Raw genomic sequence first — 56142 nt, 5'->3', positions numbered from 1 at the left:
CGGGCTCACGCAGGTGCGTGATCTCGCCGAACGTGCGGGATTGAGCGAGCGCACGCTGCAGCAGCTTTTTTCGGACTATGTGGGCGTGACGCCGAAGTGGGTGATCTGTCGATATCGGCTGCATGAGGCCGCGGACAAGCTCGCGGCCGATGAGCCGATCGATCTCGCCGAGCTGGCTCAATCGTTGGGGTACTTCGATCAGGCGCATTTCACGCGCGATTTTCGGAAGCTGGTGGGGAAGGCGCCGGCCGAGTATCGGCGGGAGGATCGGCACGGGTGAGGGCGTGGAATCGTGGCGGGCGCCGGCGCGCCATCGGCGAATTTTGCACAGTGGATGCGTTGCCGATCGTTCCACCCTATAGTGCTCGTCGTTGACCGATCTACAAGAGAATCAGGAGTTCACCGTGTTGCACCGGAAATCCACGCTGCGTCGTCCGAAGTTCGTGTGCGCCGTCGCCCTGGCGGTAATGCTGGCGTCGTTCGCCGCGCATGCTCAGCAGGCTGGCGACGGCACGACGCACGTCGCGCCCGCCGTCGATCACGACACGTCACCTGCTGGGCCGATCGTCGGCGACGATCCGGTTGCCATTCGGGATGCGCTGAAGAAGCAACACATCAGCGCCAGCACACCTTCGTTGAGTGCACGGGTTCGTGGGCTGGTTTCCGGCGCTACCGTACGGCATCGACCGAATCCCGAGTTGGCGGCCGTCGGTCTGGATCGTGACGTGACGTTCGTGGTGCCGGTGCGGTACGGCGTGAGGTACCAGGCGAAGCGGCAGCTGTTGACCGTCGACGTCGACCTGTTCGACGCCGAGCGCGACGACCGGACGGGCATCCTGCTCAGAAAGGTCACGACCGGGCCGCGCGGGAGAGGGCTCGTGATTGCGCCCGAAGCGAAGGCGAAGGGGTATATCCAGCAGATCGACATCATCGAGCTCGAGCCGGGGCAGGGGAAGAAGACTACCGTTCGGAGCAACGTGCGGGTTTCGCCGGCGGTGTATGCGCAAACGCATGGCGACTTCGCGCTCGTTTTTTCCGGGCGGTTGGTCAGCCCTTATCTGACGGAAGAAACCGAGCATGCCGATCCGAGTATTGAGGAACCGACGGATATCACGACTCGGATCTCTACGTTGCATATGGAGGTCGACGGGATCTCGCTGGTGAGTCCGTCGAGCGGGGTTGTGGTGGCGAGGAAGTTGCGGTTGTCGAAGTAGGGGTTTTATGGATTGGGGAGGTGGCTCATCGGCCGTGCGGCGGGACCGCGATTTTCGCGAAATTTTGCGTCTTGGTCCCACCTAATCGCTGTTCGAGCGCCCTCACTCCACCGTCACCGACTTGGCCAGATTTCTGGGATTGTCAATATCCGTCCCCCGAGCCAACGCAGCGTGATAAGCGAGCAACTGCATCGGCACGGTATGCAGAATCGGCGACAGCGGCCCATAGTACTCGTTGAGCCGAATCACCTCGATTCCATCGCCGGGCGCCAACCCACAGTCCACATCCGCGAACACAAAGAGCCTGCCGTTCCGCGCGCTGACCTCATGCATGTTCGACTTGAGCTTTTCCAGAAGCACATCATTCGGCGCCACCGCAATAACCGGCATTTCATTACTGACCAACGCCAGCGGCCCATGCTTCAACTCCCCGGCGGGATATGCCTCCGCGTGAATATAGGAAATCTCCTTCATCTTCAACGCGCCTTCGAGTGCGATCGGATAATGCATCCCGCGCCCGAGAAACAGCATGTTGTCGCGTCGCGCGAGCATCTCCGACCACCCCATGATCTGCGGCTCCAGCGCGAGCACCTTGGACATCGCATCGGGCAGATGCCGCAGCGCACGCAAATGCGCCTTCTCGTCGTCATCGCTCAACCGTCCGCGCATCTGCGCCAGTGACAACGTCAACAAGAACAACGCAACGAGCTGCGTCGTAAAAGCCTTCGTCGACGCCACCCCGATCTCGATCCCCGCCCGCGTGACGAACTGCAGCGCGCATTCGCGCATCAGCGCACTCGTCGCGACGTTGCAGATCGCCAGCGTATGCCGCATCCCGCGCTGCTTCGCCACATGCACCGCACCGAGCACGTCAGCCGTCTCTCCACTCTGCGACACCGCGACGACCAGCGTGCGCGGATTCGGCACGCTGTCGCGATACCGGAACTCGCTCGCGATCTCGACGCTCGCCGGCAGCTTCGCGATGCTCTCGATCCAGTACTTCGCGGTCAGCGCCGCGTGATAGCTGCCGCCGCATGCGAGCAACAACACCGAATCGACGTCGTTGAACACGCGCCACGCGCCGTCGCCGAACAGCTCCGGCATGATCGACGCGACATCGAGCAGCGTGTCGGCCACCGCCTGCGGCTGCTCGAAGATCTCCTTCTGCATGTAGTAGCGATACGACCCGAGATCGGCCGCACCGCTATGTGCGGCCACCCGCTGCACCGCGCGCTCGACACGCTGGCCGGCCGCATCGACGATCCAGTAGCGATGCAGCTGGATGTCCGCGACGTCGCCGTTCTCGAGGTACGCGATGCGATCGGTGATGCCCGACAGCGCGATCGCATCCGATGCAAGGAAGTTCTCACCCTCGCCGACACCGACGACGAGCGGCATCCCGTCGCGCGCGCCGACGATCCGGTGCGGCTCGTCGCGGCACATCACCGCGATCGCGTAGCTGCCGCGCAATCGCGCGACCGCGCGGCGCACCGCGTCGAACAGGTCGCCGTCGTACAGATGGTCGATCAGGTGCGCGATCGCCTCGCTGTCGGTCTGGCTCGCAAACACGTAGCCGTGCGCCTGCAACTCTGCGCGCAATTGGTCGCAGTTCTCGATGATCCCGTTGTGCGACAGCGCGATGCGCGCGTTGTCGTCGCTCGGCGAGAAGTGCGGGTGCGCATTGAGCGTGACGGGCGCGCCGTGCGTCGCCCAGCGCGTATGCGCGATGCCGGTGTAGCCCGACAATCCGTGCTCGGCGATCTCGCGCTGCAGATTGGCGACGCGGTCGACGCTGCGCGCGCGTGCGAGCGCACGGTCACGATAGACCACCACGCCGCACGAGTCGTAGCCGCGGTATTCGAGCCGCTTCAGCCCGTCGACGAGGTTCGGCAGGATGTCCCGCTGGGCAACCGCTCCGACAATTCCACACATATCGCGCTCCGTAAAGGTCGTGTCCGAATCCGTGACAGCGATGGTAGAAGCGCGTGAATGGAATTAAATTTCAAAATATAGCGATAAATGAAACGGCGAAGCGATCGGCTATCATTTTGAAATTAAATTTCACGCATTGACCGGAAGGAGGCGCCGATGGCCGGCATTACCCTCGACGATCTCGACCTGCGCATTCTCGCGATCCTGCAGGACGACGCATCGGTGTCGAACCTGCAACTTGCCGAACGGGCGCTGTCGTCACCGCCGACCTGCATGCGCCGCGTGCGTCGGCTGACGGAAGCGGGCGTGATCCGCCGCCAGATCGCAGTGCTCGATCCGGTCGCGATCGGCACGGCCGTCACGGCGTTGATCGAGATCAGCCTCGATCGTCAGACGGCCGAAGACTACGACGCATTCGAAGCCTACGTGTGCACGGAGCCGTCGGTCACGCAGTGCTACCGCGTATCGCCGGGGCCGGATTTCGTGGTGGTGGCCGATCTGGCCGACGTCGCCGAATACGATGAATTCGCGCGGCGGCTGTTCACCGGCGCGTCGAACGTGCGCAACGTGCGGACGTTCTTCTCGACGCATCGCGCGAAATTCGACGCGAACGCGCGGGTCGCGCATGCGATGCGCAAGCGCGGCAGCTAGGCCGAACGACGCGCGCCGAACGGGCAAGCACGCGCGCGACATCAGACCCATCAGAAGGCAAGCGTCTGCTGCACCGGCTGACGTTCGCCACGCACGAATCCCGCGCCTTCGAGCGACAACAACGCGCGTTTCCGTTCGATGCCGCCCGCATACCCGGTCAAGCTGCCCGACGCGCCGATCACACGATGGCACGGCACCATGATCGACACCGGATTGCGGCCGACCGCGCCGCCGACGGCGCGCGCGGCGCTCATCGGCAGCCCGACGCGGGCGGTGATGTCGCCATACGACACGAGCTCGCCGAACGGAATCGCGAGCAGTTGCGCCCACACGCTGCGCTGAAACGGGGTGCCGCGCAGGTGAATCGGCACGGTGAATCGTTCACGCGCGCCCGTGAAATATTCGGCGACCTCGTCGGCGACCTTGCGCACGAGCGGCGATGCGTCGTGCACCTCAGCATCCGCGTCCGCATTCGCGTCCGGCGCGATCGCGAGCGGCGGGTAGTACTTCTGACCGACGAAGAACAGGCCCGTTAACGCATCGTCCTCGATGCGGATGGCGATGTCGCCGAGCGGGCTCGGAATCAGATGAGCGCGAGTCATCGCAACACTTCTCCATGAAGACGCCACACATGCAGTGCGGCATACGCGCGCCACGGCGCCCACCGTGCCGCGTGCGGCGCGGACGATGCGATGCGCGCGTTCTCGGCGTTGGCGGCGCGTCGGGCGAACCACGCGTCGTCGGCGGGAAACGCGTTCGGCCACGCCATCGCGCGCATCGCGACGTACTGCACCTCGCGCTCGTCGAAACCGGGCAGCGCGCGGAGCGCGGCGAGCGTCGCATCGAGCGGCGCCATCGGTTCGAGCGCGAGCGTGCCGTCGGCTACTGCGCGTGCGAGCGACACGATTGCGTGCGCCGCGTCGCGCGCGACGCCGACCGCTTCCAGCGCCGCCGGCGGCACACCCGCCAGCGTGTCGGCGGATGGCAGCGCATGCGTGAGTCCGCGCGGCCCGTGGTCTGCAGGCACCGGCGTCCCGAAGCGTTCGGCAATACGTGCGAGCACGGCAGCCGCTGGCGTCGCCGCCAGATGTTCACCCGCGATCGCACGGATCGCGATCTCGAGCCCGTCGAACGCGCCGGGCACGCGCAGGCCCGGCAAGCCGCGCGCGAGTTCGCCGAGATGCGCATCGATCACGTCGGGGCGGCTGTCTAGATCGAACAGGCGCCGCACGCGCGCGAGCACCGCCGGCACGACGGGCGTCAACGCAGGCGACACGGTGACGGCGAGCGCGAACCGCTGCGGCACGTGCGTGACGGACAGCCATCCGGCCACATGCCCGTTGCGCTGTCCGTTCGGTAGCGCGACGGCGCGCGCATAGCCGTGCGCATCGACCCGCTCGACGCCATCGATCTGGCGCTGCGCGAGAAAGCGCATCAGCTCGGCCCACGCGAACGGCGGCCGATATGGCAGCGGGAACGTCATGTCGCCGCCGGCGGATGCGCCGGCGCCTTTGCGCAGGCGCAGCGGATTGAGGCCGTAGCGTTGCCGGAACAGGTCGTTGAAGCGCCGCACGCTGCCGAACCCGGCGGTCGATGCGACGACGGCCACCGGCAGCGAGGTATCGGTCAGCAGCCGTTTCGCCATCAATAGCCGGTGCGTCTGCGCGAACTCGACCGGCGACACGCCGAACTGCGCGGCGAAGATTCGTCGCAGGTGGCGCTCGGTCACGCCGACCCGCTGCGCAAGCGCGTCGACGCCGTGCTCGTTCAGGAAACCGTTCTCGATCAGCGTCGCGGCCGCGTCGGCGAGATTGCCCGACAGGTCGAGCAAGCCGTGGCCGGGCGCGAGCTCGGGCCGGCAGCGCAGGCACGGCCGGAAGCCGGCCTTCTCCGCGGCGGCGGCGGTCGGGTAATAGCTGCAGTTCCGTGCCTTCGGCGGCTTCACCGGACAAACCGGGCGGCAATACACGCCCGTCGTCGAAACGCCGACGAAGAACCAGCCGTCGAAGCGGCGGTTCCGCGAAAGCAGGGCGTCGTAGCAGGTGTCGGGATCGAGGCGCATGCGACGACTGTAAACCATCCGCGCGACCCATTCTGGCTGGAATCGGACATGTGTATCGGTACGCAGGCGCCCGTCATGGCCCCGCTTCGCGGCGGGAAAATCGATGGAAAAACGGTTAATGCCATTCTGCGAAACAGTCGTCTCTTTTTGCGCGAGCCTTTTTGAGATGACTCATCGAAATCCCGGACTGACAAGGCGCCGCCCGGCGTCCTATTCTCTGAAAAACGTTTTCCAGAACGCGACGGGCCGGCGGCCGCGCCATCCAACGGCGTGGTCGCCACCCGCGCCGGCGCCCGTCGCCGGTCACGAATACGCATCGACATGCGGCGCGACGGGCGCGACCGCGCATCGGAGACATTCATGCAATCTGCCGTCGTCGGCGCCGTCCGCGCGGCCGCGAGCCGCTACCGCTGGACCGTCTGTGCGCTGCTGTTCTTCGCGACCGTGATCAACTACATGGATCGCCAGATCCTCGGCCTGCTCGCGCCGATGCTTCAGCACGACATCGGCTGGAGCCAAGTGCAGTACGGCCGCATCGTGATGGCGTTTTCGGCGTTCTATGCGATCGGGCTGCTCGGCTTCGGACGCATCGTCGACTGGCTCGGCACGCGCATCTCGTATACGGTCGCGATGCTCGTGTGGAGCATCGCCGCGATGCTGCACGCGGCGGTCGGATCGGTGACGGGCTTCGCGGCCGTGCGCGCGCTGCTCGGCATCGGCGAGGGCGGCAACTTCCCGGCCGCGATCAAGACGACGGCGGAGTGGTTTCCGCGCCGCGAACGCGCGCTCGCAACCGGCATCTTCAATTCGGGCGCGAACATCGGCGCGGTGTTCGCACCGGCGATCATCCCCGCGATCGCGGTGGCGTACGGGTGGCGCGCGGCGTTCGTGATCGTCGGCGCGATCGGCATCGTGTGGCTCGCGGTGTGGCTGGTGATGTACCGCACGGCCGACACGCGCGCGCTCGCCGCGGAATACGACGAGCCGCGCGACGAAGCCGAAGCGCTCGACGCGGCGAACGCGGACGCCGGCGCGCCGCGCTGGAGCGAGCTGATCCGCAAGCGCGAGACGTGGGCGTTCCTGATCGGCAAGTTCCTGACCGATCCGGTGTGGTGGTTCTACCTGTTCTGGCTGCCGAAGTGGCTGAACGAGTCGCGCGGGATGGACATGCAGCATATCGGCCTGCCGCTCGTATGCATCTACGCGCTGACGACGGTCGGCAGCATCGGCGGCGGCTGGCTGTCGTCGGTGCTGCTGCGCGCCGGCTGGAGCGTGAACGGCGCGCGCAAGACGGCGATGCTGATCTGCGCATGCTGCGTGCTGCCGATCGCGTTCGTGTCGCAGGTGCAGAGCCTGTGGGTCGCGGTGCTGATCGTCGGCCTTGCCGCCGCGGCGCACCAGGGCTGGTCGGCGAATCTGTTCACGACGGCGTCCGACCTGTTCCCGCGCCGCGCGGTCGCGTCGGTGGTCGGGATCGGCGGGATGGCCGGCTCCATCGGCGGCGTGCTGTTCTCGGAAGTGATCGGCCAGGTGCTGCAACGCACGGGCCACTACTGGGTGCTGTTCGCGATCGGCGCGCTGGCCTATTTGCTCGCGCTCGCGGTCATGCACGCGCTCACGCCGAAGATGAAGCCTGCGAAGCTCGACGCGTGATCGCGTCGCGGCAGACGAACGCGCCGCCCGCTGGCGGCGCGTTTTTGTTTGAAGCGCCCGGACGCGGTGCTCGCCAGCCGGAAGGGCTCGACGCGCTTCGACCGGCTCAACCGGCCGCGGCCGTCGATGCACGCATGATCAACCGCGGCTCGAACGTCGAGTAGCTCGCATCGGTGCGTCCGGCGAGCGCGTCGATCAGCTTCTGCATCGCGAGCTCGCCCATGTTCTCGCTCTGGATGTCGATGGTGGTGAGCGGCGGCGCCGCGTATTCGCCGTACGGCACGTTGTCGACGCCGGCAACGGACACGTCCTGCGGCAGCCTGAACCCGAGCGATGCGGCTTCCTTCATGAAGCCGAGCGCGATCAGGTCGTTGTAGCAGATCACGGCCTGCGGCCGCTGCGGTCCGAGCATCACGCGCGAGCATGCGCGCTCGCCGGCTTCGGCGGTCGGCGCGTGCGCGTCGTGCACGTCGAGCGTAAGCCCCGCTTCGGCGAGGCAGTCGCGCGCGCCCTGGATCCGTTCGTCGTTCACGCGTGCGGTGCCGAAGCCGAGGTACGCGATGCGGGTGTGGCCGAGATTGAGCAGGTGCCGCGCGAGCATGTAGGTGGCGAGCCTGTTGTCGATGCCGACGCTCGGAATCGGCAGGCCGGGGCTGCGCCGCAGCAGCACGAGCGGCTTGTGCAGGTCGAGCATCCAGCCGGCCTCGTCGTCGGGCATCCGCGTGCTGACGATCAGCCCGTCGACACGCTGCGCGAGCGCCTCGATCAGCGAGCGTTCGCGCGCCTGGTTCTCTTCGGTATCGACGAGCAGCAGCGTGTAGTCGTGCTGGAGCGCGACGCGGTTCGCGCCTTTGACGATGTTCGTGAAGTGCGGGTTGCTGATGTCGAGAATCACGACGCCGATGGTGCGCGTGCGCCCGGTGATCATCGAGCGCGCAAGCGGGTTCGAGCGGTAGCCGAGCCGCTCGATCGCTTCCTTGAGCCGCGCTTCGACGGTCGGCGAGAAGCGCTGCGTGCCGTTCACGTACTTGGATACCGTCGCGACCGACACGCCGGCTTCCGCGGCCACGTCGCGGATCGTCGGGGAAACTTTTTTCATCGGGAGGGTAACGTTTTCGTTCGATTGCGCCCGATTGTGGCAGAAAAAGCCGGCATCCGGCCAGCGGGCGATATCGGGAAAATGCGGATGGCCGCGAGCGGCTTCGGCCATTGACGGCCGGCTTTTGTCCCGCGTATAGTTGGAAAACGTTTTCCGATCTTCGCTATATTTTTGGTACATCCAGCCCAGTTTCAAGGAGACAGATTCGATGAACGCCACCTCCACCGGCGCACGCAAGCCGTTCAAACGCCTGCTGCTGACCGGCGCGGCCGGCAACCTCGGCCGCCAGCTGCGCGGCGCGCTGGCGAACTGGGCCGACATCGTGCGCGTGAGCGACATCGCCGCGCTGGGCGATGCGGCCACGCACGAAGAAACCCGTGTCGTCGATCTGGCCGACCGGCCGGCGGTGATGGACCTCGTCGACGGCGTCGACGCGATCGTCCACCTCGGGGGCATCTCGATCGATGCGCCGTTCGACGATCTCGTCGATGCGAACATCACCGGCACGTACAACCTGTACGAAGCCGCGCGCAAGCACGGCGTGAAGCGGGTCGTGTTCGCGAGTTCGAACCACGCGATCGGCTTCCATCCGGTCACGGAAGTGCTCGATGCGGACGCGCCGCTGCGTCCGGACAGCCTCTACGGCGTGACGAAATGCTTCGGCGAGTCGCTGTCGCGCTATTACTTCGACCGCTTCGGGATCGAAACGGTGTGCCTGCGGATCGGCTCGTCGTTCGAAGTCCCGAAGAACCCGCGCATGCTCGTGACGTACCTCAGCTATCGCGACTTCATCGAGCTCGTGCGCTGTTCGCTGCTGACGAACCGCGTCGGGCACGCGATCGTCTACGGCGCGTCGGACAACCCGGTGAAGTGGTGGGACAACACGAAGGTCGGCTTCCTCGGCTTCCGGCCGCAGGACAGCTCCGAGCAGTTCGCCGGGCTGTTCCCGGTGACGGCGCCGACCGCCGACTACGACGATCCGGCGCAGCGCTACCAGGGCGGCGGTTTCGTCGTCGGCGAGCCGATGGAGCGCAACGCGAAGTAAGCGCGGCGGCGGGCTCGCGCGCCGGCGCTCAGCGCAGGATGTCGGTCGCGTTGTGCCGCTCGCCGACACCGTCGATCAGGATCAGCGGGCCGCTCGCGTGCCGCGCGCGCAGCGGCTGGATCTGCTGGTACGCATCCGATTCGTACCATGCGCGCGCGGTCGCGAGATCCGGAAACGCGATCGCGATCAGGTCGCCGCGCCACACGCCTTCGCGCACGTCGGGCCGTGCGCCGTGAATGACGAAGTGGCCGTCGAACGGCGCGAGCGTGCCGTCGATGCGTTCCAGGTATTCGACGATGTCGTCGCACATTTCTACGTCGTGCAGGTGGGCGATCGCGTAGGCGGTCATGGCGGGCTCCAGCGTGTCGATGCAATGCGTTGATCGGTGAAGCCATGATCGGCGCGCCGGCGCCGCGCGTCGATTACCTGCGACGTAAGCAAATCCGCGCGGCCGCGCGCAAGGCCGGCCGCGCATCCGGAAGTCGATGAAGCAGCAGCGCTCGCGCATCGCACGCGCGACACGATCACGCGCGCTTGCGGACCGGCCTCAGCCGCGGGCGCGTCATGGGCTCGACCGCCGGCGCCACGTCGTCGGCTTCGTTGCCCAGCTTGTCGAGCATGCGCTGCGCGGCACCTGCGCAATCCTCGCCGGCGGGCTTGTTCGCGATTTCGTCGATCAGCACTTCGAGGTGTCGCCGGTTCTGCGCGAGCCGCTGTTCGAGCAGCAGGATTTCGTCGACCTTGTGCCGCAGCGCGGCCAGCAGTTCGTCGCGCGGCCACGCGCCGAGGTCCGGCGGTAGCACCGCGCGGATTTCGTCGAGCGCGAAGCCCGCGCGTTGCGCGCGATCGATGATCGCGAGCCGCGTCAGCGCTTCCGGCCCGTATTCGCGATAGCCGTTCGCCTGGCGGCGCGCCGGTTCGAGCAGGCCGCTCGCTTCGTAGAAGCGGATGCGCGACGCCGCGATGCCGCTGGCGCGTGCCAGCTCGCCGATCTTCATTTCGTGCTCCAGGGGGCTTGACCTTGAAGCTGACTTTAAAGTTATGGTTGGGCATCGTCAATCGAGGATGCCCACCACCATGAACCTGTTTGCGCCCCTCACTCTGCCCAACGGTGCGGTGATTCCGAACCGGCTCGCGAAGGCCGCGATGGAAGAGAACATGGCCGATGCGGATCACGCGCCGTCCGACGCGTTGCTGCGCCTGTACCAGGCGTGGGCCGACGGCGGGGCCGGGCTGATTCTGACCGGCAACGTGATGGTCGACGGCCGCGCGATGACGGGACCGAACGGCGTCGTGCTCGACAGCGACGCGCATCTCGGCCGCTTCCGGCGCTGGGCGCAGGTCGCGCGCTCCGGCGGCGCGCACGTATGGATGCAGATCAACCATCCGGGGCGGCAGATGCAGGCAGCGCTCGGCCAGCCGACGCTCGCGCCGTCGGCGGTGCCGCTCGCGCTCGGCGCGCTGTCGAAGCAGTTTCCGGTGCCGAAGGAGATGACCGAAGCCGACATCGCCGGCGTGCGGCAGCGCTTCGTGCGTGCCGCGCAGCTCGCGGAGCAAAGCGGCTTCACCGGCGTGCAGATCCACGCGGCGCACGGTTATCTGCTGAGCCAGTTTCTGTCGCCGCTGACGAACCGTCGGCAGGACGGGTGGGGCGGCGGCATCGAGCACCGCGCGCGTCTGCTGCTCGACATCGTGCGCGACGTGCGGGCGACGGTATCGCCGGCGTTCGCCGTGGCGGTGAAGCTGAATTCGGCCGATTTCCAGCGCGGGGGCTTCAGCGCGGACGATGCGAAGCGCGTCGTCGAGCTGCTGAATCCGCTCGGCGTCGACCTCGTCGAGCTGTCGGGCGGCAGCTACGAAGCACCGGCGATGCAGGGCGAGGCGCGCGACGGGCGCACGCTGGCCCGCGAAGCGTACTTCCTCGAGTTCGCGCGTGACATCACGGCCGTCGCGGCGATGCCGCTGATGGTCACGGGCGGAATCCGGCGCCGCGCGGTGGCCGAGCAGGTCGTCGCGAGCGGCGTCGCGATGGTCGGCATCGCGACCGCGCTGTCGATCTATCCGAACCTGCCGCGCGACTGGCGGGCCGGCAAGGACAGCGCGCCGGCGCTGCAGCCGATCCGCTGGAAGAACAAGACGCTGGGTTCGCTCGCGAACATGGCCGTCGTGAAGTTTCAGCTCGCGCGGTTGAGCGCCGGCCGGCGCACGCATCCGCGCGTGTCGCCGCTGCGCGCGCTGGTGTCGCAGCAGGTGGCCGCGAAGTGCCAGACGCGGCGTTACCGGAAGTGGATGGCGGGGCGGACGGCGGGCTGACGGTGAACGCGACGCGATGCGTGGCCTGATGCCGGCTCACACCGGATACGCATCGTCGACCTTCAGGTTCGCGAGCCGGAACAGCGTGCGCAGCGTCTGCGGATGAATGTCGCGGCGCGCGGCGAGCGACGTCAGCATGAAGTCGAGGACTTTCGCGTAGCGCAGCAGCACGAGGCAGCGCGCGAGGTCCGCGTTGCCGCCGCGCATGCCTTCCGCGTATTGAACCATCTGGGTCGACAGCGAGCGCGCCATCTCGAGTTCCATCTGCTGTTTTTCGGTCCATTCGGGCTGCGGCTGTTCGAGCAGTTTCGCGAGAAAGAGCTGGAACGACGTATCGGACGAGTTGGGCAGCGCATCCATGACGAGCCTCGTTGCTTGCGTGGGTCGTTCGGGCATCTCCGGTGGACGGATCCCGAGCCGGGTTCGTGGCCGCGCCGATCGGCGGCGCGGCAGTCACTGCAATGCGAATGCAGATTCCGTACCAGCGTCGGAACCAATTGTTGAGCAATGTTGACGCGGATCGCGGCAACGGCCACCGCGTCCCGCCGGGACTGGCTCGCACGGAAAATCGACGCGCGCATTCAAACGCCGCGCGCCGTCATGATCGGCCGCGCGGCAGACCGCGGACGATGAAATGCTTCAGCGATGTAACGTAACGCCGCGTCGAAACCGCGCGCGTGTTTCCGTTGCGGAACAGCCGGCGCGGCACCGCGCGCGAGGGCCGGCGGTGTCGCGTGCCTGTCCGCCGGGCGCCGGCTCGGTTCTGCATGGCAAGCGCCGCGGACATTGCCGCACGACGGAACGCCGCGATGCGTGTGCCGGATGTTTCATAACAGAGACGTTCGTGCTGGCCACGATTCGGATGCGTACGCAACGGACCGGCGTGCGCCGCTGAACTGGCCCAGCGAATACCCGGACAATTGTCCATGGGCAGCCGGGCGGGGATTGCGAACAATCGCGGCATCATCCCCGCGAGGTTCGACATGAGCGTCCACGCCTTCTTCTCGGCCAACCTGCTGCTGGCCTACACCGCTTACTTCATCGGCACGGCGAGCCCCGGCCCCAGCAACCTCGCGATCATGTCGGTCGCCGCGAACCATGGCCGCAAGGCCGCGCTCGCGTTCGCGCTGGGCGTGATCTCGGGTTCGATGTTCTGGGCGACGGTCGCCGCGCTCGGTGTGTCGGCGGCGCTGCTCGCATGGTCGAAGCTGCTGGTCGCGATCAAGCTGTTCGGCGGCGTGTACCTGCTGTGGCTCGCGTTCAAGTCGGGCCGCACCGCGTGGTCGGCTAGCGCGGCCGCCGCGCCGAAGGCCGCGGCCGAGCAACGACTGTCGCGCTTCTACGCGCGCGGCGCGATGCTGCATCTGACGAATCCGAAAGCAATCCTGGTGTGGGTGTCGATCGTCGCGCTGTCGTCGAACGGCGCGGGCGCGTCGCACGGGGCCGTCGTGCCGGGCTGCATCGCGATCGGATGCGCGGTGTTCGGTGGCTACGCGCTGGTGTTTTCGACGGAAGGCGCCCGCCGGCTGTACGTGCGCGGCCGGCGCGCGATGGAAGCGTGTCTGGCGGTGGTGTTCGGGCTCGCCGGCATCAGGCTGCTTGCGTCGAACGTATGAACGAACGATCCGCCGCGCGAACCTGCGGCGGATCGCCGATCGTATCGGCCGTGCGTCGGCGCTTCAGAAAATGAAGCCCGTGTTGATGAACTTCGAGTAGTGGTCCGACACGATCGAATCGAGCAACTGCTTGCTGCCTTCGGTCTGCTTCGCGGCGACCATCGACCGGATCGAGAACGCGCGCAGCGCATCCGTCACCGACAGCGTGCCTTCCGCCGAGTCCTTGCGCCCCGCGAACGGGAACACGTCGGGCCCGCGCTGACACTGGCAGTTGATGTTCACTCGGCACACCTGGTTCACGAGCGGATCGACGAGCGCGCCGATCTGCGCCGGGTCCGAACCGAAGATGCTGACCTGCTGGCCGTGCTCGGACGTCGTCACGTAGTCGAGCGCGGTTTCGACGTCGTCGAACGCCGCGACCGGAATGACCGGCCCGAACTGTTCCTCGCGGTACAGCTTCATCCCTTCGGTCACTGGATACACGATGGCCGGATAGAACAGTGTCTTGCTGAACTCGCCACCGTGATGATTGACGACCTGCGCGCCGCGCGCCTTCGCGTCGTCGATCGCTTCCGTCATGTACGCGGTGCGATGCATGCCCGGCAGCGGCGTGATGCTGACGCCCTTCTCCCACGGCATGCCGATCTTCAGCTGCTCGAGCGCGGCGGTGAAGCGCTTCAGGAACGCGTCGACGATCGAGCGGTGCACGAGCAGCATCTTCAGCGCGGTGCAGCGCTGGCCGTTGAACGACAGCGCGCCGAGCAGACACTCCTTCACGGTGAGGTCGAGATCGGCGTCGGGCAGCACGATCGCCGCGTTCTTCGCGTCGAGGCCGAGGATCGCGCGCAGCCGGTGCGACTTCGGATGCTGCTTCTTCAGATGATCGGCGACCTTGCTCGACCCGATCAGCGCGAGCACGTTGATCTTGCCCGACGCGAGCATGTGCGGCACGACCACCGCGCCCGGCGCGTAGATCGTGTTGATCACGCCTTTCGGGAACGCGTCGCGGAACGCTTCGAGCAGCGGCTCGAACAGCAGCGTGCCGTACTGCGGCGGCTTGAACACCACGGTATTGCCCATCAGCAGCGCGGGGATCAGCGTCGCGAACGTTTCGTTCAGCGGATAGTTGTACGGCCCCATGCACAGCACGACGCCGAGCGGCGTGCGGCGGATCTGGCCGATCGTGCCTTCGGCGATCACGAAGCGCGAGTTCGCGTTGTCGAGCTCCTTCAGCGCGTCGATCGTCTGCGTCATGTACGTGACGGTGCGGTCGAACTCCTTCTGCGAATCGGCGAGGCTCTTGCCGATCTCCCACATGATCAGGTTCACGACCAGCTCGCGCTGCGCGACCATCCGCTTGATGAAGTCCTGCATGCACGCGATGCGCTGCTCGACCTTCATCGTCGGCCATTCGCCGCGGCCCGAGTCGTACGCGCGCACCGCGGCATCGAGCGCCGCGTCGCTTTCCGTCTCGCCCATCACCGGATAGCTGCCGATCTCCATCTGCGCGACGCTGCCGTCCGGCTGGCGCACGCACACCGGCGACAGCACGGTCTTGGTCGCGCCGTCCCACGGGCGCAGCTCGCCGTCGACCAGCGACACGCGCTGGTGGATCGGCGCCGCGAGCCGGAACTCGGCGGGGATGTCTTGATAGGCGGGAAACAACTGCTGCAGGGAGGCGGAATCGGGCATGACGGTCTCGTTTGACGGGTGTCCGGGAAGGACGGGCGATGCGGAATCCTGAGCTGAACGTTCATCGATCCTGAATCGGCATGATGACGCGCGGACGCCGCCGCGTCACGCGACGGCGCTGGCCGAAACGGCGGATGGAACCAGTTCCATTAAAAAGGAACGCCGCGCCGATTGCAAGAATTGCCGAATGCGATCGCGCAGACCGTAAGGCATTCGTATGATTGTGTCCAAATGCCGGATATAAGCGGTTCGGTGCACGCGCAAACGTTTCACTTTGACCGGATTGCGCGGATAATGGCCGGGCGCGGTGAAGTAAAAAACGCCCCGGAACCTGAGAGATCACACGCAGTGAAGGAACAAGAGAAGGTCCGCCGCGCTGCCGATGCGAGGTCGGCTGCCCGGAGCGCCGGGTCGGGGTTCCCCGGCCCGGCGCGCACCGGACCCAGGAACGGTTCCCGTCTCCATCAGCGAGTCCGTCGCGATCCTCTTTCATCTTTTCGCCGTATCCCGACGCGGCTGCCGCTCTCGCGGTCATTGCGCGCGACGCTCGCCCCGTTTCTTTCTTTTCCATTACGAAATTCGCGTAACGACGCGCGAAACTGAAGGCTTTTCGTCAGGAATCCGCACTGTCGGCCGAATGTACGTTGCATGCAGGCGACATGTTGGAAATTGATTAATAACGCGAATCATTCTCGTTTATTATTCCGCTCCGTTACGAGCCGTGACAAGTCGTTACGGCTTTTTTGCGCCGGGCATGCCGGCCTGCGCGGCGGGGCGATCCTCGGTGCGCGGTTCGTCGTGTGCGGAAAGGCGTCCGCTCGCCGATTCGCCCGATGATTCGCGCGTCGGCCGGGCGCGTTGCCGCTTACCGTTTTCCTTCTGCCTTCACTTCAACGATGAAACTCAACAAGAGCGCGTGCCACGTCCTTCTGATTGCGTCGTCGCTTGCCGGTACACGCGCGGCTTGCGCGCAGGCAAGCGATACCGCGGCGACCTTGCCCGCGATTTCCGTCAACGCATCGGCGGAGCGTGCGTCGTACGACGGCGGCCATTCGCGCGCGGCGACCAAGACCGACATGTCGCTGATGGACGTGCCGCAGACGGTGAACGTCGTCCCGCACGCGGTGATCGAGGACCAGAACGCGACGTCGCTGCAGGACGCGCTGCGCAACGTGCCGGGCATCGGCTTCTCGGTGGGCGACGGCCAGCGCGACCAGATCACGATTCGCGGCTTCAACAGCATCACCGATCAGTACGTCGACGGCATTCGCGACGACGCGCTCTACTATCGCGACCTGTCGAACGTCGAGCGCGTCGAAGTGCTGAAAGGGCCGGCGGCCGTGCTGTACGGGCGCGGCTCGGCGGGCGGGATCGTGAACCGCGTGCTGAAGCGGCCGGAGGCGAATCCGGTGAACGACGTCGGCGTGACGCTCGGCACGCGCGGCGAGCGGCGCGGCGAATTCGACCTGGGCTGGAACGCGAACGACGCAGCGCGTTTTCGCATCACCGGCGCGGCCGAGAATTCGAACAGCTTCCGCGACCAGTTCCAGTTGAACCGCCAGGCGATCGCGCCGTCCGCGCAGTTCAAGCTCGACAGCGACACCGTGCTGAACGTCGAATTCGACTACCTGCACGACCGCCGTACGTCCGACCAAGGGCTGCCCGCGTATCGCGGCCGGCCGGTCGACGTGCCGATCAACACGTATTACGGGTCGGCCGACGGCGTGAACAGTTCGTACAACGACATCTCGGCGAAAAGCGCGACGGTGTCGCTCGATCACCGCTTCAACGATTCGCTGTCGTTCCACGGCGCGATCCGCGCGTACGATTTCTCGCTCGAGCGGAAGAACTACGTGACGTACGAGCCGATCAAGACCGCTGCGCATCCGGTCGTCACGCTCGATCAGTCGACGCGCCAGCGCGCCGATCACGGCATCGACGGGCTGTTCGAACTCACGCAGAAGACGTCGCTGTTCGGCATGCGCCACGAGCTGCTGTACGGGCTCGAGCTGTCGCAGCAGCAGAAGTTCGACACGGTCTACAACGTGACGAAGGTCGCGACCTACGATCTCTTCAATCCGCAGCCGGTCGTCCTGCCCGGCGTGCCGATCGGCGCGCGCGCGAAGACGAACGCGTCGACCGTCGTCGGCCTCGCGGGCGTCTACGCGCAAGACCTGATCTCGCTGACCGAACACTGGAAGGTGCTCGCCGGCCTGCGCTTCGACTACCTGAACCAGATTCGCCACGACTACACGTCGTCGAACGTCAATCTGGATCGCACCGATCATGCGTGGAGCCCGCGTGTCGGCCTGATGTACGAACCGCTCGACTGGCTGACGCTGTACGGTTCGTTCAGCCAGTCGTTCTCGCCGCTGGCCGACACGCTGATCAGTTCCGGCGCGTTCGCGAACGGCGCCGCGCTCGCGCCGCAAAAGACGACCGCATACGAAATCGGTTCGCGCTTCGACATCGGCGGCAAGGCGACGGCCAGCGTCGCGTTGTTCGACATGCGGCAGACGAACCAGCAGATCGGCGACCCGGCGAATCCCGGCTATGCGCTGCCGATCGGCACGCAGCACGTGCGCGGGGCGGAACTCGGCTTCACCGGGCAGATCGCGCCGAAATGGTCGGTGTATGCGGGTTACGCGTACCTGAACGGCACGGTCGACGGCTCGCCTCAGTCGACGGCGGCCGGCCTCGCGCTGTCGAGCAACACGCCCGGGCTGATGCCGCGGCACAGCGCGAGCCTGTGGCTCAAGCGCGAGCTGCCGTATGGTTTCTACGCGGCGGCGGGCATGCAGTTCCAGTCGGCGCGCTACACGTCGGCCAGCGATCTGGTCACGCTGCCGTCGTTCACGGTGTTCAATCTCGGCGCCGGCTATCGCAGCAAGAAGGTCGACGTGACGCTCACGCTCGACAACCTGTTCAACCGCAAGTACTTCATTTCCGCGCACGGCAATGCCGATCTGTACAACATGCCCGGCGATCCGCGCACGCTGACCGCCACGGTGAAGTGGCATATGTGACGCGCGCGGTGCGGGTCTTCTTCACGATGACCCGCGCCTGAGTGCCGGCGATCCGTCACGCGGCGGCGCGGCACGCATGCGGGGCGGCCGCGCCATGACGGCGGCGCCACGGCGCCGCTACTCGACGTCCTCGTCGTCTTCGTCATCGGCGTCGTGTGCGTCCTGCCCCGGCGCCGCATACGCGCTCGCCTGTTCCAGCAACCACGCGCGAAACAGCTCCAGCGGCTTGCTGTGGCTGAATTCCGTCGGATACACGAGGTAGTACGCGGAATCGCCGACGGTTGCCGCGTCGCACGGCACGACGAGGCCGAGCTGCTGCAACTGTTCCTCGACGAAGAATTTCGGCACGAGCGCGATGCCGAGGCCGGCCGCGGCCGCGCTGATCAGCATCGTGTGCAGCTCGTAGCGCACGCCCTGCATCGTGCGGATGTCGTCGACGCCGTGCGCGTCGAACCATTGCGCCCATGCGCCCGGGCGCGTGGTCGAGTGCAGCAGCGGATACGCGAGCAGGTCTTCCACGCGCTCGACGGGCCCGTTCAGCAGCGCGGGCGAGCAGATCGGCACGACTTCCTCGCCGAACAGATAGTCGGACGACGTGCCGGGCCAGGTCGGCTTGCCGTAGTGGATCGCGGCCTCGAAGTGCGTGTCCTCGAACGAGAACAGGTCGGTGCGGCTACCCATGTTCACGCGCACGTCCGGCGTGCGGTCGTAGAAGCTCTTGATGCGCGGGATCAGCCAATGCGACGCGAACGTCGGCAGCACCGCAAGCTCCAGATAGCCGCCGCCGCTGCCGTGCGCGATGATCGACAGCGTGTCGCGGTCGAGCGCCTCCAGCGCGCGCCGCACCTGCGTGCCGTACAGCTTGCCGGCGCGCGTCAGCACGACGCGCTGCTTCACGCGCGCGAACAGCCGCACGCCGAGGCTCGCCTCCAGCGTCGCGATCTGCCGCGACACCGCGCTTTCGGTCAGGAACAGCTCCTTCGCCGCGTGCGTGAAGCTCTCGTGGCGCGCCGCGGCTTCGAAGGCCACGAGCGCACCCATGTTGGGGATCTTGAATTTGCGCATATGCTCGTATCGTCTGACGAACGCGCCCGCGCGAAGCGGGCGGCGGGCGGGTGCGGGGACGTGAATAATTCCAAAAACTCATCACGTGTCAATTTAATCTCGCTTTACGCGCCGCTGCAACCCTTTGAATAATGCATCCCACGCAAGGCCACGCGCCCCGCACGGCGGGCCGGCCACCGAGTTGCCGGCAGGTTTTTCCGGCAGTCCCCCGAACACGAGAATCCTGATGCGCAATCCGAATATCGAGAGCTTGCTGACCAAGCTGCTGGGACAGGCGAAGACCGACGCCCTGTTCGCGACCCTGAACATGCCGGCCATCCTCGACGAATGGGAAGCCGACGTCGTCACGCGCGCGGAAATCGCGCAGGCGATGAACATGGCGCTGTTCGAAGGGCTGCTCGAGCGTTCGGCGAACGGCCGCGCGTACACGGCCGAGACCGTCGCGAACGGCGGGTCGGTGTACTTCGACCATGGCGCGCTGCGCACGGTGCGCTGGCCGCACACGGGCGCGCTGCCGCCGGGCGAAGCCGCGTTCACGCGGATCCTGCGTCCGCTCGGCTTTCGCCTGAACGGCCGCTATCCGCTCGACAAGCTCGGGATGACCGGCCGCGCATACGCGCACGAGGACGCGCCGGACGAGATCGCGCAGTTCTTCGTCAGCGAGCTGCATCCGGAGCGCTTCTCGAAGGAATTCCAGCAGGCGGTGACGAACGTCGTCGGCTCGTCGCGCGATCCGCTGTCGCCGGCGGCCGTCGCGCTGTTGTGGGAGATCGAGCGCGAAGGCTGGCTGCCGCTCGACGCCGCGCATGCGCTGCTGCCGGAAATCGTCGGCGCGTTCGCGCGCCAGCACGATGTGCCGAACGAGCTCGACTACGACACGCTGCTGCTCGAATCGGCCGAGATGGCGTGGATCGCGACCGAAGGCAACGCGTTCAATCATGCGACCGATCGCGTGGCCGACGTGTTCAAGCTGTCCGACGACGAGAAGGCGAAGGGCCGGCCGATGAAGCCGGAAGTCGAGCGCTCGCGTTCGGGCCGCGTGTTCCAGACCGCGTACCGCGCGGACATTGTCGAGCGGGAGTTCCGTACGCGCGACGGCGGCATGGTGAAGCGCAACGTGCCGGGCTCGTTCTACGAATTCATCACGCGGCGCCGTACGTTCGACCAGGCGGCGCGCCGCTGGGTCACGGACCTGCGTTTCGACGCGGGCAACGCGCAGGGCATCTTCAAGATGACGGCGAACGCGGCGAAGTAACGCGCGGCGCACGCGGGAAAAGAAACGGGCCGATGGCTGAAGCAGCCATTGGCCCGTTTGCGCTGAATCGGCGGCGCGATCGTCAGAATACGTGCATGATCAGATAGATCAACACCAGCACGCCGATCGGTACGCCGAGTATCCATGCGAGCAGATATTTGCCCATGTCGTTGTCCTCCACGTGGCCCGCGACGCGGGATGCGTCGCGGCGGGGTGAGACGACCGGCGCATCACAGCTCGCGATCGAAGTCCTTCAACTGGCGCTCGGCTTCGTCACGGGCGATCCCGTAACGTTCCTGGATCCTGCCGACCAGATAGTCGCGGTTGCCTTCGGCGACTGCGAGGTCGTCGTCGGTGAGCTTGCCCCACTTGGCCTTCAGCTTGCCGGTCAACTGCTTCCATTGACCCTTGATCTTGTCCTCGTTCATGGTGTGCTCCTGGAGTTCGGGGAGAAAAGCGCGGCGCTCGGCCGCGTGACGGCTCAGGCCTTCGCCTTCAGGCCGGACGAGTCGACGTGCTTCACGCCCTTGATCGAACGCGTCACGGCGACGGCCTTTTTCACGGCGACCTTCGACGGCAGCACGCCCGTCAGCGTGACGACGCCGTCCACGGTCTTCACTTCGATGTCGGTGCTTTTCACGCCTTTGGTCGTCGCGAGTTCGCTCTTCACCTTGGTCGTGATCCACGTGTCGGTCACGGGTTGGTCCGATTTGCTCGACATCGTGCTGTCGCTCGACGACGCCGATTGGGTCTGCGCCTGTACGTTCGTCAGCGGTGCGGCGGCGAGCAGGAAAGCCGCGCTCGCGGCGAGCAGCGTCGAAAGGTGCGAGGTCTTGTTCATTGATGTTCTCCTTCGATGGCTTGGTGAATGGATGAATCGGTGAACGCGAAGCACGCCGCGTTCCCGCCAAGTCAACGCGCGATCGGCGTGTCGTAGCCGGGCTCGCGCGGCGGCATGTCCGGGCGCGGCACGTCGGGCGGCAGCGGCACCGGCGGATCGGTGCCCGGCGAAGGTTCGGGCGGATTGTCCGGGGCCGGCTCGGGCCGCGTCGGATCGGGTGTCTGATGCAGTTTCATCAGGTGATCCTCCTCTGCGGTATGGATGGGCAGCGCATGAGCGCCGATGCAGTACCAGCGTACCGGGATGAATGCACGCGGACATCGCGCAAATTCACCGGATGAACTAGTGCGTTTGCACGGGGACGGAACGACGCGGCGGGAACGGCAGATGCGACGCGACGTGCGTGACGCGCGCGATAGCGGCGCGGGGCGCGCCGTGCGCGGCTTGGCGGGGTACCGCACGCAGGCGGCGCTGCACGCGAATGTACTATTGCGCATAGTGCATCCGCGCGTCGCCGCCATCGCCGCGGCGCGCATCCGCGCGGATGCGATCGGACCGGCAACCATGCAGACGACGTGACCCATCATCAATGGACGAACGAGTAAACGAACAGGTGCTGAAGTCGCATACCGACCGGCGCCAGCTGCACCAGATCATCGCGGGGCTCACGGAGGGCGTGATCCTGATCGAACCCGACCAGCGCATCGTGTGGGCGAACGAGGCTGCGCTCGCGATGCACGGCGTCACCGAGCTCGACGCGCTCGGCGCGGACGTCACCGAATATCGCGAGCGCTTCCGGCTGCGCTACCGGAACAACCATCCGGTGCGCGACGGCCACTATCCGATGGACCGCGTGATCGCCGGCGAGGAGTTCAGCGACGTGACGGTCGAAGTCGAATCGGCCGCCGACGAGAACGTGAGCTGGGTTCACCGGATCCGCAGCCTCGTGCTGACGAACGCGGCCGGCGAGCCCGACTGCCTCGCTCTCGTGCTGCACGACGCGACGGAATGGGCGAGCGCCGAGGACCGCTTCGAGCGCACGTTCAACGCGAACCCGGCGCCGGCCGTGATCTGCCGGCTCGACGACCTGCGTTACGTGAAAGTCAATCAAGGCTTCCTCGACATGACCGGCCACGCGCGCGACGACGTGCTCGGCCGCTCCGTCTACGAGATCGACGTGCTCGAACAGGCGGAGCGGCGCGAACTCGCGATCGAGCGGCTCGGCGACGGCGCGACGATCCCGCAGATGGAAGCCGTGCTCAAGCGCGCGGACGGCAGCCCGAACGCAGTCGTCGTTGCCGGGCAGCCGATCGACATGAACGGCGAGGCGTGCATGCTGTTCACCTTCACCGATCTCGAGCCGCGCAAGCAGGCCGAGCTCGCGCTGCGGCAGAGCGAGGAACGCTTCGCGAAGGCGTTCCGGATGGCGCCGGTCGCGACCATGATCGTCACGGCCGACGGGTTCGCGCTGCTCGACGTGAACGATGCGTTCGTCGGAATGACCGGCCATCCGCGCGACGAACTGCTCGGGAAGTCGGCGGACGAGATCGGCCTGTGGGCCGAGCGCGGCGCGCGGCAGCAGATCGACGGCCAGCTCGCGCGCGACGGCAACGTGCGCAACGCCGACGTGCAGATCCGCACGCGTGACGGCGACGTGCGCGATTGCGTCGTGTCGGCGGAGCCGGTCGCGATCCACGGGCAGGATTGCCTGCTGATCGCGCTGCTCGACATCAGCGATCGCAAGCGCACGGAGATGGAGCTCGTCTATGCGATCGAGACCGCGATGCAGGACGCGTCATGGTTCAGCCGCACGCTGATCGAAAAACTGGCGAACGTGCGCCGCGCGAATGCACCGGACGCGGGCGCGCAGCTGTCGGACCTCACTGCGCGCGAGCGCGACGTGTTCGACCTGCTGTGTCATGGCCTCGCCGACAAGGAGATCGCCGGCCGGCTCGGGCTCGCGCCGAATACCGTGCGCAATCACGTCGCGACGATCTACGCGAAGCTCGACGTGCACAGCCGCGGCGAGGCGATCGTGTGGGCGCGCGAGCGCGGGGTCGTCGGCGCGGCCGAGCCGAACGGCGCACGTGGCGACAAAAGTACCGAGAAAAACGCCGGCGACTGACGCCGCGATATGGCGCGCTTGGGGCGAATGCACCATCCCGGCTGGTGCATCCGCATCTGCCGCGCGCGGCGCGCGGCTGCGATCCTGTCCGCTCGGCGGTGCGGCGCACGCTGCCGTGCCGGCGGCTCTCTCCCCAACTCATCGCAGGAGACGACCATGGACAGGAATCGCATCGAAGGCAAGCTCAAACAAGTGAAAGGTTCGGTCAAGGAAGCGCTCGGCAAGGTGACGGGCGACCGCGCGGCGGAAGCGGAAGGCCTCGCCGAACAGCAGGCCGGCAAGCTGCAGGAGAAGGCCGGCGAGGCGGCGGACGCGGTGCGCCACCATACGGGCACCGACACGCACATCGGGCGTGACCGTCATTGACCGAACCGGGCGATGCGCGCCGCTTCGCGTCGCGCTGCGTGATGCCGTTACGCCGCCTGATACCGCGATGATTCTGCATCGGCATCACCCCGCGCGGCCTTGCTGCAACGGCTTCCGCGCGCATCACGCATGAGGTTTTCCGTTCCGGCCCGCCGCCGCGCGGGCCGCGCGCCGTCAAGCGCATCGCGCACTTGATGACAATTCCGCACAACGTAGTTCCGATATTTCGTTTGCTGCACGCGTATTGGCTACCCACAATCGGCTCACCTCTTTCGCGCTGACAGGTTCCCCGGAGACGGAACCGCGGTCCTCGACACCGGCACGCGGGAGGCCGCCGGCGCGCGATGGTCGCGCGTCGCATCTCGACCCACAGAAGAAGGATTAGCCGATGACGTTCCGCATTCGTTCGCTTTCGGGCATGGCGCTGACCGCCGCGATCTTCGCGCTCCAGACCGGCGCGGCCGACGCGCAGGAGACGGTCGTGAAGGTCGGCGTGGCCGTGCCGCTCACCGGCGGCGGCGCCGCGTACGGCAAGGACATCGAGAACGGCGTGCGAATGGCCGTCGATGAAGCGAACGCCGCGCACACGACGATCGGCGGCAAGCCGGTGAAATTCGTCGTCGCGTCGCAGGACGACCAGAGCGATCCGCGCATCGGCGTGCAGGCCGCGCAGCAGCTGGCCGACGCGCAGGTCGCCGTCGTGATCGGCCACTTCAATTCCGGCACGACGCTGCCCGCATCGAAGATCTACGCGAAGGCCGGCATTCCGATGATCACGCCGTCGGCGACCAATCCCGACATCACGCGCGCGGGGCTCGGCACCGTCTATCGCGTGATCGCCACCGACGCGCAGAACGCCGGCAACGCGGGCGCGTATGCGGCGAGCGTGACCAAGGCCAAGCGCATCGCGATCATCGACGACCGCACCGCGTTCGGCCAGGGCGAAGCCGACGAATTCGAGAAGGCCGCGAAGGCGAGCGGCGGCACGATCGTCGCGCGCGAATTCACGAACGACAAGGCCGTCGACTTCAGCGCGCAACTCACGAAGATCAAGAGTGCGAATGCCGACCTGGTGTTCTTCGGCGGCCTCGATGCGCAGTCGGCGATGCTCGTCAAGCGCATGCGCCAGCTCGGCATCCGCGCGCAGTTCCTGGCCGGCGGCGGCGTGATGAACGCGAACTTCATCAAGCTCGCCGGCGGCGCCGCGGAAGGCGCGGCCGTGTGGGAATACGGACAGCCGCTCGCGCGTCTCGCGAAGGGCAAGCAGTTCGAGACGAAATTCAGGCAGAAGTACGGCGTCGACATGCTCGCGTATGCGCCGTTCGCGTACGACGCGACGTGGATCGCGATCAACGCGATGCAGAAGGCGAACTCGACGAAGCCGGCCGATTTCAACGGCGCGCTGAAGAGCACGCGCTACGACGGCATCACGGGCACGATCGCGTTCACGAACACGGGCGACCTGAAGAACCCGAGCTCGACGCTGTATGAAGTGAAGAACGCCGCGTGGCAGCCCGTCACCACGCAAACGGCGGACTGAACACCTGAAATAGCCGACGCGCGCGGACTTTCGCGGCGATGCCGGACATGCTGAAATAGCCGAATCGATCGAACGCGTTCGCGGCGCATGTCGGGACGATCCGCCGGGCGGTCGCGGTGTGCCGCGCACGGCGCGAGCGCGATGCGGCACGAACAACCTTCGGGCGCGGCGGGCTGGCCGCGTCTTTTACGTGCAACTGGAGTCAGTCGTGAGTTCTCAAGTCGTCATCGTCGGCGGTGGTGTGATCGGCAGCTCGATCGCCTATTTCCTGCGCGCCACCGATCCGACGGTTTCCGTGACCGTCATCGAGCGCGATTCCACCTATGCGAGGTCGTCATCGGCGCTGTCGGCCGCGTCGATTCGCCAGCAGTTCTCGACGCCGCTGTCGATCCAGATGTCGCTGTTCGGTATCGAGTTCCTGCGCAATATCGGTGAGCGGCTCGAGGTCGACGGCACGCGGCCGTCGATCGATCTGCATGAAGGCGGTTACCTGTTCCTCGCGACGCCCGCCGGCGATGCGACGCTGCGCGAGAACCATGCGCTGCAGACGAAGCTCGGTGCCGATATCCGGTTGATGGATCGCGATGCGCTGCGCGCGAAGTTTCCGTGGCTGAACGTCGACGATCTCGTGTCGGGCGCGTATGGCGCGAGCGGTGAAGGGTGGTTCGACGGGTACGGGCTCGTGCAGGCGCTGCGCAAGAAGGCGCAGGCGCTCGGCGCGCGCTATGTGCCGGCCGACGTGACCGGCGTTGCGCGCGATGGCCGCAAGGTTACGCACGTGGTGACGAGCGACGGCGAGCGCTACGCGTGCGACACGCTCGTCAATGCGGCCGGCGCGTGGACGCGCACGCTGTCGTCAATGATGGGCATCGACATTCCGGTGTATGCGCGGCGCCGCAGCATCTTCAACGTGTCGTCGCCGGCGAAGCTGACCGATTGTCCGCTGCTGATCGATCCGACCGGCGTGTATTTCCGGCCGGAAGGGCGCACGTATATCTGCGGGACGTCGCCGAGCCCGGACCGCGATCCCGACGATCTGCCGCTCGACGAAGTCGATCATGACCTGTTCGATGAGGTGATCTGGCCGACGCTCGCGAATCGCGTGCCGGAATTCGAGGCGCTGCGGGTGGAGAACTGCTGGTCCGGATACTACGAGTACAACGTGTTCGATCACAACGCGATCATCGGATATCACCCGGAGCTCGACAACGTCGTGTTCGCGAACGGGTATAGCGGCCATGGGCTGCAGCAAGGGCCCGCGACCGGGCGTGGGGTGAGTGAGCTGATTCTGGGCGGGCGGTATGAATCGCTCGACCTGTCGTCGCTCGGCTGGGAGCGTGTGCTGGAAAACCGGCCGATCGTCGAAAAGAACGTCGTGTAGCGCGGCGTGACCGCCCGGTGTGGGGTGGGCGGGATTCTCCTTGTGTTCTCAATGTGGTTGGCCCGGCTTTGCCGGGCCTTTTTTCTTTTGTCGGGCGGTCGAGGGGGCCGCTGATGCAGCGGAATTGGGACAACGGAGGTATCGGTCCCGGTCGGCACTGCGGCCGTTCAGTCGTGGAGTAGTATTGCCCAATGTCCGGGTTATGGCTTGGCCGCTACGGTGCAACGTCGGCTCCATCCGCAAGCGAGGCCAGTTCGTCAGATGATCTGGAAGGCGATTCGAAGATCCATGCGGCGCCTGCCGTGACGACGGCATTGACGGGAATGCATCATGCCAACCGAGTGGAAGCAGCGCGTCAGACTATTCGTCCAGCGTTTCTGGCAGCCGACCAGCGCGTGCATGACGTGCATGCCGGGCAGTTGGGGAAACATCCTCAGCGTCGCCCACTGGACCATTGCATTTCAGACGGGGCTGTTTACCGGGCTCCTGGCTGTACTGCTGACTTTCACGCCCGCGGCGAAGTTCTACGCGCATCGATATGGCAATGCGCTGATCGTCGGTGTCCTGACAACGGTGGGCGGCGCGTACTCACACACGAGTCACTACCGTATCCCGTATGTCGAGCACATCGTGACGGGCGTGATTTCTGGTCTCTTGGCGCTCGCGGCCTCGTATCTGCTCGAAGACCGCGCGCGACGCATCCGCGCGATATGGGCTCGGGTTTTCGGATAGCTTGTCCGCTGCTGTTTGAGCCCAGTCGGCCGAACGGAAAGAGGTTCCCGGTAAGAAGGCTACGCTTCGTGATCAGCAGGCTGCCATTGGAACCCGCGCTCGTTACATACTTCGGCGGCAGGAGATGGCCAGGAGCCGTCCTCCATACTTCGCAGGCGGATGACCGCTTTGTGGTTGCTGGGCTATCGCTCGCTTGCCCTGGCATCGTCGGCGGCCATGAGTTCTAGAAGATTGCCGTCGATATCGCGAAAGAACACTGATTGACTTGGCCGTTTGTCTGCGGTCATCCGAGCAACTGGACCTTCAAGGATGTCGACGCTTTTTTCTTTGAGCACGCCGAGCATGTCGCTCACCGAGCCATTCCAGCGGAGGCATATGTCGGCTGCCCCTACCGTTGGAAGCCCGGCGACCAGTTCGATCCCGTTGCCCTTTTGATGAACGCTCAGGACCGCGCCGCCAATTGCAAGTTGGCGCACGAGCACCTGGCCGTCTATGACATGCTCGGCGACGACTTCTGTCCCGAAGAGGTCATCGTAAAATGCACAGCTTGCCGCGAGGTCAGCTACGGTGATAGCGACATGATCAATTGCAAGGATTCGGGACATACGAACCTCCAAAAAAGGGTCATCGTATGCGTGGATAGTGAGCTGTGAATCAGGAGGCTGGCATTTGGGCCATCGCGATTCCAAATTGGAAAAGTTGCCGCTCGGTATCGGGTTGCGACTGACCGAAGTGGGTCCGCAAGCGACGTCCGCAGAAATGTGCGCCCCACCTTTCCGTTGTCGCGCGGACGCACGACGTGTTGTCGAAATCCGCGCTCCTCAGCGCCCCTCACGCCAGCAAACACGCAATCAGATCATGCGTCGTGCGCACCTCGTACTTGCGCAACAAGCTCGCGCGATGAATATCGACGGTCCGCGGGCTGATGCTCAGCTCCTTGCCGATTTCCTTGCTCGTGAGGCCATGCACGAGCAGCGCCGCGACGTCGCGCTCGCGATCCGTCAGCGTACTCGTGACATCGGGATGCTTCACGTTCTCCGACAGATCGGTGAACGTCCAGATCGCCAGCTCGAACGGCCGCTTCGGGTTGTATCCGAAACCGCAGACGGTGACCCAGAAGTGACTGCCGTCAACGCGCCGCATGATGCGGTCGTCGCTGAACCCCGCATGTTTCGCGAGCAACGGCGCGAGGCGCCTGCCCGTCGTCGCAAAGTCCTTCTGCTGCGGATAGAGCTTCGCGAACGACTGATCGATGATGTCGTCGCGCGTCGCCCTGAACAGTTGCAACGCCTTCTCGTTGCAGTCGATCATGATCCGCTCCCTCGCCACGATCGCCGCGACAGGCAAGTGCCTGAAGAGATCTTCGTAGTCGAGGGCGGGCATCGTGTCGGTCATGTTCGGCATCGTGTCGACGGGTCCGAACCGTGTCCGGACCAACGCTATCGGGCGGGTTGGCTCCTGTTCGATTGTAGCGGCAGCGCGGGCGAGCGGCTCGTCATCCGACGTGAAAGACGCAGCAGTCGTGCCCTTCGCCCGCACACTGGACTTCCGCCGAGCGCGCGCGCGGGCCCTTGATCGCCGTGTCGGGCGCGGTGTCGTTGACCCAGTCCATCGCGCCGGCGAACCAGCCTGCGAACATGTAGCAGAGCTTGCCGTGCTTGTCGGGTTGGGCCAGCACGAACGACGAATGATGCAGATGAATGCGCGCATGCGACTTCGACGGATCGGCTTCGGCGATGCTGAACACTCCCCAGCCGCGTTCCGACAATCGCTTCAGATAGTGCGCGAATACCGCCATGCCGCTGAGGCCGTGCTGCGTCGCCTCCTTGTCGCACCAGTGATAGGCCGACTTGTGGCCGGCCTGATAAAGAATCTCCGCGTACGCTTCGCGGCCGAGCGCTTCTTCGACGGCCACATGATTGTTCGTGAAGAAGTGCCGCGGCACGTACAGCATCGGCAGTGCGTCGGTGGTCCAGACACCGGTGTCCGGATCGACGTCGATCGGCAATTGTGGCTGCATCGTGGTTGCGTAAGCGCAGGTGCAGGTATCGTCCGCTTCAAACGTTCCACACTTCGCCGAACACGCGCAGCCAGTTCTCGCCCATCACCTTCCTGATCCGCGACTCGCTCCAGCCCGCACGCTGCATCGCCGCCGTGAGGTTCGGGAATTCGCCGATCGTTCGGATCCCTTCCGGATTGACCACTTTGCCGAAGTCCGTCAGACGACGATAGCGGCCCTTGTCGTGCGTGATCCAGTCGAAGAACTCGGTGCTGTAGCCCTGCGTGAAGTCGGTGCCGATACCGACCTTGTCCTCGCCGATCACGTCGATCACGTATTCGATCGCTTCGAGATAATCGTCGATGGTCGCGTCGGCGCCGCGCCGCAGGAACGGCATGAACATCGTGACGCCGACGAAGCCGTTCGCTTCCGCGATCTCGCGCAGTTGATCGTCCGTCTTGTTGCGCGGATGCGCCTTCAGCGCGGACGGGCAGCAGTGCGAGTAGGTGACCGGTTTCGTCGAACAGGCGATCGCGTCGGACGACGTTTTCGCGCCGACGTGCGACAGATCCACCATGATCCCGACGCGGTTCATCTCCTGAATCACTTCGCGACCGTATCCGGACAGCCCGCCATCGGGTTCGTACGAACCCGTGCCGACGAGGTTCTGCGTGTTGTAGCAGAGCTGCACGACGTTCACGCCGAGCTCCTTGAACACTTCGATATAACCGAGGTTGTCCTCGAACGCATAGGAATTCTGGAAGCCGAGGATGATGCCGGTCTTGTTCTCCTGCTTCGCGCGCAGGATGTCGTCGGTCGTGCGCACCAGCGTGAGGATCTCGCCGTATTCGCGGATCTGCTGCTTCATCTCCACGATGTTGTCGATCGTCTTCTGGAAGTCTTCCCACACGGAGACCGTGCAGTTGACGGCCGTGACGCCGCCGTGGCGCATGTCTTCGAACACCGAGCGCTCGAACTTCGAAATGTTCAGGCCGTCGATGATGATGCTGGAATCGTGAAGGCTCGTCATGGTGTCTCCCGATACGATGATGCTGCCGCGCCGGCCGAAGAAGCCGGCGTGGTCTCAAACCGCGCCTTCGACGCCGCGCTTCGCTGACTGGCCGGTTCTGGCGGTGGCCGGGCCTGCATCTTCGAGTGCCGTCTTCGACGTTTCCGGCAGCGCGAGGCCGCCGATCATCGCGAAGATCGACACGGCGATCAGGTAATACGCGGGCGACAGGTTCGTGCCGGTCGCGGAAATCAGCCACGTCGCGACGAGCGGCGCGGTGCCGCCGAAGATCGTGTACGCGAGGTTGTACGTGATCGCCGATGCCGTATAGCGGGTTTTCGTCGCGAACACTTCCGACATCAGCGGTGCCGTCACCACGCCGGAGAACACCGCGCCGATGGCCAGCAGCGCGACGCCCAGCAGCGAGTGCGACAACACGCCGGAACCGCCCAGCGAGAACGCCGGATACACCGACACGATGATGAAGATACCGGTCGTCGCGATCGTCGCGCGGCGGCCGACGAGGTCGGAGAAGAAGCCGGCGACCGGGCACAACGCTGCCGCGAAGAACAGCGCGAGAACCGTCACGAGCAGCGACGTGCCGCGCGACAGGTGGCCGGCGACTTGCAGATACGTCGCGAAATAGGTGGTGAACGTGTAGAACGACAGCGCCGTCACCGACACGAACGCACCGAGCTTCAGGATGTTCCACGACTGCGAATGCAGCGTTTCCATCAGCGGCGCATGCGCGATGTCGTGCTTGCCTTCGAGCGCCTGGAACGCGGGCGTTTCATTGAGGTTCACACGGAGGTAGACGCCGATGAGACCGACCGGCGCGGCGATCAGGAACGGCACGCGCCAGCCCCAGTCGATCATCGTCTGCGACGACAGCGACGATTCGAGCAGATAGGCGACCACGGCCGCGCACGCGAACGACGAGAACGTCGATACCGGCACGAAGCTGCCGAAGAATGCGCGGCGGCGGCGCGGCGCGTGTTCCATCACGTACGCGCATGCGCCGGCGTATTCGCCGCCGGCCGAGAAGCCCTGCACGCAGCGGATGATCGTGAGCAGCAACGGCGCCCAGTAGCCGATGCTCGCGTAGGTCGGCAGCAGGCCGATCAGCGTCGTCGAGCCGGCCATCATCAGGATCGTCAGCGCGAGCGTGCGCTTGCGGCCGATCCGGTCGCCGATGACGCCGAAGATCAGCCCGCCCAGCGGACGAAATGCGAAGGCCACCGCGAAGACCGCGAAGGTCTTCAGCAGGCCGACCGTCGGGTCGCCGCTGGGAAAGAATTCGCGCGTCAGGATGGTCGCGAGAAAGCCGTATGCGGCGAAATCGAACCATTCGACGAAATTGCCGATGGACGCTGCGGCGATCACGCGCCGGAGTGTTTTGGTGTCGACGTCCTGGGTGGTCATGGTCGTGTCCTCTCTACGTGTGGGCGCTTGGATTCGCGTCGAAATCCATGGTAGGGAGGCCAATTACCTAGGTCGATAGGTGTCAATTACCTAGGTAATCGGGGGCGGGGTGCGGATCTCGGCTATGGAAAGCCGGCAAAGTGGGGATGAGCGGAGCCGCTTCAGAATAAAAGCCCGAGCATGGTCGCCTTGACCGCGGCTTCGGTCTTGTTGGCCGCGTTCAACTTGCGCATCGCGTTGACGAGGTGGAATTTGACGGTGCGTTCGTCGACATGCATGATCTTGCCGATCTCGGCGTAGGTTTTCCCCGCGGCGGACCATTGCAACGTCTCGCGCTCGCGCGCAGTCAGCTCGACCGCATATTCCGGCACGAACTGCGGGAGCAGATGCATGCTCATCGCGTAGTTGGCCGTGCTCGCCAGCCATGACATCTGGTAGCCCTTTTCCGCGAGTTCGCGCTCGTCGATCGGCTCGCCCGATCGGACCATGGTCACGAGTCCGATCGCCCCGGTGCGGCTGACGGACGGCATGCACCAGCCGTGGCGCAGGCCGTGTTGGTCGGCCTCCTCCCAAAACTCGACGCACTGTGTCTGGCTGTCGGCGCGCCAGATCAACGGGCTCATCTGACTGAGCCCATGCCGGACCGTCGGGTCCACCGCGAAATAGTTGCGGCTCACATAGCGTTCGACCCACGTCTGCGGATAGTTGGACTGCAGCATGAATTGCGGCTTGCTGATCGGCAGCGGCACACGCAGACCGAACGAGCAGTGCTCGAATCCCAGCGCCCGCACGTCCGCCGAAAACTCCAGAAATACATCGGCCCCGGATTTTGCCGCAGTGTATCCGTTCAGATACTTTTCTCTCCAGGCATGCATATCATTACCTTTGCGGTCAATCTTACCCATGAAGGGCGCTATATCGTATGGTTGATGCGTCGACCGATTCTTTTTAAAAACGATTCAAGGGTGGGTTCGAACTTCCGGGTAGCGACTCGCGAGCATGGTGTCGGGAGATATTTTTTCTTGTTGAAGGTTTTTCGGGTTTCGTCCGGGCTCAGGCGGTCTGTAATAATCGCCGATCACATGCGCACGATCGAACCGCCTATCGTAAATCACCACGCGGGCGCACAAGAGCGTTGCAACGGCCCGCGCTGGCCGGCCGCCGCGAATCTTGCCGAACGATTCGGACGCGATTTTAACAGGTGTCACGTCTAGACAACGGATATGGAAAAAAATTGGAATGATGGATACGTACGATTGACTCTGCGGGCGTTTTACGCGCTGCGCTTTCGTCAGCATATGTGTCAACCGGCGCCGGATCTGCTGCATGATCTGTGGGGCGAAGGGATCAGCGCAGTCAACGCCGGCTACTACGAGCTGGTCTGCACCGAGACGCAGCCGGCCGCGAGCGTCGGCTGCGTATGGTATGTGGCGGTGGGCGAGGCCGACGTGAAAGTCGGCAGCGGCGACGTCAGCAGCAACGTCATGCTCCTCGATACGGACGGCGACGATTACGGCGCGCGATACAGCCGGGCATTAATCCAGAACTGGCTGTGCTCGGGCGCGCGCCAACGCGAACTTGAATCGGCTGTCGTCGCCGATTACTGATTTCTGTCCAATGCTCATGATTATTTCGTCGTGCAACGGGCAATCTCCCGCCGATTTTCCCGATTTGCACGGCGATGATTCGATCGCGGCCGCAATCATCGATGCCGGGATGACATACCTGGTAGACACGCCTGCGTCGAGTCGCCGATAACCCGGCGCACTCCGGATGGCCCGTTCGACCGCTTCGCGAGCCATCGCCAGTTAAATCCTGAATCCGCTTTCCGATCGCCGTGCTTCAGCGCACGCGGCGCGACGAGTCGCGTCCGCGACGCCCCGGCCCCTGCCCATTCGGGCAGCTATTTTGTGCCCGCAATTTCGGGTTCAATCGCGCTAACAATTCTGAGATGAGAGAGAGGGCATTCAGATGCTGACGTTATTGTCGGGGAGAAGCGCTGATTTGAGTCGCGAAACGATGTATCGACTTGCGCGGTTTCGGCACAAGATCTTCATACAGGAACTCGGCTGGTCATTGCCGACCGACAATGGCATCGAGTTCGACAATTTCGATCACGCAGATACCCTTTACGTTATCGCCCGCGATCGCCACGGCGAAATCGTCGGTTGCGGCCGGTTGCTGCCGACCGACGAGCCTTATTTGCTCGGCGAGGTCTTCTCGGATTTGATGGGCGACGCTTCCCTTCCCCATGCGCGCAATGTCTGGGAACTGTCCCGCTTTGCGATGAGCATGCCGCGTGGCGAGTCGCTGACTGCCGAAGAGTCGTGGCAGAACACGCGCGCCATGATGTCCGAAATCGTTCGCGTCGCGCACGCCAATGGCGCGAATCGCCTGATCGCGTTCTCCGTGCTCGGCAACGAACGGCTCCTGAAGCGCATGGGTGTCAACGTGCACCGCGCCGCGCCGCCTCAAATGATCGAAGGCAAGCCGACGTTGCCGTTCTGGATCGAGATCGACGAACAGACGTGCACGGCGCTGAACCTCGACGGGCTGGAATGCAACGGCGGCGTGCCGCGCGACATGTTGCGCGGTCTGGATGCGGCGCACGCGTTCGAGCACGCGATGTGAGCGCGCGCCGCGCGTCGTGAACGTTTCGCGGCACGCCACGCTTCTGGCGGGCCGGCGCGGCAACCGAAACGGTGCGTGCAATGCAGGTTTTCAACAGGTGTATCCGAAGATGAACGGCTTTAACGATGTGGCTCGGCGCGTCCTGGCCCGTGAGAGGAATATGAAATGACGGTTCGCGTAGTGGTAACCGGTATCGGCATCGTGTCCCCACTGGGTTGCGGCAAGGAATTGGCGTGGCAGCGCCTGATCGGCGGATGCTCCGGGCTTCGCCGGCTCGGCGACGATATTGCCGGTGAATTGTCGGCCAAGGTCGGCGGGACCGTCCAGGGGACGGCCGACGATCCTGACGGCGGTTTCGATCCGGAGCGCTCGGTGCCGAACAAGGAGCTGCGGAAGATGGACCGCTTCATCCAGATGGCGATGGTCGCTGCCGACGAGGCGCTCGCTGAAGCCGGATGGGCGCCGCAAGCAGAGCGTCAGCGCGAGCGGACCGCTACCGTCGTCGCATCGGGCATCGGCGGATTTCCCGGCCTGGCCGAGGCGGTGAGAATCGGCGAGACCCGTGGCGTGCGCCGCTTGTCGCCGTTCACCATTCCGTTCTTTCTGTCGAATCTCGCGGCCGGCCAGATTTCGATCAAACACCAGTTTCGCGGGCCGCTCGGCTGCCCGGTCACGGCCTGTGCGGCCAGCGTGCAGGCGATCGGCGATGCGATGCGCATCATCAAGGCCGGAGAAGCCGACGTCGTCCTCGCAGGCGGCGCCGAAGCGGCATTCGACAAGGTCAGCCTCGGCGGATTCGCGGCGGCTCGGGCGTTGTCGACGGGCTTCAGCGATGAGCCGGTCCGCGCGTCGCGTCCGTTCGATCGCGATCGCGACGGATTCGTGATGGGCGAGGGCGCCGCGATGCTGGTGGTCGAGTCGCTGGACCATGCGCTCGCGCGTGGCGCGCGGCCGATCGCGGAAGTCATCGGGTACGGAACCACGGCGGACGCGTATCACATGACCGCCGGCCCGGACGACGGATCGGGCGCGATGCGCGCGATGAAGCTGGCCCTCGCGATGGGCGACGTCGCGCCGGAGCAAGTGGACTACGTGAACGCGCATGCGACGTCGACGCCGGTCGGCGACGCCGGAGAAATCGAGGCGCTGAAGACGGTTTTCGGCGTGGGCGCGGGGCCGGCGATTTCGTCGACCAAGTCGGCGACCGGGCACCTGCTGGGGGCGGCAGGCGCGATCGAAGCGGCGTTTTCCATCCTCGCTCTCCGGGATGGCGTGCTGCCCGGCACGCTGAATCTCGAGCACCCCGACCCCGCCGCCGACGGACTCGATCTGATCGGGCCTGCCGCACGGCACGTGCCGGTCGAGATCGCGCTGTCCAACGGGTTCGGATTCGGGGGCGTGAATGCGTCGGTACTGTTCAAGCGATATCCGGCGGATCGGTCCGCGGCCGCGCATTGACTGACGCCCGCGCGGTGCGTGCACGCCGCCTGATTTAGCCGGTACGTCGATTCGCCGGTATTCGGCGCCGCGCCGCGGCTCGCCGGTTCTCCATCGGTTCGATGGTGCCGGCGACGGCGAGGCCGCGTCGCGGGCAATCCCGGTTCCGGTCGTTATCCAAAGGGAATTTTCCGTGTTAGACACCCTCATCATCGGTGCCCGCTGCGCAGGCGCCACGCTCGCGATTCATCTCGCGCGCGCCGGCAAGCGCGTCCTGGCGATCGATGCGAACAATCTGCCGAGCGACCAGCCGTTGTCTACCCACTGGATTTCGCCGTACGGGATGGCATTGCTGGACGAGCTCGATCTTGGCGACAAGGTGCGCCGTTTCGCGCCGCCGGTGCCGAGCATGATGTACGGAAACGACGACGTCACGGGCCGCGTCGAGTACCCCGTCGGCGGGCGTTGCTCGTGCCCGCGCCGCATGGATCTCGATGCACTGTTGCTGGACGAGGCGCGCGCGTCGGGCGCTGAAGTGCGTACGCGGACCAGACTGGTCGGCCTGTTGCGCGACGGCGAGCGGGTGACGGGCGCCGTCGTCGAACACGACGGCGCGCGCGAGGAGATCCGGGCGCGGATCGTGGTGGGCGCGGACGGTGCGCACTCGACGACGGCAGCGCTCGTGCAAGCCGACGAGTACCACGGCTACGACAGCCCCCGCGCGATGTACTGGGCGTACTGGCCACGTCCGGACTGGTTCGACACGGATCCGCGCTATCGAGGCGGCGCGATGAACTGCACGTTCGGCGACGACATCGTCTTCGTCTTCCCGACCAACCGGGACCTGCTGCTGATCGGCGTGGCGTTTCCGAAAGCGCAGTTGCCCGAGTGGAAAGGCCGCACGCTCGAGAAGCTCACGGAAACGCTGAAGGGCAACCGCCACACGGCCCCGCTGATTACCGGCGAACCCGCGAGCAAGGTGCTCGGCGCATTGAAGCTGCGCTTCTTCTTCCGTCAGGCGGCAGGGCGTGGCTGGGCGCTGGTCGGCGACGCGGGCCTGTTCATGGATCCTTCCCCCGGATTCGGGATCACCGACGCACTTCGCGATGCGCGCGCGCTCGGCCGCGCAATCGTCGACGGCGACGACGACGCGCTGGAGTGCTACTGGCGCGAGCGCGACGCGACCTCGATCGACCTGTTCGAATACTCGCGCGGCCGCGGCGCGCTCGGCCACAACAATCCGCTCAGCCGGATCCTGTACGCGAAGCTGGCCGCCGACCCGGTGCTGCAGGCACGCCTGCTCGCTTCGCAGAATCGACGATGCTCGCCGTTTGCGGTGTTCGATCCCAGCGATATCAGGAAATGGGCAGACGAGGCCATTGCGCGCGGCGACACGGGCGTCATCCAGCCGCTGCTCGACATGTCCCGGCGAGGCGATGCGATTCGCGCCGAGATGGCGTTGCGCCAGCGTCTGGCACAGGACGCGCACGCGAGGCGCGCGCAGGCGTCGGAGCCGGACGATATCGAAACGGCGACCGCCGGCGCCGATCACGACGTTCGCGTGAGGGCGTCGCCATGAGCGCGCGCAACGCCGGCGTGTGGCCGTCGCGATCACGCGATTGCAAGCCGTGGCCGGGCACCAGAGCGTGCCGCCGGTCCCGTGTCGAGTAAAACGAGGAGAATGTCCATGACCATCGAAGCAACGCTGGACGGCAACGTCGCATTTTCGCGGCTCAAGCTGCCACGGCACTTCCACCGGATCAGCTCCGTCGCGACGATCCTCTATGTCGCGCACGCGCTCGCATTCTTTCTGATCCCGGCAGCAGTGGCGTTCGCCGTCGTCGATATCCCGGCGTCGGCGCCGGCCCGTATTGCGATGGCAATCGTCCTGGGCGTGATCGCCGGGCACGGCATGCACCTGCTGACCTTCGTCGGGCACGAGGGGATGCACACGAACCTGCATCGCAACAAGTACGTGAGCGCCGCGCTGGCGCTCGTCTGCTCGTCGCTGGTGCCGGGCTTCCTGATCGTCGGCTTCAGCATGACGCACTGGAAGCACCATCGCTTCACCGGTCAGGACATCGACCCGGACGTGCAGATCTATTCGCAGTACCGCACCTTCTGGTCGCGCTTCTTTCTCGCGCGCTCCAAGGGGGTGCGGATCTACACGAAGAACGCCGTACGCATGGCGGCCGGTCTTCCGTGGCCGGAAAACACGCGCCTGCCGTTCAGCCAGCGGGAAATGCGCTGGATCGCACGGATCAACATCGCACTGAACCTGTGCGCGGTGACGGCCTACGGGTTCATCTGGCATCGATCGCTGTGGCTCGGTTTCACGGTCATGCTGATTCCGTATATCGGCGTATACGTGTTCAGCACCATCCGCGCGTACATCGAGCATACGGATACCGTGCCGGGGCGTTATCGCGACAGCCGCAGCTATACGTCGCCGATCTATACCGCGCTGTTCTTCGGCAGCAACTTCCATCTCGAACACCATCAGTATCCGGCTGTCCCGTGCTACCGGCTGCCGGCGCTGCACGCGTACCTGGCGTCGCACGGTCTGCTCGAGGCGGCGGGCGCGCCGGTCGAGCGGTCCTTCGTCGGCGCGCTTCGTTATACCACCGGGCGTTTCCAGTATCCGTGCGTCAACCTGCAGTCCGCGACCGACGAATTCCTCGAGCGGATGGCAGACGGGCGTCTCGATCGGGACGCGGCAGCGATGGATGCTTCGGACGGCGACGCGCTGGTTGCCGTCATGCGCAAGTAGAAACGATCGGGAGCGCGCACGCCGACTCGTGCGCGCGTCGGGTGTGCCGGCACGCCGCCCATGTAGCCAAGTGAGGAATCATGTTTATCCAGAACGCGTGGTATGCAGCAGCACTGTCCGCGGAAGTCCAGCGGGAACCCTTTGCCCGGACGATCCTGAACCAGAAGGTCGTCATGTATCGCACGTTGACGAACACGATCGTCGCGCTCGAGGACAGGTGCCCGCACCGCCAGGTTCCGTTGTCGCGCGGACGCGTCGTCGGCGACGAAATCCAGTGCTGGTACCACGGGCTCAGATACGACTGCTCCGGCGCGTGCGTCAGCATTCCGAGCCAGAGCACGATCCCGAAGGGCGCGCGCGTGCGCACGTTCCCCGTCGTCGAGAAATACGGCTTCATCTGGCTGTGGACCGGGGAGCCCGACGAGGCCGACGAGGCCGCGATTCCGGATCACTGGGTCTGCTCGGCGCGCGAGCTTGCCGGCACGATGAGCTATTGCACGATCGCGTGCAGCTACCTGTTCGGGATCGACAACATCCTCGACATTTCGCACGCGGCCTTCGTGCACGCGAAGACGCTCGGCTCGCTCGACATCGTCGAGACGCCGCCCGAAATCGTGATCAACGACGCCGAAGTGCGCGTGCGCCGCTACCTGCGCCGCGAGAAGACGCCGCCGCTCTATACCCATATCCTGAAGCTCGACTACATCGATCGCTTCCAGGAGGTGCTGTACTGGCCGATCGGCAACACGCGGGTCGAAACACGGGCTCACGCGTGCGACGATCCCGACGGTCAGGTGTTCCACGTCTATACGACGACGATCTTCACGCCCGAGACGGACACCACGACGCACGTCTTCGTCGGCATGCACCGCGATTTCGACGTCGACAACGTGCGGTTTACCGAGTTCACCGCGAAGGAAGTGTTCGCCACCGTGATGGAGGACAAGGACGTCGCGGAGAGCCTTCAGGCTAACTGGAACCCCGCCGCGCCCATGATCGACATCCAGCTCGATCGCGCGGCGTTCGCGGCGCGGCGGATCCTGGAGCGGATGGGCGCGGACGCAGCCATTCGGGCGGCCGTATGACGAACGCGGAGACGGCGCGCGTGCCGCGCGCAGCGGAACGAACGACGATGACGGCAGAGGCGGACACGGCGATGAATGAGCAAGGACGCGCGCTCTATGTATGCGAGTTGCTGCACGAACTCGGGATGTCGGCGCGGGACGAGGTCAGTTTGCATCACCCGATGATGTTCGGAGCGATCGTCGGCTGCGATCGAGCCGTGCGCGTCGCGGCAGCGGCCGACGGCGTCTTTGCCGGGGTCGAGCCGAAACACGCGTGGAGCGGCGCGGACATCGGCGGGCGTGAATGGCACGGCCGTTTCCAGGGCCGCGAGATCCGCGGCGTGACGGTCGCGCGCAGGTTCGGCACGCGCATCCAGGTCGACATCTTCCTTGGCTCGTTTCCGGCGCCGGTCCGCCGCGCGCTGTACGACGCGAGCCGCGATCTCGTCGACGTCGATGCGTGGGTGTTGCCCGCGGGGATCAGTACCGCGCTGCCGCCGATTCCCGACGACGAAGTGCTTGATGCCAAGTTGCCGTTCGGCATCACCGACGACATGTATCTGACCAGCCCGGTGGCGTGCAAACCGATTTGCGGGCGCGCGGACGTCGAGCGCGTGTGCGGTCACTCGATCGCGGTCTACGGCGGGCGCGCGAGCGGGCCGCGCCTGTCGGCGGGCGCGACGACGCTGAGCCTCTGGACCGGCGAGGTTGGCGGGCTGCCGCTGGAAGTGGCCAACGTCATCTGCTGGGAAGACGCGAGCAACGTCAAGGGCATGGCGATGGCGATGCGTCCGTGGCCGGTCGTTGCGCTGTTTCAAGCGCGGATGCGGGCGCGAACGCTGTCGTTTCTCGATCCGTCGTATTTCGAACCGGACGCCGAACCCGAATCGGGCGACGGCGTGACGTCGCGCCAGCGTCGCGAGGTATAAGTCCATGAACGGACGCAGCGTGCCCGCGTCGCCGGCGCAGACGAACCCGATTTCGCCGTGGCCGGTTTTCTGTATCGCAAGCGTGGCGGTGTTCCTCGTTTCGATCGACGTCACCGTGCTCTACGCGGCATTTCCCGCGCTGCGGCAGGCGTTTCCCGGTGCGGATTCGGGCGGCCTGTTGTGGGTATTGAACGCCTACACGCTGGTGTTCGCCGCGTTGCTCGTGCCGGCCGGCCGCCTGGCCGACCTGTACGGGCGCAAGCGAACGTTCCTGCTCGGACTCGCGATGTTCGTGGCCGGATCGTTCGGCTGCGGGATCGCCGCGCGTGTCGAGATGCTGTGGGCGATGCGCGCGGTGCAGGGCGCAGGCGCGGCACTGCTGCTGCCTGCATCGCTGTCGATTCTGCTGGCGGCGTTCCCCGTCAGCAAACGGGCGATCGCGGTGAGCTCGTGGGGCGCGGTCAGCGGGGTGGCCGGTGCGCTGGGGCCGAGCCTCGGCTCGTTCCTGGTCGATCGCTTCGGCTGGCCGTGGGCGTTCTTTGTCAATCTGCCGCTCGGGACGATCGCGCTATGGCAGGGGTGGCGCGTTCTCGACGAGTCGCGCGATCCCGAGCGCGGTGCGCCGCTGGATCTCGCGGGCGTCGTCCTGCTGATCCTCGGCGTCGGCTCGATCGCGTTCGGACTGGTGCAGTCCGAGGCGCTCGGCTGGACGTCGCCGAAGGTGGCGCTGGCGATCGCGGGCGGGCTGGGGATGCTGGCGGCGTTCGTTGCATGGGCGCGCACCGCGCGTGCCCCGGCGATCGATCTGTCGTTGTTCCAGGACCGGACTTACTGCTACATCAATCTGGCGTCGCTGTGCTTCGCAATCGGCTTCGCGATGATGTTTTTCCAGACGTTCCTGTTCACCACCGGCGTCTGGTCGTATTCGCTGACGCGTGCGGGATTGGCCGGCAGCCCAGGGCCGCTGCTCGTCGTTCCCACCGCGATCGTGTGCGGCCGGTTCGCGGCGCGCGCGGGGCACCGGCTTCTGCTGGTGACGGGAAGCCTGATATCCGTGGCGGCAAGCATATGGTTCGCGCTCGTGCCCGGCGTCAATCCCGACTATGTGCATGCGTGGCTGCCGGGGGCGCTGCTGACCGGATTGGGGGTCGGCATGGTGATGCCTTCATTGTCGGCTGCCGCCGTTGCGCATCTGCCGCCGGAGAGGTTCGGCGTCGGCTCGGCCGTGAACCAGGCGATACGCCAGATGGGATCGGTGCTCGGCGTGGCGCTGACGGTCGCGATCACCGGCAATGCAATTGCGCGCCTCGCCGAATTTCACACGCTCTGTTACTTGCAGATTGCGCTGGGTCTGGCAACCGCGATCCTGTGCGCGCCGGTGGATACGCGGCCTCGCGCGCTCGCATCCGCGGCGGCACATTGATGGCCGCGTGCCGTTCGGCACGCGGCCGGGCATGACGTTTTCACCCAAAACAAAACAAAACAAAACCGATAATCCGAGGGTCTCATGATGGCCGGTAGTATTCTCCCCTCCGCTTTGCCGGCGGAACGCACGACCTCGTCTCTGCTCGATATTCTTCGCGAGCGTGCCGAGCACACACCCGAGCGAATCGCCTTCCATTTTCTTCGCGACGGCGAGGACGATGTCGTGAGCTGGTCATACGGCCAGTTCGCCGCGGCGGCGGTTCATGTGCGCAATATGGTGCTGCAGCACGCGCTGCACGAACGGCGCGTGTTGTTGCTGCTCGAACCGGGCCTGAGCTACGTTGCCGCGCTGTTCGGCATCCTGCTGGCGGGGGCGACCGCGGTTCCTTCGTTTCCGCCGGCCGGCTCTCGTGCGGTGGCGCGCTTCGCATCGATCTGCCGCGATGCCCGTCCCGACGTCGTCATTGCCGGCAAGCATCATCGATCGCTGCAACAGGAGCTCGACGGGCTCCACGGCGGCGAGCGCGCCGCGCCTGCGTTGCTGACGATCGAGGAACACGCGTTCGACGATATCGACACATCGGCGCACGACGTGCGCAGCCTGCTCGCGGAGGGTGTCGATCCGGATCGGCCGGCGCTGCTGCAATACACGTCCGGCTCGACGGGCGAGCCCAAAGGCGTGATCGTCACGCACGCGAATCTCGTCAGCAACTGCGCGGTGATCGCCGAACGGCTCGGCGACGATCCGGCGCGCGTCGGCTGTACGTGGCTGCCGCCGTATCACGACATGGGCCTGATGGGCGCACTGCTGCTCGCCGTGTTCAGCGGCTTCCCGCTCGTGATCCTGTCGCCGCAGCATTTCGTCCAGCGTCCGTATCGCTGGCTCAAGGCGATCACCGACTATCGCGTGACCACGAGCGTCGCACCGAATTTCGCGTTCGACCTGTGCGTCGACAACATCAGCGACGAAGAAGCCGCCACGCTCGATCTCGGCTCGCTGCAGCACGTATTCTGCGGCGCGGAGCCGGTGAGCCACACGACGCTCGAACGCTTCTTCGCGCGTTTCGGCCGGCACGGCTTCGCGCGCAGCGCCGTCGTGCCCTGCTACGGAATGGCGGAGGCGACGCTGTACGTCTCCGGCAAGGTGGGCCGTTCGCCGATCACGCTGATCGACGTCGACAAGGAAGCGCTCGCCCGCGGCGTGTGCGAGCCGCACGACCCGCAATCCGATGCGCGCGGGCGCACCACGCTGGTCGGCTGCGGGCCCGTGGCCGCCGGCCATCGGCTGCTGATCGTCGATCCTGCGACGCAACGCGTGCTGCCGGAGCGGACCATCGGCGAAATCTGGTTCAGCGGTCCGAACGTCGCGGCGGGCTATCTCGGCCGCGCGGACAGCGCCGACGTGTTCGCGGCGGCGATCAGCGGCGGACGCGGCGACGACGATTCGTGCCGTTACCTCCGCACGGGCGATCTCGGTTTCCTGAATCACGGCGAGCTGTTCGTGACGGGCCGGATCAAGGACGTGGTGATCGTCGCCGGGCGCAATCTCTATCCGACCGACATCGAACGATCGGTGCAGTCGGCGCACGACGCGATTCGAACGAACGGCGTGGTCGCGTTTTCGATCGACGGCGGCCCCACGGAGTCGCTCGTCGTCGTCGCGGAGCTCAAGCGTTCGCGACGTCTGAGCCCGGAGCAAATGCGCGAGGTGCGCGCGGCGATCACGTCGGCGGTCACGCGCGATCACGGGGTTGCGCCAGCGGTGGTGCACCTGGGGCCGACCGGTGCGATTCCGCTGACGACCAGCGGCAAGGTCCGCCGGCAAGCGTGCAAGCAGGCGTTCCAGCAAGGCAGCCTGAGCACGCTCGACGCTCGCGCGTAAGCCGTCCGTACACGGTTCATCGCCGATTTCCATTGTCGTTGTCTTTCTTCGGAGCCAGTCATGGCTGAAGCAGATTCCTCGTCTTCGCGAACACCCGCGGCCGCCCGTGCGGCCGAAGCCGACACCGACTCGCGCGCGCGCCGGCTCGCTTATCTGACCGTCGGCCTACCCGCGCTCGGTTTCGCGCTCGCGATTGCATACACGTGGATATACGGGGTGCGCGCAACCGACTTCGTGTTGCTGGCGGTGATGTATTTCCTGACCGCGATCGGCGTCGAAACCGGCATGCACCGCTATTTCTCGCACCGCGCGTTCAAGGGGCGGCCGATCGTCACCGTGATGCTCGGCGTGCTCGGCAGCATGGCCGCCCAAGGGCCGATCCTGTTCTGGGCCGCCACGCACCGGATGCATCACGCGTTCACCGATCAGGACGGCGATCCTCATTCGCCGCGCCCGCGCGCGAACCGGCACGGCAAGCCGAGCCGTCTCGCGGGCCTCTGGCACGGTCACGTGGGCTGGCTGTTCACCGTGCGCCGCGACAACTGGAGCGCGTATGCCGCGGACTTGCTGCGCGACCGCCTGATCGTCAATCTGAATCTGCGTTACGGGTGGTGGGTGCTGCTCGGCCTCGCGATTCCCGCGCTGGCCGGCGCGTGGTTCGCGCCCGCCGGGCACGCGTTGCCCGGGGCCGTCGGCGGTTTCCTGTGGGGTGGGCTCGCACGGATCTTCCTGCTCGATCAGTCGACCTGGGCCGTGAATTCGCTGTGCCACACCATCGGCACGCGTCCGCACGCGACGCGCGACCACAGTCGCAATCTGGGTCTGCTTGCGATCGTTTCGGTGGGCGGCGCGTGGCACAACAACCATCACGCACAGCCGGCCTTCGCGAACAACGATCACATGTTCTGGCAGCTCGATCCGTCCGCATGGTTCATCCGCTTGCTCGACGCGCTGGGCCTCGTCACGGAAGTGCGCTATGCCCCGAAGCGCGGCGCGGCGGCCCCGTCAACTTCGCCGTAATCCTATTCAGCGTTTGGAGAATCCTATGAATTCGTCGATTCAGGTTGCACCCGGCGTCACCGCCGCAGGCGGGCTGTCGGCCGCCGACGGGCAGATCCCCGGTGTTTCGCCGCTAAAGGGCAGCGGGGCGCGCGTCAAACGCTATACCGCGCTGGCCGTGATGCTGGTGCCGCTTGCCGGCTTCGCGCTGGCGGTACGGCAGCTCGTGCTGGGCGACTTCGCCGTCACCGATCTGGTGCTGTTCGCGGTGTTCTATTTCCTGCACATGGGCGGGATCACGATGGGCTTCCATCGGTATCTCGCGCACAAGACGTTCCGGACCTCGAAGTGGTTCGAAGGGCTGCTGCTGATCTGCGGATCGATGGCCGCGCAAGGGCCGATCATGTTCTGGGTGACGACGCACCGGCGTCATCACCTGTACAGCGATCAGCAAGGCGATCCGCATTCGCCGAACCTGGCCGGCAACGGCCTGTTCGCGAAACTGCGCGGCCTCTGGTATGCGCACATGCCGTGGATGCTCGCCGCCGACGTATCGGGCTGGACGTTCTTCGCACCCGATGTGTTGCGCGACCGCCGCCTGTTTTTCTATCACCGCACCTACGCGTGGTGGATCGTGCTCGGCCTCGTGCTGCCCGCCGCGATCGGCGGCGCCGTTGCCGGCTCCTGGCATGGCGCGTGGAACGGCCTCCTGTTCGGCGGCTTCGCGCGGATTTTCCTGGCCAATCAGGCCGCGTGGTGCGTGGGTTCCGTTTGCCACATGTTCGGCGGAAGGCCGTTCAAGACCGACGACAACAGCGCGAACAACTGGACGGTCGCCGTGCTCACGTTCGGCGAAGGCCTGCAGAACAACCACCACGCGTTCCCCGCGTCATACCGCCACTCGGTGAAGTGGTACGAGCCGGATCTCAGCGCGTGGGTGCTGTGGACGCTCGGCAAGCTGCGCGTCGTCTGGGATCTGCGCCAGCCGACGCCAGCGGCGATCCGCAAGCTCGCGAAACACCCGCATTGAAGCAGGTTGCTGTCGTTATTTCGTTCATTTTCCTCGTAAGGAAGGGTGATTCATCATGTCTCAAGCTGGAATCCTGGGTGGCCTGTTCGGCCGCAAGAAAGCGGCGGCCGCCGATATCGGCCCGCTGACGGAAGCGTCGATCCGCAGCTGGCTGGTCGATCGGCTCGCGAAGCAGCTGAAGGTGGACCGGTCGGCGATCGATCCCGCCAAAGGCTTCGACGAGTACGGGCTCGATTCGATCGTCGCCGTGCAGGTGTCGGGCGATCTGGAGAAGGTCGTCGAGCAGCGACTGTCGCCGGCGCTGCTGTTCGAACACAACAGCATCGACGAACTGGCGCGCCACCTGTCGACCGAGCTCGGTCTGCAAACGGCGTAAGCGGGAGATCGACATGGCGAACACCTACACCGTTCCGAGCGCGCCGCCGGCGCGTTTCGACGAATTCATGCAGAAGTCGAAGTCGCTCGAGGGCGTGCGGCTGACCGACGCGATTCCGAAATCGCTGTACGAGCCGCGCGTATGGCGCGGCGTGCTCGGCTTCGTCGTCAGCTATGCGGCGTACATCGGCGCGATCGTCGGCATCGCGTACGCGCCGCATTGGCTGTTCTACGTTCCGCTGTGGCTGCTTGCAGGCCTGGGCGGCTGGGGGCTGCATTGCATCGCGCACGATTGCGGGCACAACTCGTTTTCCCGCTCTCGATGGTTCAACCTGGCAATCGGGCACCTGTCGCTTCTGCCGCTGCTGTATCCGTTCCATGCGTGGCGTCACACGCACAACCTGCATCACGCGAATACCAACAACCTCGAACTCGATACCGACTGGCGGCCGATTCCGGCGCCGCTTTACGATCGCATGCCGCTTCTCAAGCGCCTCGAGTACGCCGGCACGCGAAAGTGGCTGTTCTGGGCGGGTACGGTGAGCTACTGGAAGGAATCGGGCTTCCGTCCGGGCTTCTATCCGAAGCGCGAGATGCGGCGCGACGTGAAACGCTCGATCGCGTTCGTGCTGTTCGCGTCCGCGCTCTATTTCCCGGCGCTGATCTACTTCACCGGCATCACCGGCCTGTTCCTGTATTTCGTCGTGCCGTGGCTCATGATTCACGCGTGGTTCAGCGCGACGACGCTGATGCATCACACGTCGGACGAGATCCCGTTCCTGCCGTCGCAGCACTGGACGCCGAACGCGAGCCGCCTGCTGGTGACGACCGACTACCGGTATCCGAAGTGGCTGCACTTCATGACGCACAACATTTCGGTGCATACGGCGCACCACGTCGCGCCGATCGTGCCGTTCTACAACCTGCCGAAGGCCCAGGCGGCGCTCAAGGAGGCATATCCGGGCATGATCCGCGAGAAGGACTTCACGTTCGGCGATCTGTGGCACGTGATTCGTCATTGCCATTTCTACGATACCGAGTCCGGCTACTACCGAAGCCTGTCCCGGGAAGCCGTGCCCGTCGGCGCGCGTGCGGCGGCGGAGGGGCGGTGATGGCGACTGCGAACCGTACCGACGTTTCGCCGATCGCGCGGCGCAAGCCGAAGGCCCCATCGTTGCGCGTCCGGCTCGGCCGGCGCGCGTTCCGGGTGCTGAATGCGTTTGCACCGCACGCCGCGGGGCGGCGGGCGGCCGACGCGTTCGGCTTCACGCGCGGTTATGGGCTGGCCGTCAGCGATCGCGTGCCGCTCGGTGCGAAAGAGGCGTTCATCGACGGCAACGAGGACATCGATCGCGCGTATTGCTGGGACGGCGGTGCGTCGCGGGTGCTCCTCGTGCACGGCTGGGGCACCGACAGCAGCAGCATGCTGAGCTTCGTGAAGCCGATGCAGGCGCTGGGCTTCTCGGTCGCGGCGTTCGACGCGCCGGCGCACGGCCGGTCGCCAGGCAAGCATACGACGATGACGCAGTTCACCCGCGCGACGGGCGCGGTGCTGGATGCGATCGACGGCGCGCAAGTGGTGATCGCGCATTCGCTCGGTTCGATCGCGGCGGTCTCGGCGCTCGCGGAGCGCTCGCGCCGCGCGTCGCTGCGCTGCATCGTACTGATCGCCCCGACGAGCGGGCTGACCGAGGTGCTGGAGCGCTGGGCCAGCCGCGACATGGCGTTCCCGCGCCCGGTGATCGAGCGCGTCTATGCGGAGCTGCAGCGGCGCAACGGCGTGCCGGTCAGCCACTGGGACATTCTCGCGCGCGGCGCGTCGCTGGACGTCCCGGTACTGGTCGTGCACGACCCGGCTGATGCGGTGGTGCCGTACTGCGAGGCGCAGCGCGTGGTGGCCGGCCTGCAGGAGGCGACGCTGTGGCCGGCGCCGGGCGCGGGGCACGGGAGAATCCTGTCGGATGCGAGGGTGCGCGAGCAGGTGTGCGAATTCGTGACGCGACAGACGTCGAATTTTGGAGAGTTGGCGAGATGAGCACGACAGCGGTGGAAATGCGCACGTTGATGTGTCTGGTGTGCGGCTGGATTTACTCGGAAGAACAGGGTGCGCCGGAAGACGGCATCGCACCGGGCACGCGCTGGGAAGACATTCCGGCCAAATGGAAGTGTCCCGAGTGCGGCGTCGGCAAGGAGGACTTCGAAATGGTTTCGATCTGACGCGGCGGGAGGGGCGCGCCGCGCCTCGGGAAGCAGCATTCCTTTCCCGGAAGCGGCGCGCGGCGGTGCGGCGGCATCCGGTCCGCAGGAACCGGCCTTTGAATGGAGTGTTGAAATGGTTGCTCGACAGGTAGTGATCTGCAGTCCCGTCAGGACGCCCATCGGCGCGTTTGGCGGCACGTTGAAGGACGTTGCGGCGACGGCGCTCGGTGCAGTCGCGTTGCGCGAAGCGGTACATCGCAGCAACGTCGATCCGGCGGCGCTGGCGTCGGTCGTGATGGGCAACGTCGTCCAGGCCGGCAACAAGATGAATCCCGCGCGTCAGGCGGCGGTCGCTGGAGGGATTCCCGTGGCCGTACCCGCGTTTACGGTGAATCGCGTGTGCGGCTCCGGCGCCCAGGCCATCGTGAATGCGGCGCAGGAAATCTGGCTCGGATTCGGCGAGGTCGCGGCGGCGGGCGGAATGGAGAGCATGGAGCGCGCGCCGTATCTGCTGGAAAGCGGCCGATGGGGCCATCGGATGGGCAATGCCGAGATCGTCGACAGCATGCTCGGGGACGGTCTCGTCGACGCGTTCTCGAGCCGGCATTCCGGGTGGCACACGGAAGATCTCGTTTCAGCGATGGGCATCACGCGTGAGCAGCAGGACCGGTGGGCGGAGCGGTCGCAAAAGCGCTTCGCGGACGCTCGGGAACGCGGAGCGTTCGACGCCGAACTCGTCGCGGTCGAGATCGACGGGCGCAAACAAACCGTCCGATTCGAGCGCGACGAGCAGCCGCGTCCGGACACGACGTTCGAGTCGCTTGCCAAATTGAAACCCGCGTTCCGATCCGACGGCACGATCACCGCGGGCAATGCGCCCGGACTGAACAGCGGTGCGGCAGCGATGATCGTGGCCGAGCGGCGGTATGCCGACACGCACGGGATCGAGCCGATCGCCACGCTCGTGGCCTACGGCGTGGGCGCGGTCGAGCCGGGCATGTTCGGACTCGGGCCCGTGCCGGCGGTAAGGATGGCGCTTGCCCGTGCCGGCTGGTCGTTGAACGACGTGGAGCGTTTCGAGATCAACGAGGCCTTTGCCGCCGTACCGATCGCGGTCGTGCGAGAACTCGGCATCGACGAAGCGTTGGTCAATGTCGAAGGCGGAGCGATCGCGCACGGCCACGCGATCGGCGCGACCGGCGCCGTCTTGACGACTCGCCTTGCGCATTCGATGCGCCGTGACGGCATCAAGCGCGGCATCGTGACGTTGTGCATCGGCGGCGGGCAAGGCATCGCCATTGCGCTGGAAGCCGTCTGACGGCATCCCGGTCTCGACGATAGCCGGCAGCGTCCGGCCATCAGCCACCACGGAGAACACATGGACCAGCGTTCAGCACTGGAAGACCTGAGTGCGCTTGCCGCGACCGCGCATACGGCAACGCACGCGGAACTTGCGCGCAAGTGGTTGTCTCATTTCGGCGCCGACCGCGTGCAGGATCTCGATCTCGGCGTGCTCGAGGCGATTGCCGGCTATGTCCGCAACGGCATATCGCCTCCGAACGGGCAGCGCGCTACGGCGGGCGGCGGAGTGAACGGCTCGCCTTACCGATGACGAGCCGGGTTGCCGGAACCGTCGAACGAAGGCGCGCGTTCGTCGCGCGCCAATTGATGACCAAACCGCAAGACCTAGTGCATAGATATCGTTTGCCGCAGCGTTAATGGCTGTCGACAATCGTGGCTCGAATTCCCGCCGCCGGCGCGAGACGCGCGTTGGCGGGCGGCACCCGTCGGCTATCCCGGCCGCCGCTGCCATCCAGTTCACGACGACATGTACGCGTTCACGCCCTCATTCCAGAATCCAGCCGGTTCGCCGATCCGCGAGCTGTTCAAATACCTGTCCGAACCGGGGATGATCTCCTTCGCGGGCGGCTACCCGGCGAGCGACCTGTTCGACGTCGACGGCCTGAACGCCGCCGCCGAACGCGCGTACGCACGGCCGGTGCGTTGCCTGCAATACGGCCCGACCGACGGCCTCGCGGAACTGAAGCAGCAACTGATCGCATTGATGGCGCGCCGCAACGTGATTTGTACGCCGGCCGAGCTGCTCGTGACCACCGGCTCTCAACAAGGCCTCGATCTGCTGCTGCGCGTGTTGGTCGCGCCGGGCGACGTCGTGCTGACCGAACAACCGGCGTATCCGGCAACGCTGTCGGCGATGCGTCTGCAACAGGCGCGGATCGTGACGATTCCGGTCGACGGCGCCGGCCTCGACGTCGACCGTCTCGCGTCGCAACTCGCGTCCGGGGATATCGTGCAGCCGAAGCTGCTCTACACGGTCCCGACCTTCGCGAACCCGACCGGCGCGACGCTCACGCGCGAACGCCGGCTGAAGCTGCTGCGTCTCGCGGTGCAATACCGTTTCCTGATCGTCGAGGACGACCCGTACGGCGATCTGCGCTTCGCGGGCGAACCGGTGCCGTCGATGCTCGCGCTCGCGAGCGAAGTCGAAGGCGCGCGCGACTGGATCGTGCACTTCGCGAGCCTGTCGAAAATCGTCGCGCCGGGGCTGCGCGTGGGCTGGACGATCGCACCGGCCGAGATCGCGCGACGCTGCGTGATCGCGAAACAGACGGTCGACCTGTGCAGCACGCCGTGGACGCAAGCGACCGCCGCCGAGTATCTCGCCGACGGCGCGCTCGAACGCCATCTGCCGCGCATCACGGCGGCGTACCGGCGCAAATGCGATGCGATGTGCGACGCGCTGCGCGACGGCTTCGGCGACGCGATCGCATTCCATCGTCCGGAAGGCGGGATGTTCGTGTGGGCGCGGATCGGCGCGGTGCCGTCGGACGTGCTGCTGCAACAGGCGATCGCGAACAAGGTGGTCTTCGTGCCGGGCAACGCGTTCTTCGCGGACAACGTCGATGCCGCATCGCTGCGCCTGTCGTTCGCCGCGCCGGACGTCGATGCGATCCGGGAGGGCGTCGCGCGCCTGGTGCGCGCATATGGAGCGGCGCTGGCCGCGTGAGGAGACACATCGATGAACATCGTCATCAACGCACCCGCACGGCTCGATCAAGCGCCCGGCGTGGCCGACATCCGCCCCGTCGAGCACCGGTCGTCACAGATCAGCGCGGGGCCGGAGTACGTCGCCGACGTGCTCGGCCGCTTCGGTGCGGAGCCGAGCGACGCGAGCGACGCCAGCGACGCGGCGGCGGTCGTCCTCGGCTACAACTGAAGCCGGCGGCAGCGGGCTCGCATCGCAGGCCGGCGGCGCATGGCCGCCGAAACGGGTAAGCTGGCGCGATCGAGTCCCGCAACATCGCCGCGCCAACATGTCCGCTTCCGCTCCCGAATCGCTCGCGCAACTCTACGACCGTGTGTGGTCGTGTGTCGAATCCGGCGTCGGCGAACGGCGCTCGCCGTTCACGATGCTGCAGGCCGCGACGCTCGGCCTCGACGGCGGGCCGAAGGTGCGCACGGTCGTGTTGCGGCAAGTGAATCGTGCGACTCGCCAGCTCGCGTTCCATACCGATGCGCGCTCGGAGAAGGTGGCGGAGTTGCGCCGCGATCCGCGCATCGCGATCGTCGCGAACGATCTCGATTCGCTCGTGCAGATTCGAGCGGAAGGCGTGGCATCGATCTGCGAAGACGACGCGCAGCGTCGCGCGGTCTGGCAATCGAGCCGTCCGCATACGCTGTTGCTGTACCGCGCACCGTTGCGTCCGGGCACGCCGATCGCATCGCCTGAAAACGCGCGCATCGCGGCGAGTCCAGCCACGGACACCGCCGCCGACGACAACGGCTATCGAAACTTCTGCCTGGTCCATGTCGCGGTGACGCGCATCGACTGGCTCGAGCTCGCGCGCAGCGGCCATCGCCGCGCCGTCTTCGATGTGAACGGCGACGGCTACGAAGGCCGCTGGGTCGCGCCCTGACGGCGACTCGCGCCCACTCGCTACAAACGCGTACAAACCAGACACATCTCCGATACATCAGACCTTTCAAATGGGCAACGCCGCATGACCCGCGTGCCCGAATGAAAGCGAATGCGCGTCCGGGCGCGCGGCATGTTCACTTTCCACTTCACGAAAGGAGATGCCGAACGATGTCTTCCACACCGTTTTCCCCGATGCGTCGCCACCTGCTGGCGAGTTCCGTGGCCGCCGGCGTATCCGCGATGCTGCCGACCGCGCTGCATGCGGCAACCGGCGGCGACGCGATACGCCCGTTCACCGCCCATATCCCCGACGAAGCACTGGCCGACCTGCGCCGCCGCATCGCCGCGACGCGCTGGCCGGGCCGCGAGACCGTCGCCGACGAATCGCAGGGCGTGGGGCTCGCGCGCATGCAGGCACTGCTGCGCTACTGGGGCACCGACTACGACTGGCGCAAGGGCGAGGCGCGCCTGAACGGTTTTCCGATGTTCATCACGGAAATCGACGGGCTCGACATTCACTTCATCCACGTGCGCTCGCGGCATGCGAACGCGATGCCGATGATCATGACGCACGGCTGGCCCGGTTCGATCTTCGAGCTGCTGAAGGCGATCGGCCCGCTGACGGATCCGACCGCGCACGGGGCGAGCGCCGACGACGCATTCCACGTCGTCGTGCCGTCGCTGCCGGGCTTCGGTTTCTCGGGCCGTCCGACGAAGACCGGCTGGGGCTCGGACCACATCGCGCGCGCATGGGGCGAGCTGATGGCGCGCCTCGGCTATACGCGCTTCGTGTCGCAGGGCGGCGATTGCGGCTCGGTGATCTCGCACCGGATGGCGATGCAGCGCGTGCAGGGCCTGGCCGGGATTCACGTGAACATGCCGGCGACGGTGCCGCCTGACATCGCGACGCTGCTGCAGATCGACGCACCCGCGCCGGCGACGCTGTCGCCGAAGGAAAAGGCCGCGTACGAGAAACTCGCGACGTTCTATCGCGACAACTGCGGCTACTCGGCGATGATGGTCACGCGTCCGCAGACGGTCGGCTACGCGCTCGCCGATTCGCCGTCGGGGCAGGCCGCATGGATGTACGACAAGATCTCGCAGTGGACCTACAGCGGCGGCGTGCCCGAACGCTCGATTCCGCGCGACGAGATTCTCGACGACATCTCGTTGTACTGGTTGACCAACACCGCGACGTCGTCCGCGCAGATCTACTGGGAGGATCACTCGAACAACTTCAACGCGGTGGACATCTCGCTGCCGGCGGCGATCACGGTGTTCCCGGGCGAGATCTACCAGGCGCCGCGCAGCTGGGCCGAGCGCAGCTATCACAACCTGATCTACTTCAACGAAGTCGACAAGGGCGGGCATTTCGCGGCCTGGGAGGAGCCGGAACTGTTTGCGCGCGAAGTGCGTGCGGGGTTCCGGCCGCTGCGGCGTGCGTGAGACTAACCGGATCGCGTGACGCGCGACGAACCGGCGCGGCCGACCGCGCCGTCCCCCCGCGCCGGCCGCGAACCGGCCGGTTCGCGTGCGATTTTGAATCGCTGTTTGTCGGGCTCGAACACAGATACGTTGAGATACAAAGCATCCCGATGGTTCGGATATAAAACCGGTGACGCGCTTCGCGCGGCGGCGCGGTGCCAGGCGCCGCCGCGTGATTTGGCGATACCGGAATCCCTTCCTTAGCGATCGACAATGGAGAACGAATCATGCCTGATACCGTGAACACCCGCCGCCGCCTGATCCTGGGTTCGACGCTCGCGAGCCTGAGCCTTGCCGACCTCGGCTTCAGCGCGCTCGCGAATGCGCAGCCGGCGCCTGCCGCATCGGCGTCGAAGGGCGCGGCCGGCGCCGCGTCGCTCGGCGCGATCCACCAGATCGATGCGGGCGTGCTGAACGTCGGGTATGCGGATCTCGGCCCGAAGAACGGCCCGGTCGTGTTCCTGCTGCACGGTTGGCCGTACGACATCTACAGCTACGCGGAAGTCGCGCCGCTGCTCACCGCGGCCGGCTATCGCGTGATCGTGCCGTACCTGCGCGGCTACGGATCGACGACGTTCCGCTCGGCCGACACGGTGCGCAACGGCCAGCAGGCGGTGACGGCCGTCGACATCGTCGCGCTGATGGACGCGCTGAAGATCGACAGCGCGGTGTTCGGCGGCTACGACTGGGGCGCGCGCACGGCCGACGTGATCGCGGCACTGTGGCCGCAGCGCGTGAAGGCGCTGGTGTCGGTGAGCGGCTACCTGATCGGCAGCCAGGCGGCGAACGCCAAGCCGCTGCCGCCGCAGGCCGAACTCCAGTGGTGGTATCAGTTCTACTTCGCGACCGAGCGCGGCGCGCTCGGCTACGCGGAGAATCGCGATGCGTTCAACAAGCTGATCTGGCAACTCGCGTCGCCGAAGTGGCAGTTCTCCGACGACACCTATGCGCGCACCGCCGCGTCGTTCCGGAACCCCGACCACGTGGCCGTCGTGATCCACAACTACCGCTGGCGCCTCGGCCTCGCGAAGGGCGAAGCGCAATACGACGACATCGAGCGGCGTCTCGCGGCCGGCCCGGCGATCACCGTGCCGACGATCACGATGGAAGGCGACGCGAACGGTGCGCCGCATCCGCAACCGGCCGCCTATGCGAAGAAGTTCACGGGCAAGTACCAACATCGGACGATCACCGGCGGCATCGGCCATAACCTGCCGCAGGAAGCGCCGCAGGCATTCGCGGACGCGATCCTGCAAGTGGAGCATCTGTGATGCGCGCGCGTACTGGAGTGTTGCGCCGCGGCGGTGCGCACCGCGTGCTCGTCGCAAGCGTGCTGCTGGCCGGCGCGCTTGCCGCGAGCGGTCCTGCTGCGTTGGCCGAGCAGCCGAAGCCGGCCGCGTCGCCGATCTACGGCGTGACGATTCCGCCCGGCTACCGGAAGTGGGAAATGGTCGCACCGGCCGAGGAGGCCGCGCCGCTCGACGAGTTGCGCGTGGTGCTCGGCAATCCGGTCGCGATTCGGGCACTGGAGAAATCGACGCTGCCGTTCCCGGACGGCACGATCCTCGTGAAGCTCGCGTACAAGCGCAAGCAGTCGGACGAGTTCCCGCCGGCGACGGTGCCCGGCCAGGCAACGACCGTGCAGGTGATGGTGAAGGATTCGCGGCGCTATGCGTCGACGGGCGGCTGGGGCTTCGGGCGCTTCGTCAACGGCGTGCCGGCCGATATCGGTCAGCACCAGACGTGCTTCGCGTGTCACCAGGCGCGCGTGAAGAATCACGACTATGTGTTCACGCGGCTCGCGCCGTGACGTGATCCGACGAGGCCATTCGACGGGAAGGCGTGCCGGCACGGGCACGCCTTTTTTCGTGTGCGCCCAGCATGGGCGCACTCCTGCGGGTGGAAGTCCCGCCATAAGCTGATCACGGCAAATGAAGC

General features: G+C 66.0%; 57 protein-coding genes (1 of these 57 only partly in view). 38 read left to right on the top strand and 19 right to left on the bottom strand.

Going from position 1 to position 56142, the window contains the following annotated elements; translation table 11 throughout:
* Together BSE24067_RS20725 and BSE24067_RS20720 are read left to right on the top strand one after the other, a co-directional pair.
* Positions 1–280: the final stretch of an AraC family transcriptional regulator gene (locus BSE24067_RS20725; RefSeq protein WP_151063817.1), read on the top strand. Its footprint begins 536 nt before the window's first position; 280 of the gene's 816 nt are visible here — the last part of the coding sequence; its start codon lies beyond the left edge, outside the window; it ends in the stop codon at positions 278–280.
* 124 nt (positions 281–404) lie between these two features.
* A complete protein-coding gene (locus tag BSE24067_RS20720) occupies positions 405–1214 on the top strand; it encodes a hypothetical protein (RefSeq protein WP_151063871.1) in 810 nt (269 codons plus the stop codon).
* Between the two features lie 102 nt (positions 1215–1316).
* Here BSE24067_RS20720 and glmS read toward each other — a convergent pair whose 3' ends face one another.
* The gene (gene glmS / locus BSE24067_RS20715) at positions 1317–3146 is read right to left on the bottom strand and encodes a glutamine--fructose-6-phosphate transaminase (isomerizing) (RefSeq protein ID WP_151063818.1); all 1830 of its coding nucleotides are present in this window, start codon (positions 3144–3146) and stop codon (positions 1317–1319) included.
* A 156-nt stretch (positions 3147–3302) separates the two neighbouring features.
* On the opposite strand from glmS, the gene BSE24067_RS20710 reads away from it, so the two are divergent.
* Positions 3303–3797: an Lrp/AsnC family transcriptional regulator gene (locus BSE24067_RS20710; RefSeq protein ID WP_151063819.1), complete on the top strand. Its 495-nt coding sequence runs from the start codon at positions 3303–3305 to the stop codon at positions 3795–3797.
* A 50-nt stretch (positions 3798–3847) separates the two neighbouring features.
* Here the strand turns inward: BSE24067_RS20710 and BSE24067_RS20705 are convergent, their stop codons facing one another.
* Both BSE24067_RS20705 and BSE24067_RS20700 read right to left on the bottom strand, forming a co-directional pair.
* Positions 3848–4399: a methylated-DNA--[protein]-cysteine S-methyltransferase gene (locus BSE24067_RS20705; RefSeq protein ID WP_151063820.1), complete on the bottom strand. Its 552-nt coding sequence runs from the start codon at positions 4397–4399 to the stop codon at positions 3848–3850.
* Positions 4396–5877, bottom strand: a complete 1482-nt coding sequence (locus BSE24067_RS20700; protein ID WP_151063821.1) for a bifunctional transcriptional activator/DNA repair enzyme AdaA — start codon at positions 5875–5877, stop codon at positions 4396–4398. Before BSE24067_RS20700 ends, BSE24067_RS20705 begins: the two co-directional genes overlap by 4 nt.
* A 342-nt stretch (positions 5878–6219) precedes the next feature.
* Here BSE24067_RS20700 and BSE24067_RS20695 point away from each other — a divergent pair, with 342 nt between their 5' ends.
* A complete protein-coding gene (locus BSE24067_RS20695) occupies positions 6220–7512 on the top strand; it encodes an MFS transporter (RefSeq protein ID WP_151063822.1) in 1293 nt (430 codons plus the stop codon).
* A 106-nt stretch (positions 7513–7618) separates the two neighbouring features.
* On the opposite strand, the gene BSE24067_RS20690 is transcribed toward BSE24067_RS20695, so the two are convergent.
* Positions 7619–8722: a LacI family DNA-binding transcriptional regulator gene (locus BSE24067_RS20690; protein WP_151063823.1), complete on the bottom strand. Its 1104-nt coding sequence runs from the start codon at positions 8720–8722 to the stop codon at positions 7619–7621.
* A gap of 97 nt (positions 8723–8819) precedes the next feature.
* Here BSE24067_RS20690 and BSE24067_RS20685 point away from each other — a divergent pair, with 97 nt between their 5' ends.
* Entirely contained in the window at positions 8820–9656 is an 837-nt protein-coding gene (locus BSE24067_RS20685) for an NAD-dependent epimerase/dehydratase family protein (RefSeq protein ID WP_151063824.1), read from the top strand.
* A 28-nt stretch (positions 9657–9684) separates the two neighbouring features.
* On the opposite strand, the gene BSE24067_RS20680 is transcribed toward BSE24067_RS20685, so the two are convergent.
* Positions 9685–10005: a DUF1330 domain-containing protein gene (locus tag BSE24067_RS20680; protein ID WP_151063825.1), complete on the bottom strand. Its 321-nt coding sequence runs from the start codon at positions 10003–10005 to the stop codon at positions 9685–9687.
* A gap of 175 nt (positions 10006–10180) precedes the next feature.
* On the bottom strand, positions 10181–10654 hold the full coding sequence (locus BSE24067_RS20675) for a MerR family transcriptional regulator (protein WP_151063826.1): 474 nt from the start codon (positions 10652–10654) through the stop codon (positions 10181–10183).
* Between the two features lie 79 nt (positions 10655–10733).
* Between BSE24067_RS20675 and BSE24067_RS20670 the strand changes: the two genes are divergently transcribed.
* Positions 10734–11969: an NADH:flavin oxidoreductase/NADH oxidase family protein gene (locus tag BSE24067_RS20670; RefSeq protein ID WP_151063827.1), complete on the top strand. Its 1236-nt coding sequence runs from the start codon at positions 10734–10736 to the stop codon at positions 11967–11969.
* A 36-nt stretch (positions 11970–12005) separates the two neighbouring features.
* Here the strand turns inward: BSE24067_RS20670 and BSE24067_RS20665 are convergent, their stop codons facing one another.
* Both BSE24067_RS20665 and BSE24067_RS20660 read right to left on the bottom strand, forming a co-directional pair.
* Positions 12006–12329, bottom strand: coding sequence for a DNA-binding protein (locus BSE24067_RS20665; protein ID WP_151063828.1), 324 nt, complete (start codon positions 12327–12329; stop codon positions 12006–12008).
* Between the two features lie 238 nt (positions 12330–12567).
* Entirely contained in the window at positions 12568–12954 is a 387-nt protein-coding gene (locus BSE24067_RS20660; RefSeq protein ID WP_151063829.1) for a hypothetical protein, read from the bottom strand.
* On the opposite strand from BSE24067_RS20660, the gene BSE24067_RS20655 reads away from it, so the two are divergent.
* Entirely contained in the window at positions 12953–13585 is a 633-nt protein-coding gene (locus BSE24067_RS20655) for a LysE family translocator (protein ID WP_151063830.1), read from the top strand. The two genes, BSE24067_RS20660 and BSE24067_RS20655, sit on opposite strands and share 2 nt — an antisense overlap.
* Positions 13586–13648: 63 nt before the next feature.
* On the opposite strand, the gene BSE24067_RS20650 is transcribed toward BSE24067_RS20655, so the two are convergent.
* Positions 13649–15277, bottom strand: a complete 1629-nt coding sequence (locus BSE24067_RS20650) for an NADP-dependent glyceraldehyde-3-phosphate dehydrogenase (protein WP_151063831.1) — start codon at positions 15275–15277, stop codon at positions 13649–13651.
* 896 nt (positions 15278–16173) lie between these two features.
* Here BSE24067_RS20650 and BSE24067_RS20645 point away from each other — a divergent pair.
* Positions 16174–18303, top strand: coding sequence for a TonB-dependent receptor (locus BSE24067_RS20645; RefSeq protein WP_151063832.1), 2130 nt, complete (start codon positions 16174–16176; stop codon positions 18301–18303).
* A 117-nt stretch (positions 18304–18420) separates the two neighbouring features.
* Here BSE24067_RS20645 and BSE24067_RS20640 read toward each other — a convergent pair whose 3' ends face one another.
* Positions 18421–19368, bottom strand: a complete 948-nt coding sequence (locus tag BSE24067_RS20640; protein WP_151063833.1) for a LysR family transcriptional regulator — start codon at positions 19366–19368, stop codon at positions 18421–18423.
* Between the two features lie 226 nt (positions 19369–19594).
* Here BSE24067_RS20640 and BSE24067_RS20635 point away from each other — a divergent pair, with 226 nt between their 5' ends.
* Positions 19595–20623 (top strand): DUF1338 domain-containing protein, encoded by a 1029-nt coding sequence (locus BSE24067_RS20635; protein ID WP_151063834.1) that lies wholly within the window; start codon positions 19595–19597, stop codon positions 20621–20623.
* 230 nt (positions 20624–20853) lie between these two features.
* Here the strand turns inward: BSE24067_RS20635 and BSE24067_RS20630 are convergent, their stop codons facing one another.
* The 3 genes from BSE24067_RS20630 to BSE24067_RS20620 all read right to left on the bottom strand — a co-directional run bounded on the left by BSE24067_RS20630 (position 20854) and on the right by BSE24067_RS20620 (position 21700).
* Complete coding sequence (locus BSE24067_RS20630) at positions 20854–21051, bottom strand: CsbD family protein (protein ID WP_151063835.1); 198 nt, start codon at positions 21049–21051, stop codon at positions 20854–20856.
* A 53-nt stretch (positions 21052–21104) separates the two neighbouring features.
* Positions 21105–21464 carry a BON domain-containing protein gene (locus tag BSE24067_RS20625; protein ID WP_151063836.1) on the bottom strand — a complete coding sequence of 120 codons (360 nt, stop codon included), beginning with the start codon at positions 21462–21464 and terminating at the stop codon, positions 21105–21107.
* Positions 21465–21535: 71 nt separating this feature from the next.
* On the bottom strand, positions 21536–21700 hold the full coding sequence (locus tag BSE24067_RS20620) for a hypothetical protein (protein WP_167357956.1): 165 nt from the start codon (positions 21698–21700) through the stop codon (positions 21536–21538).
* 151 nt (positions 21701–21851) lie between these two features.
* Here BSE24067_RS20620 and BSE24067_RS20615 point away from each other — a divergent pair, with 151 nt between their 5' ends.
* From BSE24067_RS20615 to BSE24067_RS20590, 6 genes are all read left to right on the top strand, one after another.
* Positions 21852–22043, top strand: coding sequence for a hypothetical protein (locus BSE24067_RS20615; protein ID WP_151063837.1), 192 nt, complete (start codon positions 21852–21854; stop codon positions 22041–22043).
* Positions 22044–22053: 10 nt separating this feature from the next.
* Positions 22054–23589, top strand: coding sequence for a helix-turn-helix transcriptional regulator (locus BSE24067_RS20610; RefSeq protein WP_151063838.1), 1536 nt, complete (start codon positions 22054–22056; stop codon positions 23587–23589).
* Positions 23590–23745: 156 nt separating this feature from the next.
* Positions 23746–23955, top strand: coding sequence for a CsbD family protein (locus tag BSE24067_RS20605; protein WP_151063839.1), 210 nt, complete (start codon positions 23746–23748; stop codon positions 23953–23955).
* A 388-nt stretch (positions 23956–24343) separates the two neighbouring features.
* A complete protein-coding gene (locus BSE24067_RS20600) occupies positions 24344–25495 on the top strand; it encodes a branched-chain amino acid ABC transporter substrate-binding protein (RefSeq protein WP_151063840.1) in 1152 nt (383 codons plus the stop codon).
* A 208-nt stretch (positions 25496–25703) separates the two neighbouring features.
* Positions 25704–26876 carry an NAD(P)/FAD-dependent oxidoreductase gene (locus BSE24067_RS20595; RefSeq protein WP_151063841.1) on the top strand — a complete coding sequence of 391 codons (1173 nt, stop codon included), beginning with the start codon at positions 25704–25706 and terminating at the stop codon, positions 26874–26876.
* Between the two features lie 330 nt (positions 26877–27206).
* Positions 27207–27608: a hypothetical protein gene (locus tag BSE24067_RS20590; RefSeq protein ID WP_151063842.1), complete on the top strand. Its 402-nt coding sequence runs from the start codon at positions 27207–27209 to the stop codon at positions 27606–27608.
* Between the two features lie 182 nt (positions 27609–27790).
* Here the strand turns inward: BSE24067_RS20590 and BSE24067_RS20585 are convergent, their stop codons facing one another.
* The 6 genes from BSE24067_RS20585 to BSE24067_RS20560 form a co-directional block, all read right to left on the bottom strand.
* Complete coding sequence (locus BSE24067_RS20585) at positions 27791–28213, bottom strand: VOC family protein (protein ID WP_151063843.1); 423 nt, start codon at positions 28211–28213, stop codon at positions 27791–27793.
* Positions 28214–28439: 226 nt separating this feature from the next.
* Positions 28440–29012, bottom strand: coding sequence for a PAS and helix-turn-helix domain-containing protein (locus BSE24067_RS20580; RefSeq protein ID WP_151063844.1), 573 nt, complete (start codon positions 29010–29012; stop codon positions 28440–28442).
* Between the two features lie 91 nt (positions 29013–29103).
* A complete protein-coding gene (locus BSE24067_RS20575; protein WP_151063845.1) occupies positions 29104–29628 on the bottom strand; it encodes a DUF5943 domain-containing protein in 525 nt (174 codons plus the stop codon).
* 37 nt (positions 29629–29665) lie between these two features.
* Positions 29666–30637 carry a dipeptidase gene (locus BSE24067_RS20570; RefSeq protein WP_151063846.1) on the bottom strand — a complete coding sequence of 324 codons (972 nt, stop codon included), beginning with the start codon at positions 30635–30637 and terminating at the stop codon, positions 29666–29668.
* Between the two features lie 54 nt (positions 30638–30691).
* Positions 30692–32038, bottom strand: coding sequence for an MFS transporter (locus BSE24067_RS20565; protein ID WP_151063847.1), 1347 nt, complete (start codon positions 32036–32038; stop codon positions 30692–30694).
* A gap of 161 nt (positions 32039–32199) precedes the next feature.
* Positions 32200–32943, bottom strand: a complete 744-nt coding sequence (locus BSE24067_RS20560) for an autoinducer binding domain-containing protein (protein WP_244122295.1) — start codon at positions 32941–32943, stop codon at positions 32200–32202.
* A 318-nt stretch (positions 32944–33261) separates the two neighbouring features.
* On the opposite strand from BSE24067_RS20560, the gene BSE24067_RS20555 reads away from it, so the two are divergent.
* The 23 genes from BSE24067_RS20555 to BSE24067_RS20445 all read left to right on the top strand — a co-directional run bounded on the left by BSE24067_RS20555 (position 33262) and on the right by BSE24067_RS20445 (position 56014).
* Positions 33262–33645, top strand: coding sequence for a DUF4902 domain-containing protein (locus BSE24067_RS20555; protein WP_151063848.1), 384 nt, complete (start codon positions 33262–33264; stop codon positions 33643–33645).
* Between the two features lie 364 nt (positions 33646–34009).
* A complete protein-coding gene (locus BSE24067_RS20550) occupies positions 34010–34669 on the top strand; it encodes an acyl-homoserine-lactone synthase (protein WP_151063849.1) in 660 nt (219 codons plus the stop codon).
* A 165-nt stretch (positions 34670–34834) separates the two neighbouring features.
* On the top strand, positions 34835–36127 hold the full coding sequence (gene fabF / locus BSE24067_RS20545) for a beta-ketoacyl-ACP synthase II (protein ID WP_151063850.1): 1293 nt from the start codon (positions 34835–34837) through the stop codon (positions 36125–36127).
* Between the two features lie 172 nt (positions 36128–36299).
* Positions 36300–37685 (top strand): NAD(P)/FAD-dependent oxidoreductase, encoded by a 1386-nt coding sequence (locus tag BSE24067_RS20540; protein WP_151063851.1) that lies wholly within the window; start codon positions 36300–36302, stop codon positions 37683–37685.
* A 108-nt stretch (positions 37686–37793) separates the two neighbouring features.
* The gene (locus tag BSE24067_RS20535; protein ID WP_151063852.1) at positions 37794–38876 is read left to right on the top strand and encodes a fatty acid desaturase family protein; all 1083 of its coding nucleotides are present in this window, start codon (positions 37794–37796) and stop codon (positions 38874–38876) included.
* Positions 38877–38956: 80 nt separating this feature from the next.
* Positions 38957–39961, top strand: a complete 1005-nt coding sequence (locus BSE24067_RS20530) for an aromatic ring-hydroxylating dioxygenase subunit alpha (protein WP_151063853.1) — start codon at positions 38957–38959, stop codon at positions 39959–39961.
* Positions 39962–40032: 71 nt separating this feature from the next.
* Complete coding sequence (locus BSE24067_RS20525) at positions 40033–40869, top strand: hypothetical protein (RefSeq protein WP_244122296.1); 837 nt, start codon at positions 40033–40035, stop codon at positions 40867–40869.
* A gap of 4 nt (positions 40870–40873) precedes the next feature.
* Positions 40874–42292 (top strand): MFS transporter, encoded by a 1419-nt coding sequence (locus BSE24067_RS20520; RefSeq protein ID WP_151063855.1) that lies wholly within the window; start codon positions 40874–40876, stop codon positions 42290–42292.
* Positions 42293–42376: 84 nt separating this feature from the next.
* Positions 42377–44176 (top strand): fatty acyl-AMP ligase, encoded by a 1800-nt coding sequence (locus BSE24067_RS20515; RefSeq protein WP_341826513.1) that lies wholly within the window; start codon positions 42377–42379, stop codon positions 44174–44176.
* Between the two features lie 60 nt (positions 44177–44236).
* Complete coding sequence (locus BSE24067_RS20510) at positions 44237–45196, top strand: acyl-CoA desaturase (protein ID WP_151063856.1); 960 nt, start codon at positions 44237–44239, stop codon at positions 45194–45196.
* Between the two features lie 25 nt (positions 45197–45221).
* Positions 45222–46205 (top strand): acyl-CoA desaturase, encoded by a 984-nt coding sequence (locus BSE24067_RS20505; protein WP_151063857.1) that lies wholly within the window; start codon positions 45222–45224, stop codon positions 46203–46205.
* 55 nt (positions 46206–46260) lie between these two features.
* Complete coding sequence (locus BSE24067_RS20500) at positions 46261–46581, top strand: acyl carrier protein (RefSeq protein WP_151063858.1); 321 nt, start codon at positions 46261–46263, stop codon at positions 46579–46581.
* Between the two features lie 13 nt (positions 46582–46594).
* Entirely contained in the window at positions 46595–47692 is a 1098-nt protein-coding gene (locus tag BSE24067_RS20495; RefSeq protein WP_151063859.1) for a fatty acid desaturase, read from the top strand.
* The gene (locus BSE24067_RS20490) at positions 47692–48615 is read left to right on the top strand and encodes an alpha/beta hydrolase (protein ID WP_151063860.1); all 924 of its coding nucleotides are present in this window, start codon (positions 47692–47694) and stop codon (positions 48613–48615) included. Before BSE24067_RS20495 ends, BSE24067_RS20490 begins: the two co-directional genes overlap by 1 nt.
* Positions 48612–48797 carry a rubredoxin gene (locus BSE24067_RS20485; protein WP_124499434.1) on the top strand — a complete coding sequence of 62 codons (186 nt, stop codon included), beginning with the start codon at positions 48612–48614 and terminating at the stop codon, positions 48795–48797. The genes BSE24067_RS20490 and BSE24067_RS20485 overlap by 4 nt, the downstream gene beginning before the upstream one ends.
* 115 nt (positions 48798–48912) lie before the next feature.
* Entirely contained in the window at positions 48913–50097 is a 1185-nt protein-coding gene (locus tag BSE24067_RS20480) for a thiolase family protein (protein WP_151063874.1), read from the top strand.
* A gap of 60 nt (positions 50098–50157) precedes the next feature.
* Positions 50158–50391, top strand: a complete 234-nt coding sequence (locus BSE24067_RS20475) for a hypothetical protein (protein ID WP_151063861.1) — start codon at positions 50158–50160, stop codon at positions 50389–50391.
* 216 nt (positions 50392–50607) lie between these two features.
* Positions 50608–51807 (top strand): aminotransferase-like domain-containing protein, encoded by a 1200-nt coding sequence (locus BSE24067_RS20470; RefSeq protein ID WP_151063862.1) that lies wholly within the window; start codon positions 50608–50610, stop codon positions 51805–51807.
* A 12-nt stretch (positions 51808–51819) separates the two neighbouring features.
* Positions 51820–52017: a hypothetical protein gene (locus tag BSE24067_RS20465; RefSeq protein ID WP_151063863.1), complete on the top strand. Its 198-nt coding sequence runs from the start codon at positions 51820–51822 to the stop codon at positions 52015–52017.
* A gap of 97 nt (positions 52018–52114) precedes the next feature.
* Complete coding sequence (locus tag BSE24067_RS20460) at positions 52115–52717, top strand: pyridoxamine 5'-phosphate oxidase family protein (RefSeq protein ID WP_151063864.1); 603 nt, start codon at positions 52115–52117, stop codon at positions 52715–52717.
* A 170-nt stretch (positions 52718–52887) separates the two neighbouring features.
* The gene (locus BSE24067_RS20455; protein ID WP_151063865.1) at positions 52888–54165 is read left to right on the top strand and encodes an epoxide hydrolase family protein; all 1278 of its coding nucleotides are present in this window, start codon (positions 52888–52890) and stop codon (positions 54163–54165) included.
* Between the two features lie 266 nt (positions 54166–54431).
* Positions 54432–55475 (top strand): alpha/beta fold hydrolase, encoded by a 1044-nt coding sequence (locus BSE24067_RS20450; protein WP_151063866.1) that lies wholly within the window; start codon positions 54432–54434, stop codon positions 55473–55475.
* Entirely contained in the window at positions 55475–56014 is a 540-nt protein-coding gene (locus BSE24067_RS20445) for a cytochrome P460 family protein (protein WP_151063867.1), read from the top strand. The genes BSE24067_RS20450 and BSE24067_RS20445 overlap by 1 nt, the downstream gene beginning before the upstream one ends.
* The last annotated feature ends 128 nt before the right edge of the window (positions 56015–56142 follow it).

The organism is Burkholderia latens (assembly GCF_902499045.1).
GTDB classification, from domain to species: Bacteria; Pseudomonadota; Gammaproteobacteria; order Burkholderiales; family Burkholderiaceae; genus Burkholderia; species Burkholderia latens.
This window is presented reverse-complemented; position numbering and strand designations above follow the sequence as displayed.

Coding starts and splice junctions, on each gene's coding strand:
- glmS (WP_151063818.1), bottom strand. CDS start 3,146: ATGTGTGGAATTGTCGGAGCGGTTGCCCAGCGGGACATCCTGCCGAAC.
- BSE24067_RS20710 (WP_151063819.1), top strand. CDS start 3,303: ATGGCCGGCATTACCCTCGACGATCTCGACCTGCGCATTCTCGCGATC.
- BSE24067_RS20705 (WP_151063820.1), bottom strand. CDS start 4,399: ATGACTCGCGCTCATCTGATTCCGAGCCCGCTCGGCGACATCGCCATC.
- BSE24067_RS20700 (WP_151063821.1), bottom strand. CDS start 5,877: ATGGTTTACAGTCGTCGCATGCGCCTCGATCCCGACACCTGCTACGAC.
- BSE24067_RS20695 (WP_151063822.1), top strand. CDS start 6,220: ATGCAATCTGCCGTCGTCGGCGCCGTCCGCGCGGCCGCGAGCCGCTAC.
- BSE24067_RS20690 (WP_151063823.1), bottom strand. CDS start 8,722: ATGGCCGAAGCCGCTCGCGGCCATCCGCATTTTCCCGATATCGCCCGC.
- BSE24067_RS20685 (WP_151063824.1), top strand. CDS start 8,820: ATGAACGCCACCTCCACCGGCGCACGCAAGCCGTTCAAACGCCTGCTG.
- BSE24067_RS20680 (WP_151063825.1), bottom strand. CDS start 10,005: ATGACCGCCTACGCGATCGCCCACCTGCACGACGTAGAAATGTGCGAC.
- BSE24067_RS20675 (WP_151063826.1), bottom strand. CDS start 10,654: ATGAAGATCGGCGAGCTGGCACGCGCCAGCGGCATCGCGGCGTCGCGC.
- BSE24067_RS20670 (WP_151063827.1), top strand. CDS start 10,734: ATGAACCTGTTTGCGCCCCTCACTCTGCCCAACGGTGCGGTGATTCCG.
- BSE24067_RS20665 (WP_151063828.1), bottom strand. CDS start 12,329: ATGGATGCGCTGCCCAACTCGTCCGATACGTCGTTCCAGCTCTTTCTC.
- BSE24067_RS20655 (WP_151063830.1), top strand. CDS start 12,953: ATGAGCGTCCACGCCTTCTTCTCGGCCAACCTGCTGCTGGCCTACACC.
- BSE24067_RS20660 (WP_151063829.1), bottom strand. CDS start 12,954: ATGTCGAACCTCGCGGGGATGATGCCGCGATTGTTCGCAATCCCCGCC.
- BSE24067_RS20650 (WP_151063831.1), bottom strand. CDS start 15,277: ATGCCCGATTCCGCCTCCCTGCAGCAGTTGTTTCCCGCCTATCAAGAC.
- BSE24067_RS20645 (WP_151063832.1), top strand. CDS start 16,174: ATGAAACTCAACAAGAGCGCGTGCCACGTCCTTCTGATTGCGTCGTCG.
- BSE24067_RS20640 (WP_151063833.1), bottom strand. CDS start 19,368: ATGCGCAAATTCAAGATCCCCAACATGGGTGCGCTCGTGGCCTTCGAA.
- BSE24067_RS20635 (WP_151063834.1), top strand. CDS start 19,595: ATGCGCAATCCGAATATCGAGAGCTTGCTGACCAAGCTGCTGGGACAG.
- BSE24067_RS20630 (WP_151063835.1), bottom strand. CDS start 21,051: ATGAACGAGGACAAGATCAAGGGTCAATGGAAGCAGTTGACCGGCAAG.
- BSE24067_RS20625 (WP_151063836.1), bottom strand. CDS start 21,464: ATGAACAAGACCTCGCACCTTTCGACGCTGCTCGCCGCGAGCGCGGCT.
- BSE24067_RS20620 (WP_167357956.1), bottom strand. CDS start 21,700: ATGAAACTGCATCAGACACCCGATCCGACGCGGCCCGAGCCGGCCCCG.
- BSE24067_RS20615 (WP_151063837.1), top strand. CDS start 21,852: ATGCGACGCGACGTGCGTGACGCGCGCGATAGCGGCGCGGGGCGCGCC.
- BSE24067_RS20610 (WP_151063838.1), top strand. CDS start 22,054: ATGGACGAACGAGTAAACGAACAGGTGCTGAAGTCGCATACCGACCGG.
- BSE24067_RS20605 (WP_151063839.1), top strand. CDS start 23,746: ATGGACAGGAATCGCATCGAAGGCAAGCTCAAACAAGTGAAAGGTTCG.
- BSE24067_RS20600 (WP_151063840.1), top strand. CDS start 24,344: ATGACGTTCCGCATTCGTTCGCTTTCGGGCATGGCGCTGACCGCCGCG.
- BSE24067_RS20590 (WP_151063842.1), top strand. CDS start 27,207: ATGCCAACCGAGTGGAAGCAGCGCGTCAGACTATTCGTCCAGCGTTTC.
- BSE24067_RS20585 (WP_151063843.1), bottom strand. CDS start 28,213: ATGTCCCGAATCCTTGCAATTGATCATGTCGCTATCACCGTAGCTGAC.
- BSE24067_RS20580 (WP_151063844.1), bottom strand. CDS start 29,012: ATGCCGAACATGACCGACACGATGCCCGCCCTCGACTACGAAGATCTC.
- BSE24067_RS20575 (WP_151063845.1), bottom strand. CDS start 29,628: ATGCAGCCACAATTGCCGATCGACGTCGATCCGGACACCGGTGTCTGG.
- BSE24067_RS20570 (WP_151063846.1), bottom strand. CDS start 30,637: ATGACGAGCCTTCACGATTCCAGCATCATCATCGACGGCCTGAACATT.
- BSE24067_RS20565 (WP_151063847.1), bottom strand. CDS start 32,038: ATGACCACCCAGGACGTCGACACCAAAACACTCCGGCGCGTGATCGCC.
- BSE24067_RS20560 (WP_244122295.1), bottom strand. CDS start 32,943: ATGGGTAAGATTGACCGCAAAGGTAATGATATGCATGCCTGGAGAGAA.
- BSE24067_RS20555 (WP_151063848.1), top strand. CDS start 33,262: ATGGAAAAAAATTGGAATGATGGATACGTACGATTGACTCTGCGGGCG.
- BSE24067_RS20550 (WP_151063849.1), top strand. CDS start 34,010: ATGCTGACGTTATTGTCGGGGAGAAGCGCTGATTTGAGTCGCGAAACG.
- fabF (WP_151063850.1), top strand. CDS start 34,835: ATGACGGTTCGCGTAGTGGTAACCGGTATCGGCATCGTGTCCCCACTG.
- BSE24067_RS20535 (WP_151063852.1), top strand. CDS start 37,794: ATGACCATCGAAGCAACGCTGGACGGCAACGTCGCATTTTCGCGGCTC.
- BSE24067_RS20530 (WP_151063853.1), top strand. CDS start 38,957: ATGTTTATCCAGAACGCGTGGTATGCAGCAGCACTGTCCGCGGAAGTC.
- BSE24067_RS20525 (WP_244122296.1), top strand. CDS start 40,033: ATGAATGAGCAAGGACGCGCGCTCTATGTATGCGAGTTGCTGCACGAA.
- BSE24067_RS20520 (WP_151063855.1), top strand. CDS start 40,874: ATGAACGGACGCAGCGTGCCCGCGTCGCCGGCGCAGACGAACCCGATT.
- BSE24067_RS20515 (WP_341826513.1), top strand. CDS start 42,377: ATGATGGCCGGTAGTATTCTCCCCTCCGCTTTGCCGGCGGAACGCACG.
- BSE24067_RS20510 (WP_151063856.1), top strand. CDS start 44,237: ATGGCTGAAGCAGATTCCTCGTCTTCGCGAACACCCGCGGCCGCCCGT.
- BSE24067_RS20505 (WP_151063857.1), top strand. CDS start 45,222: ATGAATTCGTCGATTCAGGTTGCACCCGGCGTCACCGCCGCAGGCGGG.
- BSE24067_RS20500 (WP_151063858.1), top strand. CDS start 46,261: ATGTCTCAAGCTGGAATCCTGGGTGGCCTGTTCGGCCGCAAGAAAGCG.
- BSE24067_RS20495 (WP_151063859.1), top strand. CDS start 46,595: ATGGCGAACACCTACACCGTTCCGAGCGCGCCGCCGGCGCGTTTCGAC.
- BSE24067_RS20490 (WP_151063860.1), top strand. CDS start 47,692: ATGGCGACTGCGAACCGTACCGACGTTTCGCCGATCGCGCGGCGCAAG.
- BSE24067_RS20485 (WP_124499434.1), top strand. CDS start 48,612: ATGAGCACGACAGCGGTGGAAATGCGCACGTTGATGTGTCTGGTGTGC.
- BSE24067_RS20480 (WP_151063874.1), top strand. CDS start 48,913: ATGGTTGCTCGACAGGTAGTGATCTGCAGTCCCGTCAGGACGCCCATC.
- BSE24067_RS20475 (WP_151063861.1), top strand. CDS start 50,158: ATGGACCAGCGTTCAGCACTGGAAGACCTGAGTGCGCTTGCCGCGACC.
- BSE24067_RS20470 (WP_151063862.1), top strand. CDS start 50,608: ATGTACGCGTTCACGCCCTCATTCCAGAATCCAGCCGGTTCGCCGATC.
- BSE24067_RS20465 (WP_151063863.1), top strand. CDS start 51,820: ATGAACATCGTCATCAACGCACCCGCACGGCTCGATCAAGCGCCCGGC.
- BSE24067_RS20460 (WP_151063864.1), top strand. CDS start 52,115: ATGTCCGCTTCCGCTCCCGAATCGCTCGCGCAACTCTACGACCGTGTG.
- BSE24067_RS20455 (WP_151063865.1), top strand. CDS start 52,888: ATGTCTTCCACACCGTTTTCCCCGATGCGTCGCCACCTGCTGGCGAGT.
- BSE24067_RS20450 (WP_151063866.1), top strand. CDS start 54,432: ATGCCTGATACCGTGAACACCCGCCGCCGCCTGATCCTGGGTTCGACG.
- BSE24067_RS20445 (WP_151063867.1), top strand. CDS start 55,475: ATGCGCGCGCGTACTGGAGTGTTGCGCCGCGGCGGTGCGCACCGCGTG.